At 67.8% G+C, this 46217-nt stretch carries 46 protein-coding genes and 1 pseudogene; 27 read left to right on the top strand and 20 right to left on the bottom strand.

The window, feature by feature from the left end; genetic code table 11:
- On the bottom strand, positions 1-1240 hold a 1240-nt coding region (locus QH290_RS23685; RefSeq protein ID WP_280385177.1), incomplete at its 3' end, for a thiamine pyrophosphate-binding protein.
- Positions 1241-1392: 152 nt separating this feature from the next.
- Here QH290_RS23685 and QH290_RS23690 point away from each other — a divergent pair.
- From QH290_RS23690 to QH290_RS23700, 3 genes are all read left to right on the top strand, one after another.
- The gene (locus QH290_RS23690; protein WP_280264271.1) at positions 1393-1926 is read left to right on the top strand and encodes an EXLDI protein; all 534 of its coding nucleotides are present in this window, start codon (positions 1393-1395) and stop codon (positions 1924-1926) included.
- Positions 1927-2060: 134 nt separating this feature from the next.
- Entirely contained in the window at positions 2061-3035 is a 975-nt protein-coding gene (locus QH290_RS23695; protein WP_280264273.1) for an ATP-binding cassette domain-containing protein, read from the top strand.
- Entirely contained in the window at positions 3032-3805 is a 774-nt protein-coding gene (locus tag QH290_RS23700) for an ABC transporter permease (RefSeq protein ID WP_280385179.1), read from the top strand. The genes QH290_RS23695 and QH290_RS23700 overlap by 4 nt, the downstream gene beginning before the upstream one ends.
- A gap of 157 nt (positions 3806-3962) precedes the next feature.
- Here the strand turns inward: QH290_RS23700 and QH290_RS23705 are convergent, their stop codons facing one another.
- The 5 genes from QH290_RS23705 to QH290_RS23725 form a co-directional block, all read right to left on the bottom strand.
- Positions 3963-4802 carry a helix-turn-helix domain-containing protein gene (locus tag QH290_RS23705; RefSeq protein WP_280385181.1) on the bottom strand — a complete coding sequence of 280 codons (840 nt, stop codon included), beginning with the start codon at positions 4800-4802 and terminating at the stop codon, positions 3963-3965.
- Complete coding sequence (locus QH290_RS23710; RefSeq protein WP_280264279.1) at positions 4799-5320, bottom strand: DUF6879 family protein; 522 nt, start codon at positions 5318-5320, stop codon at positions 4799-4801. Before QH290_RS23710 ends, QH290_RS23705 begins: the two co-directional genes overlap by 4 nt.
- Positions 5298-5630 carry a hypothetical protein gene (locus QH290_RS23715; protein WP_280264281.1) on the bottom strand — a complete coding sequence of 111 codons (333 nt, stop codon included), beginning with the start codon at positions 5628-5630 and terminating at the stop codon, positions 5298-5300. Before QH290_RS23715 ends, QH290_RS23710 begins: the two co-directional genes overlap by 23 nt.
- Before the next feature lie 526 nt (positions 5631-6156).
- A complete protein-coding gene (locus tag QH290_RS23720) occupies positions 6157-6768 on the bottom strand; it encodes an HAD family hydrolase (protein WP_280264282.1) in 612 nt (203 codons plus the stop codon).
- Complete coding sequence (locus tag QH290_RS23725) at positions 6768-7169, bottom strand: SdpI family protein (protein ID WP_280264283.1); 402 nt, start codon at positions 7167-7169, stop codon at positions 6768-6770. The genes QH290_RS23720 and QH290_RS23725 overlap by 1 nt, the downstream gene beginning before the upstream one ends.
- A gap of 116 nt (positions 7170-7285) precedes the next feature.
- Here QH290_RS23725 and leuS point away from each other — a divergent pair, with 116 nt between their 5' ends.
- From leuS to QH290_RS23790, 13 genes are all read left to right on the top strand, one after another.
- On the top strand, positions 7286-10156 hold the full coding sequence (gene leuS, locus QH290_RS23730; protein WP_280385183.1) for a leucine--tRNA ligase: 2871 nt from the start codon (positions 7286-7288) through the stop codon (positions 10154-10156).
- A gap of 126 nt (positions 10157-10282) precedes the next feature.
- On the top strand, positions 10283-10594 hold the full coding sequence (locus tag QH290_RS23735) for a hypothetical protein (RefSeq protein ID WP_280385186.1): 312 nt from the start codon (positions 10283-10285) through the stop codon (positions 10592-10594).
- On the top strand, positions 10591-12321 hold the full coding sequence (locus QH290_RS23740) for a hypothetical protein (RefSeq protein WP_280385189.1): 1731 nt from the start codon (positions 10591-10593) through the stop codon (positions 12319-12321). The genes QH290_RS23735 and QH290_RS23740 overlap by 4 nt, the downstream gene beginning before the upstream one ends.
- A 274-nt stretch (positions 12322-12595) precedes the next feature.
- Positions 12596-12808 carry an LxmA leader domain family RiPP gene (locus tag QH290_RS23745; RefSeq protein ID WP_280264287.1) on the top strand — a complete coding sequence of 71 codons (213 nt, stop codon included), beginning with the start codon at positions 12596-12598 and terminating at the stop codon, positions 12806-12808.
- Between the two features lie 52 nt (positions 12809-12860).
- A complete protein-coding gene (locus QH290_RS23750) occupies positions 12861-13466 on the top strand; it encodes a flavoprotein (protein ID WP_280264288.1) in 606 nt (201 codons plus the stop codon).
- Complete coding sequence (locus QH290_RS23755) at positions 13396-14226, top strand: hypothetical protein (protein WP_280264289.1); 831 nt, start codon at positions 13396-13398, stop codon at positions 14224-14226. The genes QH290_RS23750 and QH290_RS23755 overlap by 71 nt, the downstream gene beginning before the upstream one ends.
- Positions 14205-15329, top strand: coding sequence for a phosphotransferase (locus QH290_RS23760; protein ID WP_280264290.1), 1125 nt, complete (start codon positions 14205-14207; stop codon positions 15327-15329). The genes QH290_RS23755 and QH290_RS23760 overlap by 22 nt, the downstream gene beginning before the upstream one ends.
- Complete coding sequence (locus QH290_RS23765) at positions 15326-16297, top strand: T3SS effector HopA1 family protein (RefSeq protein ID WP_280264291.1); 972 nt, start codon at positions 15326-15328, stop codon at positions 16295-16297. The genes QH290_RS23760 and QH290_RS23765 overlap by 4 nt, the downstream gene beginning before the upstream one ends.
- Positions 16294-17493: a hypothetical protein gene (locus tag QH290_RS23770; RefSeq protein ID WP_280264292.1), complete on the top strand. Its 1200-nt coding sequence runs from the start codon at positions 16294-16296 to the stop codon at positions 17491-17493. Before QH290_RS23765 ends, QH290_RS23770 begins: the two co-directional genes overlap by 4 nt.
- Positions 17490-18056 carry a hypothetical protein gene (locus QH290_RS23775; protein ID WP_280264293.1) on the top strand — a complete coding sequence of 189 codons (567 nt, stop codon included), beginning with the start codon at positions 17490-17492 and terminating at the stop codon, positions 18054-18056. The genes QH290_RS23770 and QH290_RS23775 overlap by 4 nt, the downstream gene beginning before the upstream one ends.
- The gene (locus tag QH290_RS23780; RefSeq protein ID WP_280264294.1) at positions 18053-18619 is read left to right on the top strand and encodes a hypothetical protein; all 567 of its coding nucleotides are present in this window, start codon (positions 18053-18055) and stop codon (positions 18617-18619) included. The genes QH290_RS23775 and QH290_RS23780 overlap by 4 nt, the downstream gene beginning before the upstream one ends.
- Before the next feature lie 26 nt (positions 18620-18645).
- Positions 18646-19173, top strand: a complete 528-nt coding sequence (locus QH290_RS23785; RefSeq protein ID WP_280264295.1) for a peptidase M16 family protein — start codon at positions 18646-18648, stop codon at positions 19171-19173.
- Positions 19170-21245 carry an ABC transporter ATP-binding protein gene (locus tag QH290_RS23790; RefSeq protein ID WP_280264296.1) on the top strand — a complete coding sequence of 692 codons (2076 nt, stop codon included), beginning with the start codon at positions 19170-19172 and terminating at the stop codon, positions 21243-21245. Before QH290_RS23785 ends, QH290_RS23790 begins: the two co-directional genes overlap by 4 nt.
- 93 nt (positions 21246-21338) lie before the next feature.
- On the opposite strand, the gene QH290_RS23795 is transcribed toward QH290_RS23790, so the two are convergent.
- The gene (locus tag QH290_RS23795) at positions 21339-22040 is read right to left on the bottom strand and encodes an SDR family oxidoreductase (RefSeq protein WP_280385192.1); all 702 of its coding nucleotides are present in this window, start codon (positions 22038-22040) and stop codon (positions 21339-21341) included.
- Positions 22041-22305: 265 nt separating this feature from the next.
- On the opposite strand from QH290_RS23795, the gene ggh reads away from it, so the two are divergent.
- A complete protein-coding gene (gene ggh / locus QH290_RS23800; protein ID WP_280264299.1) occupies positions 22306-23640 on the top strand; it encodes a glucosylglycerate hydrolase in 1335 nt (444 codons plus the stop codon).
- A 113-nt stretch (positions 23641-23753) separates the two neighbouring features.
- Entirely contained in the window at positions 23754-24503 is a 750-nt protein-coding gene (locus tag QH290_RS23805; protein WP_280264301.1) for a glycoside hydrolase family 25 protein, read from the top strand.
- 3 nt (positions 24504-24506) lie between these two features.
- Here QH290_RS23805 and QH290_RS23810 read toward each other — a convergent pair whose 3' ends face one another.
- The 7 genes from QH290_RS23810 to QH290_RS23840 all read right to left on the bottom strand — a co-directional run bounded on the left by QH290_RS23810 (position 24507) and on the right by QH290_RS23840 (position 31871).
- Entirely contained in the window at positions 24507-24803 is a 297-nt protein-coding gene (locus QH290_RS23810) for a hypothetical protein (protein ID WP_280264303.1), read from the bottom strand.
- A gap of 175 nt (positions 24804-24978) precedes the next feature.
- On the bottom strand, positions 24979-27039 hold the full coding sequence (locus QH290_RS23815; RefSeq protein WP_280264305.1) for a PhoX family protein: 2061 nt from the start codon (positions 27037-27039) through the stop codon (positions 24979-24981).
- Positions 27040-27137: 98 nt separating this feature from the next.
- Positions 27138-27869: an amino acid ABC transporter ATP-binding protein gene (locus QH290_RS23820; RefSeq protein ID WP_280264349.1), complete on the bottom strand. Its 732-nt coding sequence runs from the start codon at positions 27867-27869 to the stop codon at positions 27138-27140.
- A gap of 20 nt (positions 27870-27889) precedes the next feature.
- Positions 27890-29692 carry an ABC transporter substrate-binding protein/permease gene (locus QH290_RS23825; protein WP_280385194.1) on the bottom strand — a complete coding sequence of 601 codons (1803 nt, stop codon included), beginning with the start codon at positions 29690-29692 and terminating at the stop codon, positions 27890-27892.
- A 31-nt stretch (positions 29693-29723) separates the two neighbouring features.
- Complete coding sequence (locus tag QH290_RS23830; protein WP_342213756.1) at positions 29724-30830, bottom strand: YeiH family protein; 1107 nt, start codon at positions 30828-30830, stop codon at positions 29724-29726.
- A gap of 4 nt (positions 30831-30834) precedes the next feature.
- Positions 30835-30960, bottom strand: a complete 126-nt coding sequence (locus tag QH290_RS23835) for a hypothetical protein (protein ID WP_280264308.1) — start codon at positions 30958-30960, stop codon at positions 30835-30837.
- Between the two features lie 116 nt (positions 30961-31076).
- The gene (locus QH290_RS23840; protein WP_280264310.1) at positions 31077-31871 is read right to left on the bottom strand and encodes an LLM class F420-dependent oxidoreductase; all 795 of its coding nucleotides are present in this window, start codon (positions 31869-31871) and stop codon (positions 31077-31079) included.
- A 181-nt stretch (positions 31872-32052) separates the two neighbouring features.
- Between QH290_RS23840 and QH290_RS23845 the strand changes: the two genes are divergently transcribed.
- Positions 32053-33141, top strand: coding sequence for an ABC transporter ATP-binding protein (locus QH290_RS23845; protein ID WP_280385196.1), 1089 nt, complete (start codon positions 32053-32055; stop codon positions 33139-33141).
- On the opposite strand, the gene QH290_RS23850 is transcribed toward QH290_RS23845, so the two are convergent.
- Positions 33142-33633 carry a winged helix-turn-helix transcriptional regulator gene (locus QH290_RS23850; RefSeq protein ID WP_280264314.1) on the bottom strand — a complete coding sequence of 164 codons (492 nt, stop codon included), beginning with the start codon at positions 33631-33633 and terminating at the stop codon, positions 33142-33144.
- 111 nt (positions 33634-33744) lie between these two features.
- On the opposite strand from QH290_RS23850, the pseudogene QH290_RS23855 reads away from it, so the two are divergent.
- Positions 33745-34913, top strand: a pseudogene (locus QH290_RS23855) (thiolase family protein).
- Positions 34914-34937: 24 nt separating this feature from the next.
- Here QH290_RS23855 and QH290_RS23860 read toward each other — a convergent pair.
- Positions 34938-35201 (bottom strand): hypothetical protein, encoded by a 264-nt coding sequence (locus tag QH290_RS23860; protein WP_280385198.1) that lies wholly within the window; start codon positions 35199-35201, stop codon positions 34938-34940.
- A 211-nt stretch (positions 35202-35412) separates the two neighbouring features.
- On the opposite strand from QH290_RS23860, the gene QH290_RS23865 reads away from it, so the two are divergent.
- Positions 35413-36387: an o-succinylbenzoate synthase gene (locus QH290_RS23865; RefSeq protein ID WP_280264320.1), complete on the top strand. Its 975-nt coding sequence runs from the start codon at positions 35413-35415 to the stop codon at positions 36385-36387.
- Between the two features lie 17 nt (positions 36388-36404).
- Here the strand turns inward: QH290_RS23865 and QH290_RS23870 are convergent, their stop codons facing one another.
- The 4 genes from QH290_RS23870 to QH290_RS23885 all read right to left on the bottom strand — a co-directional run bounded on the left by QH290_RS23870 (position 36405) and on the right by QH290_RS23885 (position 39076).
- On the bottom strand, positions 36405-36962 hold the full coding sequence (locus QH290_RS23870; protein ID WP_280264322.1) for a dihydrofolate reductase family protein: 558 nt from the start codon (positions 36960-36962) through the stop codon (positions 36405-36407).
- A 111-nt stretch (positions 36963-37073) separates the two neighbouring features.
- Entirely contained in the window at positions 37074-37409 is a 336-nt protein-coding gene (locus tag QH290_RS23875) for a hypothetical protein (protein WP_280264324.1), read from the bottom strand.
- Between the two features lie 333 nt (positions 37410-37742).
- On the bottom strand, positions 37743-38255 hold the full coding sequence (locus QH290_RS23880; RefSeq protein ID WP_280264326.1) for a TIGR04338 family metallohydrolase: 513 nt from the start codon (positions 38253-38255) through the stop codon (positions 37743-37745).
- Entirely contained in the window at positions 38252-39076 is an 825-nt protein-coding gene (locus QH290_RS23885) for a DUF2786 domain-containing protein (RefSeq protein WP_280385203.1), read from the bottom strand. The genes QH290_RS23880 and QH290_RS23885 overlap by 4 nt, the downstream gene beginning before the upstream one ends.
- A gap of 200 nt (positions 39077-39276) precedes the next feature.
- Between QH290_RS23885 and QH290_RS23890 the strand changes: the two genes are divergently transcribed.
- The 6 genes from QH290_RS23890 (at position 39277) to QH290_RS23915 (ending at position 45959) form a co-directional block, all read left to right on the top strand.
- Positions 39277-40578, top strand: coding sequence for an ABC transporter substrate-binding protein (locus QH290_RS23890; RefSeq protein ID WP_280385200.1), 1302 nt, complete (start codon positions 39277-39279; stop codon positions 40576-40578).
- A gap of 45 nt (positions 40579-40623) precedes the next feature.
- Positions 40624-41649, top strand: a complete 1026-nt coding sequence (locus QH290_RS23895; RefSeq protein ID WP_280264331.1) for a carbohydrate ABC transporter permease — start codon at positions 40624-40626, stop codon at positions 41647-41649.
- Positions 41649-42536 carry a carbohydrate ABC transporter permease gene (locus QH290_RS23900; RefSeq protein ID WP_280264333.1) on the top strand — a complete coding sequence of 296 codons (888 nt, stop codon included), beginning with the start codon at positions 41649-41651 and terminating at the stop codon, positions 42534-42536. Before QH290_RS23895 ends, QH290_RS23900 begins: the two co-directional genes overlap by 1 nt.
- A 123-nt stretch (positions 42537-42659) precedes the next feature.
- Positions 42660-44894 (top strand): transglycosylase domain-containing protein, encoded by a 2235-nt coding sequence (locus QH290_RS23905; RefSeq protein ID WP_280264335.1) that lies wholly within the window; start codon positions 42660-42662, stop codon positions 44892-44894.
- A 157-nt stretch (positions 44895-45051) separates the two neighbouring features.
- Positions 45052-45522, top strand: a complete 471-nt coding sequence (locus QH290_RS23910) for a GyrI-like domain-containing protein (RefSeq protein WP_280264337.1) — start codon at positions 45052-45054, stop codon at positions 45520-45522.
- 11 nt (positions 45523-45533) lie between these two features.
- On the top strand, positions 45534-45959 hold the full coding sequence (locus tag QH290_RS23915) for a GyrI-like domain-containing protein (RefSeq protein ID WP_280264339.1): 426 nt from the start codon (positions 45534-45536) through the stop codon (positions 45957-45959).
- The last annotated feature ends 258 nt before the right edge of the window (positions 45960-46217 follow it).

Below are 46217 nucleotides of genomic sequence, written 5' to 3' on the forward strand. Positions count from 1 at the left end.
GCCCCGCCGGGGCTGGCCGCCTGTCCGCCCGCCCGCGGGGGGCCAAACCCCCGGCGGCGGCGCCACTCACCCCCCCCGGCGTGGCGCCGCCCGCCGGGCCCGCGCGGTTGCCCCCCGGCCCCGGCGGTCGCCGGGATGACGGGAGGAGTTCCGAGGACGGCGGTCGCTCCGACGACGGGAGACGTTCCGGCGCACGTACGCCGTCCGCGACCTGCTGGTTCCCCGGGAGCGCGTCCGCAACCACCGCCCTCGCGAGTTCGGCGAGTGCTTTGCGCAGGTCGGTGCTGGTGGCGTGGACCGACTCCAGGTACGGCGGCTCGGCGCCCACACTGGCGACGGCCGGATACGACAGCGCCTCGTCCAGCCCCGCCCTGGCGGTCACCGGCATTCGCGTCCCGACCAGCAGGCACAGCGCCGAACCCCGGACCGCATCGATGAGTTCGGGGTGGCCCATACTTCCGGCCACCCCGCAGAATCCGGGTTCGTCCTGGGCGTAGACGTCCTTGGCGTCCGGAGCCACCCCGACCGCGGCGTCGAGAACCGCTGCCAGGCGGTGCAATTCGTCGCGCGCGTCGTTGCGGGCCACCTGATCACCGGCGATGATCGCGATCTTGCCGGTGGTGCGCGCGGCCCGCAGCGCCGCCCGCACCCGGTCCAGGGCTGCCCGATCGCACGTGTGGTGGGGTCGGGGCGGGCGGAACGGCGGCAGGTCGCCGATCTCCGCCTGTTGAACGTCCTTGGGCAGCAACAGCACCGCCGGGCCGCCGCGGCGAGCGGCCGCCACCGCCCGGCTCAGATGCCACGGCAGCGCCTCGAGCGCGTCCACCCGCGCGCAATAGCGCGAGATCTGCTCGAAAAGCCGTGCGGCATCGAATGTTCCCGCCAGACCACTGGAATCCTGGAAGGCGCCCCGGCCCTCCAGCGTCGTCGGTGGCTGCCCGACCAGCGCCAGCACCGGCACCTGGGAGGCGAACGACTCCGTCAGTCCCGCAACCAGATTCATCGCCCCGCCGCCGGACGTCGCGCAGACCACGCCGAGCCGCCCCGTGCTGCGCGCGTAGCCGTCGGCCATGGTGGCGGCGGCGAACTCGTGCTTGGCGACCACCCCGGTGATGTCGTGGGGGCTGTCGAAGATAGCGTCGTAGAGGTCCTCGATGTTGGCACCGCCCACACCGAAGACGTGGCGGACCCCCAGGGTCGCGACGGCCTGCACCAGATAGTCCACCGCTCGTGTCGGCATCGGCGCTCCTTCCTGCCGGGCCTCGAGCGCACATCGGCCGTCCGCTCTCACCCGGGATACGAGGCACGCCGCTCCCCGGTTCAGACGGGGGTCGCGAGAGCTGTGACCGACCCACCCTTGTGTGTATGTATACGTCTACGTATAGTGGAGTCATGCCCAACAAGACCGTTTACGTATCCGACGACGACCTGCCCCTGTTCCAGCGCGCTCAGGAGCTGGTCGGCGGCAATCTGTCGGGGGCGATCGTGACGGCACTGCGCCGGTACATCGAACTCGAGGAGGGCCGCCTGGAGGGGTTCGAGGAGGTCATCCTGCGCGTCGGCCACAACGGCGTCAGGCAGGTCCGCTTCTCCGGGACCCTGCTGGGCGAGCTGCGCGACATCAACGACGAACACCAGCAGCACCTGCGCGTATATCGCACCCGCAAAGGCAAGTTCGTCCTGCACAACCAGACCGCCAAGTGGGCCGATATGGCCGACTACGCCCGCAGCGGCAGTAAGAACTGGATCAAGGATCTGGCCGACTGGCGCAAGCTGCTCGGAGTCACCGACGAACAGGACTGGGGCGAGTTCGACATGGACGTCTACGACTCCGTGACCGACCTGAAGGGAAGGATTCCGGACAAGCTCTATAGGCGGGTCAGCGACATCGTCGAGCATCCACAGATCGAGGATCTCGACATCTGACCTCGCGGCGAACCGGCGAAAACCGGTTCCGCACAACAGAACACAACACAACCCACCCGTCTTGACCGCACAAACCGGCGGTCACGACTCAGCACACGCATGCATAAATGCGTACTTCTTGATGAGAGGACATCATGACCACCGGATACCCACTGCCTGCCATATCGGTCGGCGGCCTGCGGAAATCCTTCGGCGATCAGGTCGTGCTCGACGGCATCGATATCACCGTCGAGGAGGGCACGATCTTCGCGCTGCTCGGACCCAACGGCGCGGGCAAGACCACCACCGTGCAGATCCTGACCACGCTGCTGCGGGCCGACGACGGCGTCATCCGCGTGGGCGGCTTCGATCGCAACGCCGACCCCGACTCGGTGCGCTCGATCATCGGGGTCACGGGGCAGTTCTCGGCGATCGACGAACTGCTCACCGCGCGCGAAAACCTGCTGCTGATGGGCGATCTGCACCATCTGCCGCGCAGTGACAGCCGCCGGCTGGCCGGGGAGCTGCTGGAGCGGTTCGATCTCGTGGACGCCGCCGACAAGGTCACCGGCACCTTCTCCGGCGGTATGAAGCGCCGTCTCGATCTGGCCATGACCCTGGTCGGCGATCCGCGCATCATCTTCCTGGACGAACCCACCGTCGGGCTCGATCCCCGCAGCCGCCGCGACGTCTGGGATATCGTCCGCGAACTCGTCGCCGACGGCGTCACCATCTTCCTCACCACCCAGTACCTGGAGGAGGCCGACGAGCTGGCGCACCAGATCGCGGTGCTGAACAAGGGCAGCATCGTCGCCCAGGGCACCGCGGATCAGCTGAAGCGGCTGGTGCCGGGCGGGCACATCCGGCTCACCTTCGCCGACCGCGACGCCCTGGCCACCGCCGGGGACCTGTTCGGCGGCGTCCCGGAGTACGAGGACCTCACCCTCGCGGTGCCCAGCGACGGCTCGGTCAAGTCGCTGCGCGCGATGCTGGATCGTCTCGACAACGCCCGCGTCGAACCGGAGGGCCTGTCGGTGCATACGCCCGATCTCGACGACGTCTTCCTCTCCCTGACCGGCCACACCGTTCCCGATGGCGAGATCGTCGCCGCTGAGGAGATCGCACGATGAGCACTGCCGCATACACCCTTGCCGATTCGAAGACCATGCTGCGCCGGAATCTGGTGCACGCCAAGCGATATCCGGCTCTGACCTTCTCCGTGGTGGTCATGCCCGTCGTGCTGCTGTTGCTGTTCAAGTACGTCTTCGGCGGCGCGCTGGGGCAGTCCACCGGCGGCGACTACATCGACTACCTGACCCCGGGCATGATGCTGATGATCCCGGCTTACCTGGTGGCCGGAATCGCTGTGTCGGTGGCGACGGATATGACCAAGGGCATCATCAACCGGTTCCGGGCCATGCCGATGAATCCCTCGTCGATCCTGACCGGCCATGTCATCGGCAATACCATCCAGGGCCTGCTCGGCGTGGCCCTGATGGTCGGCGTCGCCGCGCTGGTCGGGTTCCGGCCGGACGCCAACGCGCTCGAGTGGGTGGCCGCCTTCGGCCTGATCGGCCTGATCCTGTTCGCATTCCTCTGGCTCGGCGCCGGATTCGGCATGTCCGCCTCCAGCCCCGAGGCCGCGAGCAATACGCCGATGGTGATCCTGTTCCTGCCCTTCCTGGGCAGCGGCCTGGTCCCCACCGACACCATGCCCACCGCCGTCCGCAAGTTCGCGGAATACCAGCCCTTCACCCCGATGACCGAAACCCTGCGCGGCCTGCTCATGGGCGACCGCATCGGCGGCAACGCCCTCGGCGCCCTCGCCTGGTGCCTCGGCATCCTGATAGTCGGCTACCTCTGGTCCAGCATCCTCATGCGCCGCAAGGCCAACACCTGACCCACGAAACGCCAACGCCCCGAGCCACTCCGGCACCCGGGGCGTTGCGCTTGTGTGAGTGCACGGTATCGACGTCAGCAGCATCACGCCTGCATTCCCGGAACAAACTTGACCACAACGCCGGATCAGTACTTCGAAACTGCACCGTGAAACCTCCTCATCGGTTGCCCCGGGCGTCAATCGCTCTCCGAATCAATGTCCTTGCGCCGTCACCGGTCGCGGATTGGCCTGCCAAGGTGTCGAACGCACGACCGTAGAGAGCGATCTCTCTTGGCTGGGTGATAGTAAGTCCCGCTGTGTGCCCCTCGACCTTGACCATGCGATCGTCGAACATGAAGAAGTTCTCAACCACTACCAATCCCTCAGCGGTGCGCGGAACAATTCCGACGGTTACCCTCGGCATGCCGATCACCGAATAGAGTCGATCCAACTGACCGAACATCACCTCGTCGTTGCCGAACGTCGTGTACAGCGCCTGCTCGGCCATCAGGAGATGGAATCGCTTACCCCGCTGATAGAGAACTTGCTGCCGTTCCATTCGTTTCGAAACGGCCTGGTCCAGATCATCGGGTATCTGGAAGAAGGATATTACGTTCTTCATGACCGCTGAGGCGTAATCCGCAGTCTGAAGAAGGCCGGACACCACGGCTGGTTCCCAGTTACGTATCAATGCGGCACGGGATTCGAGCCTCAGCGTCTGCTGCTGCCGACGTTTCATGCCGGTACCGAGGGCTTGCCGCCATTCGATGTACGCGGAGTCGATATTGTGAAGGGTCACCAGCAGATCTTCCAGCTGATCACCCGAGCCTGTGTGAAGGCAGTACGCACGGATATCGGTATCCGACGGCCCGATGACGCCGTACTCGATCTTGCTGACCTTGCTTTCATGCCATCCGGAAAGACGGGCAAGCTCTCGGCCGGTTACCCCGGCACGACGACGAATCTCCCGGAGCCGTTTGCCGAGAGCTTCCCGCGCCTCCTGTACCGAGTTCGTCACTGGTGAGACAGCGCCTGGATGTAATCGGAATAAGGCGTCGCCAACGCCCAGAGACGGTCACGGACATCATGGCAATACGACACAATCCGTGGGTCCGTGGTCACGGCTGAACCACCAACCGCACGACCGTCTCTGTCAGCCAGGTTGAACACGACGGTTTCACTATCGATCAACCACCAATCATCCGGCGGCACCTCCCCGGCAAGATATCGGGGAAGGTAACGAATTTTCTCACCTGCTTCTATATTGAGAGCAGCCACGGTCAGCGACCAGCGTTGATAGTCGCTATGCGGAACACTGACCACGCGAACACGGCTGACAGAAACTCCACGTGCCGTCAATTGACGCACGAAATCGTACCAATCCTGAAACCACTCCCTGTAGTCGAATGGTTGGTTTTTCATGAAATGCTGGAATGCCTCATCCTCAGACGACACTCCGTACGAGTCCCGAACCTCCAGATGGAAGGCTTCATCCCGGCACTCCCGCAGCACTTCAGTTGTCGGACGGAACTCCACCGAAATATGCCCTCTCCACCTTCGGTACCTCGATTGCGGTTTCGTAATCTTCCATCTTCAATCGATCGAGCGTTTCGGGATCATCGACCGGTCGGCCGGACAAGGTAAAGGTCCCGCGACCTGTGTCGACCATAGTGGCACCGATAAATGTTCGCGGTTCGGCGAAGCCGAGCAAGAGGTGGGGGATCTCGACCGTCTCCGGTTGTCCGGTCTTCCACCCGACGAGAAGATAGTTGCCCTCGTCCGTCGCGCACAGTGCAGGACAGCCGTCCTTGTTCGATCCACCCTTGCCGAGCACTCGGTAGCTCATGATCTCGCCTCTCGGTGAAGTGTTATGCATGATCTTGCAGTGGAGCACTCCCATCTTCTCCAGAAGATCGTAGCTTCGCAGCCGATTCAAGTATCTTTTGCAAACTCTTGCAAGTTCATAGACCGCGTGACACACCGCTACTTAGCGTCTGATGTGGCGCCCGGGTTCGGCGGAGCTGTCCCGGCCTCGGGTCGCCTTACCAACGGCGATCAGGGGATCGATATGAACTGGCGGACAAGGCTTTTCATGTTTCCTGGCGGGATGCTGGAGGTTCGGGACTATGGGGATGTGTCGGAGCCGGACGGTGATCCCGGGGTCTGTCCGGAGTTGTCCGGCCCACCGCCCGCCGAGCCGAGCGACCAAGCCGATATGGAGGCGTCGTGAGCTGGCAGGTCGGGCTGCTGATTGTGATCGCGCTGCCGCTCGTGGTGCTCGTTGTCGCCGTGTTCTGGCCCGAGCACGTTCCGGAGGACCGGACGGTCCGGGCCATTCGGGATCGCGTCGAGAGGGCTCGACCGCCCGCCGATCAGCGGGTGCGGTACTCCGATAGCCACGTGGGGAATTCGGTGAGGTCGGGGAGTACCACGTCGGCGCCCGCCGCGCGCAGTTCCTGCTCGTCGCACGGTCCGGTGGCCACCGCGACCGAGTACGCCTCCGCGGTGCGGGCGCCGAGGACGTCGCCGATGTGGTCGCCCACGTAGACACCGGCCCCGTGCTCGCGCAGGGCCAGGCCCTTCTGTTCGGCCCACAGGTCGCCGATCACCGCGTCGGCGGGGATGCCGAGGTGCTCGAGGTGGAGTTTGGCGTTCGGTTCGAACTTGGCCGTGACGACCACCGCCCGGCCGCCGCCTTCATGGACGGCCTCGACCGCCTCGCGCGCGCCCGGCATCGCCGTCGTGCCGGTGACGGCGTGGCCCGGGTACATCTCCCGGTAGAGGGCGGTCATGGCGGGCACGTCCGCGGCCGGGAACCAGTGCGCGAGCTCCTCCTCGAGCGGCGGGCCGAGCCGCGTGACGACCAGATCGCAGTCGATGTAGGTGCCGGTGCGCTCGGACAGCGCGCGATAGCAGGCGGCGATGCCGGGCCGGGAGTCGATCAAGGTCATGTCCAGGTCGAAGCCGACCGTCAGCGGACCCATCAACCGGCAGGCTGGCAGGCGTCACGCAGGGAGCAGGCGCCGCATGCCTGCCCGCAACCGCCGACCTCGGGGGCCATGCCGTCGATCGCGCCCGCGGCGGCGTTGACGCCCGCACCCAGCACGAACACCGCGATCACGGCGGCCAGCAGCGCGCCGACCAGCCCCACGACCGCGCCCGCGAACAGCGCGATCAGACCACCGGCGACCAGCAGCACGCCCGCGCCGAAGGAGGTGGGCGCCGCCACCCTGTTGGCGACGCGGAAGGTCTCGTCGGTCCGCAGCGCCTCCTCGGTGTGCACACCTACGAAACGGTTGCGGGGGAGGGAACCGGTCAGCCCGAGCACCCCGGTGACGACGGCCACCGCCGCCAGCACGAACAGGATCAAAGCCACCACGAACACTCGGCCCACGGTACTCGCGTGCTCCCCGAGGCCCCTTTTTGGGCCCCGACGTGCGCACCCTTTACCCTGGTGAGCGACTTTATTCCCGGGGGCTTCGGCGAACAGAAGGCAGGACCGTGCAGGACACTCGTGTAACCGACCCAGTCGGCGCGGCGGCGACCGGCGACAGCGACGTGCCCGCACACCGCTACGGCGCCGAGCAGGCCGGTCGGATCGAACGCAAATGGCAGCGGGTGTGGGAGGAGCGCGGCACCTTCTTCGCGCCCAATCCGGTGGGCCCGCTGGCGGGCGACACCCCCGCCGACAAGCTGTTCATCCAGGACATGTTCCCGTACCCGTCGGGCGCCGGGCTGCACGTCGGCCATCCCCTGGGCTATATCGCCACCGACGTGTTCGCGCGCTATCACCGGATGAACGGCCGGAATGTGCTGCACGCCTTGGGATACGACGCCTTCGGCCTGCCCGCCGAGCAGTACGCGGTGCAGACCGGCGCGCACCCCCGACAGACCACCGAGGCCAATATCAAGAACATGCGGCGCCAGCTGGACCGGCTGGGCCTGGGCCACGACCGCCGCCGCTCGTTCGCCACCACCGATCCCGAGTTCTACAAGTGGACGCAGTGGATCTTCCTGCGCATCTACAACGCCTGGTACGACACGGAGTCGAACAGGGCCCGGCCGATCGCCGAACTGGAGGCCGCCTTCGCCGCGGGCGAGCGGGAGACCCCCCAGGGCCGCCCCTGGGCGGAGCTGAACGCCGACGAGCGCGCCGATGCGCTGGATTCGTATCGCCTGGTGTACCTGTCGGATTCGGTGGTCAACTGGTGCCCCGGGCTGGGGACGGTGCTGTCCAACGAGGAGGTCACCGCCGAGGGCCGCAGCGAACGCGGCAACTTCCCGGTCTTCCGGAAGCGGTTGCGGCAGTGGATGATGCGGATCACCGCCTACTCCGACCGGCTGGTCGACGATCTGGAGCTGCTGGACTGGCCGGACAACGTGAAGGCCATGCAGCGCAACTGGATCGGGCGCTCGCGTGGTGCGCGGGTCACCTTCCCGGCCGACGGCCACACCGTCGAGGTCTTCACTACGCGGCCCGACACCCTTTTCGGCGCAACGTATGTCGTGCTGGCGCCGGAACACGAGCTGGTAGACCGGCTGGTCGCCGCGCAGTGGCCGGAGGGCGTCGATCCGCGGTGGACATTCGGCGCCGCGACGCCCGTGGAAGCCGTTGCGGCCTACCGTAAGGCGATCGCCGCGAAGTCGGAGCTGGAGCGGCAGGAGAACAAGGAGAAGACCGGCGTCTTCCTGGGCGCCTACGCGACCAATCCGGTCGACGGCACCCGGGTGCCGGTCTTCGCCGCCGACTACGTCCTGGGCGGCTACGGCACCGGCGCCATCATGGCCGTGCCGGGTCACGACCAGCGGGACTGGGACTTCGCGACCGCGCTCGGCCTGCCGATCGTGGAAGTCATTGCGGGCGGCGATATTTCGACGGGAGCACACACCGGCGACGGCATCCTGGTGAACTCCGGCTACCTGAACGGCCTGGACGTCGAGTCCGCCAAGGCGAAGGTGATCGAGCACTTGGAGGCCGACGGCCACGGCACCGGCCGGGTGCAGTACAAGCTGCGCGACTGGCTGTTCGCGCGGCAACGGTACTGGGGCGAACCGTTCCCGGTCGTCTACGACGAGGACGGCCGACCGCACGGGCTGCCGGAATCCATGCTGCCGGTGGAACTTCCGGACGTGCAGGACTTCGCGCCGGTGACCTTCGATCCCGACGACGCCGACTCCGAGCCGTCGCCGCCACTGGCCAAGGCGACCGACTGGGTGACCGTGGAGCTGGACCTGGGCGACGGCCCGAAGACCTACCGCCGCGACACCAACGTGATGCCGAACTGGGCGGGCAGCTCGTGGTATCAGCTGCGCTACGCCGATCCGACCAACACCGAGACCTTCTGCGCCCCGGACAACGAGCGCTACTGGCTGGGCCCGCGCCCGGACGAGCACGGCGTCGACGATCCGGGCGGCGTGGACCTGTACGTCGGCGGCGTCGAGCACGCGGTGCTGCACCTGCTGTACTCGCGCTTCTGGCAGAAGGTGCTGTTCGATCTGGGTGACGTGTCGAGTTCGGAACCCTATCGCCGGCTGTTCAACCAGGGCTACATCCAGGCCTACGCCTACACCGACGCGCGCGGCGCCTACGTTCCCGCCGCCGAGATCGTCGAGCGCGACGGAAAGTTCTTCTGGCCCAACGCCCCCGAGGGCGAGATCGAGGTGTTCCAGGAGTACGGCAAGATCGGTAAGTCGCTGAAGAACGCCGTCTCGCCGGACGAGATGTACGACCTGTTCGGCGCGGACACCTTCCGCTTCTACGAGATGTCGATGGGACCGCTGGACACCTCGCGGCCGTGGGCGACCAAGGATGTCGTCGGCGCGCACCGCTTCCTGCAGCGGGTGTGGCGCCTGGTCGTGAACGAGGAGACCGGCGGGCTGCGCGCCACCGACGGAGAGGCGTCGGAGGCCACGCTGCGCCTGCTGCACAAGACGATCGACGGCGTCCGCGCCGACTATGCCGCGCTGCGCGACAACACCGCCGGCGCCAAGCTGATCGAGCTGACCAACCACCTGACCAAGGAGTATCCGCAGGGTGCCCCGCGCTCGGTGGTGGAGCCGCTGGTGCTGATGCTGGCCCCGATGTCCCCGCACATCGCCGAGGAGCTGTGGGAACGCCTGGGCCACACCACCGCGCTGGCGCACGGTCCGTTCCCGGTCGCGGATCCCGCACTGCTGGTGGAGGATTCGGTCGAATACCCGATCCAGGTCAACGGCAAGGTCCGCAGCCGGGTCAGCGTCCCCGCCGACGCCGACGCCGCGACGGTCGAGGCCGCCGCCCTGGCCGACGAGAAGCTGCTGGAATTCCTGAACGGCAAGCAGCCCCGCAAGGTGATCGTGGTCCCCGGCCGCCTGGTCAACGTGGTCGCCTAGCACACACCTCCGAGAACTCGCAGTTCCGGGGATTCTTCGAATCCCCGGGAACCGTTCGTGCCCACCGAGCGTCAAATCCTCACGAACGGAACAAAACTCAGAGTTCCCTCGGAACGGAGGTGTGTCATGTTGATGGATAGTGCTGCGCTGCAAACGATTGCGCAGGGTCTGCGGCAGTCCGCGACCGGGCTGAACGACAGCGCTGTCAACGTGGCGGTTTCCACTGCCAGCTTCGAGTCCTCGGCCACGGGCTCCGGGTACCGTGCCCACGGCGAGCGTATCGCCGTCGGCGTCGACCAACTGCGCCGACACCTGTTCTCGTGGGCCAACTGCGTCAACGACTGCGGCAATGCCCTGGCCGCGTCGGCCGCGGCCGTCACGGGGCTGGAGCAGGACTCGGCGGCGAGCATCGGCGCCGTACCGGAGGCGCTGGTATGAACACCGCGACCAACCACACCGACGGCGACCTGATCCTCGACGGCGGAACCGACGGCCTGCGATATTTCGAGACCTTCGTCCCGCGCTACCGGGAATGGACCGGCTCGGCACCCGCCGGTGGAGATTCCGAATCCCTCGCCGCGGCATACAACCTGCAGCGCGGCATCGACCTCGGCGCCTTCCGCGCGCTGGCAACCGTTCTGACCAGCGAGGTCTCCGGCACCATCACCGATCAGGCCGACGCGCAGACCGCGAAACTTCGCTCGATCCCGGCACACTGGTACGACTCGGAGGCGGCCACCGCGGCGCAGGACTTCTTCACCGGAGTCATCGACCGGGTGTCCACCGAATCCGGAACACTCACCACGATTCATACGGCGGCGGCCGGCGCCGCCGACACCATGGAAACAACGCTGCGTGCCATGGCGGATGCCGTCGGCACCGAGTACGCCGCCGATACGGCCGCCGGTCGCACGGCCGAACAGATCGACAGGATCATCGACTGTGCCCGGTCCTGCGGCACCGGGGACGATCTGGCCGCATCCGTGCAGAGCGTGCTGCCGGAATACTCGCCCGATTCCGGCGTCGACCCGGCCGACTTCTGCAGCAATTGGCTCAATCAGCAGTTCGTTCCCGAACTCGATGCCCGCACCGCGGCGGTGGCCACCCTGTGCGAGAACGCGCACACCACGATCACCGACGCTTACAACCAGGTCGCCGCCGCGCTCGAGAGCATCGGCCCGGACTACACCTCGCCCGGTGGAAACCCCTCGGCCGCAACGGATCTCACCTACGCCGCCGCCCCGGCGTCCTACCTCACCGGGGCATCTGTCACGCAGTCGGGCAGCGCGGCCGAGGAGTCCGCCGCGACGACGTCGGCCGGTGCCACCCAGTCGCCGACCTTGAACCTCGGAACGACACCGAGCACCACGCAAACCGAGACCGGCCTCGGCGGCCAGACTTCGGGCCTCGGCACGGGGACAACCGTGCTCGGCGGACAGACCACAGGCACAGGCACAGGCACAGGCACAGGCACAGGCACAGGCACAGGCACAGGCACAGGCACAGGCACAGGGGACGATACCGACGAGGACCCGACGCAGCCGGGTACCACGGTCGACAATCCGACGGGAACCTACGCCGCGGCACCGGAGAACTGGACCCCGGCCGATATCGCGGCCATGGTGACCGCCGTCAGCGGGATCACCGGAAGCATCCCCGACTTCATCACTGCCGCAGGCACTTTGGCGACAAGCCTCGGCGAGGCCGCGGGCTCGGCGGGCGATGCCATCGCCGCCGTCATCGACGCGGCCGACAACCAGCCCAGCGCTCCGGCACCGGACACCGGCATCGATCCCGAGGTGCTCGAAGGGCTCACCGGCGTCGATTCGTCGGGCACCGGCACCGACACCGGCACGGGCGGCGATCAGCCGCAGGAGGACCCCGCCGAGAACGGCGCACCGGGCGAGAGCACGGACGAGACCGGGCCCGACACCACGACCGCCGCTGCCGCACCGGACGCGACGGCCCCCGGAGACCACAGCCGTTCCACCGCCGATGGCGCGCCCGGCCATTACGCGGCGGCGCCGAACCTTTTCGCGACCACCCTTCCACGCTCCGATTCGGAGACGAAGGAGCATGAGCCGACGCGACTGCAGCATTCGATGTCGGCGACACAGACTCCGCGAATCGATACCCCGGCCGCGGGACAGCCTCAACAAGCCTGACCACAGCGGTGCAGGATTGCGAATTACCAACCCTGCCAACCGCATCCCGTGAAGCACACTTCTTGCGAAAACTCCGGCCCGCGACCACAAGCCGCGGGCCATTTTTCGTATCCCGTTGCGAGACAACATTTTTACATGAACAAGATTCCGTACATTCAACCCGATGTGATCCACATCACATGGTGGAAATGGAACCGGAAACCCCGGCAATAACGTCCAAATATTAGACGGCACAAGATAAGTCGTCACTTCGAAATCATCGAAAGGAATCACCATGACCCTGTCGAAGGGCTACCGCATGTACACCACCGACGACGAGCTGGCGTCCAGCAATGTCTCCGGTGTCGCCGCCCCGGCGGCCACTCCCGTCCTCACCGCCGTGCTCCTGCGCGCGACGCTCATCGCTCAGAAGTCGTCGCAGCAGTGCGCGATCTCGCTGGCCGGCGGCACTCCGAACGTCAAGAAGACGATTCAGACCGTCTGCTGAGAAGGGAGTAGCGGTTGGCGCAGTTCCGTTCTGTGCCAACCGCATACCGGTGATGAAGGTTCTGCTCTACGTGACCGGCGCGGCCATGGCCGCGATGACCCCGGTCAGCCTGCTCGCCCTCCGCGCGATGCGCCCCGCCGACGAGGTGCACGTGGTGCTGTCCGCCGCGGCGCACCGCTTCGTCACCCGGGAGGCGTGCGCCATGCACGCGCATCGCGTGTCGGCCGACGACTGGGACGAGATGGGTTCCGGACGGCACGTGGAGCTGATCCGGTGGCCGGATGCCGTGGTCGTATATCCGGCGACGTTGAATTTCGTCACGAGATTCTCGCTCGGCCAAGCGGATACCCCGGCCATGCTGGCGATCCAATGCACCTCGGCCGGGGTGGTCATAGCCCCCGGCCTTCCGCCCGGCGGGGCGGAGTCGTTCGCATTCCGGCAGGCCGTGGGGCGGCTGGAGGGAAATCGGCGCATCGAGCTGCTGCCGACGATGGTGGCACCGAGCGCCGCGCTCGCGGAGGACGTCCTCGGCGCGCCCGCCCCGTTCACCGATGTGGTCGAGATCCTGAACAGAATGGAGAACCGTCGTGACGACAGCCGCACAGGTATCGGCCACATACAGCCGGAATCTTGTCTCCCTCCGCTACCGCCGCGGTGACGCCCTCGTCGTCGTACGGGTACGCGAGGACGGTCCGACCTCGGGGTTGTCGAGCCTCATCCGGGAGCGTGGGATATCCGGAGCCATTGTCCCCGAGGAGGTTTCGGGCGGTTACGAGTACCGGCTGCCGCCCGGCTCGATGCTCGCGCTGGAGGCGGACACCTCGAAACGGGCACGAGTCGTGGCCGAGGCCGCCTGCCGGGTGGTGCGCGCACTGCACGTGGGCGCCGCCGGGCCCGACTCGGGGATACCCGCGGCGCCCCCATGGATACGGCGCCTGGAGTCACACCGGCGCCGCATCCGGCACGACTCGACACCCACCGGCGCGCTGGTGCGATCCGCGATTCCCCGGGACTACCTCGACATCCCGATCGTGCCGTCGGCGACGCGGCCGACGCTGCTGCACGGGGCCCCGTCCCTGGCGACGACCTACCTCGCCGACGGTCGGGGGCTGGTGCTGACGGGGGAGGACGTGTCGACGGGCCCACCGGAGACGGATTGGGGCTTTCTGCTGGGTGAGCTGGCCGATATCGCCCTGTTCGACTCCTTTCCGGTGGCCGGTCACGGCCGCGACGTGCTCGCGGTGGTGGACACCTACACCGAGGGCCTGGATCGCGGCCTGATCACGTCGTTCGCCCAGCACCGGCAGGTGCTCCACGCACTCGACTACCTGGACTCGTTCGTGACCGGCACCGACGAGGTGCCGCACGAGATATTCACGATCTTGAGGAAGATTCAATGGGACACGATCCTTCGATAACCGCCGAGGCGGAGGCGCCGATCGTCTACTCGGCCGAGGATTTGGCCGATTTCCCGGCGGTGCACGAGCTACTGGATTCCGCGGGTCTGGGCACGATGGTCGAACCGGTGCAGCTGGGTGGCCGAAATCCGAACTGGGTCACCAGGACGACCGACGGCAGGTCGCTGTTCGTCAAATACGAACTCGGCTCGGCGCACGACGGCGCGTACTCGCGCGCCAAGATCTTCCACCGCCTGCTCGAGCGGCACGACCAGCTGCGCCGGAGCCTCTCGACACCTTCGCTGCACGCGGCATCCGAGGACGGCCGCGTCCAGGTATACGAGGTCATACCCCGTTCGCCGACGGCACAGGCGCGACTGATCGAGGGCACGCTCCGCCCGGCGGTCATGCGTCGGATCGGGACGGCGCTCGGCACGCTGCACGCGACGACCGACGTGGCCGCCGGAGTGATCCCCGCCGTCGCGCCGCTGCCGTCCAGCTTCGGTGTCGGCGACATCGACGATTCGATGGTCCCCGCGCTGTCCGCGGCACAGCTCGCAGCCCTCCGCCTGGTCCACGGCGACAGCGCGGTGCACTCGGCGGCCACCGAACTGCTCTCGCGGCGCTCCTGCCTGCCGGTCGGTCCGATCCACGGGGACCTCAGGCTCGACCAGATCCTGGTGTCGAACGACGACGCGTACTGGATCATCGACTGGGAGGAATTCGGCACCGGGTGCGTCACCAGGGATCTGGGCTCGTTGATCGGGGACATCATCAATGCGGCGGTCGTCGCGGCCCTGTGTGATTCCGGCAAGCGCCGCGAAACCTACGAAGCCACTGTCGAATCCGCGCTGCGGCGAGCCAAGGAGTTCGTCGTCGAACTCGGTTCGGGATACCGGGACGCATGGTGCGCACGGCGGCCGGAAATACCTCTGGATCGGGCATGGGCGGCGGAGGTGACGGGCTTCGCCGGTTGGCATCAGTTCGATCGGCTGCTGGCCAATGCCGAAGCGGTGACCGATCTGTCGGCCCAGTCGCGCGCGCTGGCCGGTATCGGTCGCGCGCTTCTTCTGGACGCCGAGTCGTTCATCACCGAATTCGACCTGGATCGGATCATCGCATGACGAAGCACAGCGGATTTGCCATCGCGGAGGTGCTGCGCGGTCTCCTCGGCCGGACGGAGTGCTCCGAGAACACCGTGATCATCGACTTTCACGGCACGGAGTTGACCGGGTCCGCCGACGTCGTACGGGACAAGCTCGCCGTCGTGCTGTACCAGGTCCTGCACGCGCGCTCCCGCGATGTGGTCGCACCCGTGCCCTCCGGATCCGCCCGGCCGGCCGCACTGCCGAAGAAGCCCGGTAACGGTTCCCGCGTGGAACGGGAACTGGTGAAACTCTTCCGCGAGCGAGAGTTCGTGGTCAATCGGCCGCTGGTTGCGAAGACGGACGACACCGTGATCTACCGGCAGGGTGGAATCCTGATGCGCACGACCCGGGACAGGGTCGTCCGCTCCGGTGCCTCCGATGTCGACGTGCGGGTCAGGCATTACTCGAATGCCGTGTCGCCCGGCTTCTTCTACGTCTACGGATCGTGCTCCCTCGAGGAGAAGAGCCTGCGGCAGAAGAACACTCGCGTCTACCTGTCCGTGGGCGATCCGGATGCCTCGGTCCGGGTATTCACGGAACTGGTGGCGAAGCTCGACGATTGCGGTGCCGACTTCGATACGAAGATTCTGTCACACCCGGACGATTACCCCAGAAGCGATTCGATCGTCGTCTATACCGACCGCGAACCCGAGGAGATCTGTGCCGCGATAGATCGGTGGACCCGCGACCATCGGCATCATTTCGTCGACGGGTCGCTGCTCACCCGCACCTGGCGGCGGGGCATCTCGACCGCGGACGAACCGGTGACGAACCGGACCGGCGCGCTGAGTTTCGGTCAGCACCGCAGTGCGATGATCGCCGATGCGCTCATCGACCACGCCACGACCGGTCGCGATCTCGAGGATGCGCTGGAGCGCTCCGCCCGCTCGTCCGGCGTGAACCCACGGGACTTCTCCCGGAACCTCACCGAGGATGCGGCATGACCGGTCCGCACACGACGGCAACGCTCGACTTCTCCGCCGCCGCAAGACGAGGCGCGCGTGGCAACCCCATCCTGTCCGTCATCATCGACGGCGGAGCATGTGACGACATCGTCCACGGCGCGGGGTTCGCCCACCTCCGCGAGCATTGGGCGCTGGCCTCGTTCCGACGGATGTTCGGTGCCGCGCTCATCATGTCGACGGCCAAGACGCTGCACTTCCAGACCGAATTCCTGCTCTTCATGGACTCGTCGGCCGGGGCGCCGTTCGACACCGTCGACTGGTGGTCATGGTCGGCGCCCGATCTGGATCGCGAGGTGTCGGTGATAGATGAGGAAATCGTCAGCGCCGAGTCGAACGCGGCGGGGGCCGCGGTCGATCGCGAGCTGCCCCGCCGCCTGCAGGTCTACGGCGCCGAGACCGATTGGGGATACGGCGACCGTCACCTCATTCGATGCTGGACCGTCGATTCCCTGTCCGCCGCAGTGCGTCTCACCTGGGGTGCGCGGCCCCGAATGTTCGTGACCGCCTCGGAAGATGTCGTAGGGTGGCGGCAGGCCGCGCCCGGAACGGCAGGCGAGTTCGACAGGGGGACGATCGTCGTGGACGGGACGCCGAGCAGTACGCGGGACAGCGAGCCCGGCTCCGGGGTCGCCGCGTACTGCGGCTGGCGATTCCGCTACGACAACTGGCACCGGCTGGAGTACCTCGAGGATCTCGCCACGCTGATGCGATTGGTCGTGCACGACGGCCTGGTGAGCGGGCTCGGGCCAGCCGGGCTGGACGTTCGGCCGGGCCAGTTCGGCGAGACGTACGTGACGCGCGGCTCGGAATACCTGGCGATCGGGATCCGGCAGCGTGAGCCCGTTGCCCCGAGCACGTACCGAATGCTGAGCCGCGGACTTCTCCAAAGGATTCGCGGCCTCCTGCTCACCGAGGTGCGAACCGAGAGCACCCGGCTGCTGGCGGCCGTCGACCGGCATCGCCTCGTGCGCCGGGCACGGCGGCACCAGACGCTGGCGGAGCGGGTCGTCGCGCACAACCGCGCGGCGGTTCTCGGCGGCGACCCTCCGAATCTTCGTGCGACGGAACGGAATCGCTCCGAGTACCGCTACCTCGCGCGGGAGCTGCTCCGGGTGAGCGAGGAGATGTTGTCGATCGATCCCGAGGTGGTCTTGGTGGGGGCGGGGCAATCGTGAGGGAGTTCGACCCGACGCCCCTGTTCGCGGCGGTGGACCTGCCGATCATCGTGGTCCGGGATCCGGGTAATCCACTCGTCGAAGCGCGATTCGTGAGACGTGTCGAGCATTGGTCCGAACGCCGGGTACGAACCGGCTACGACCGCGCCGTCGAGGCCCTCGAACGCGCATCCGCCCGCGCGGACCCGTATGTCCCGGGCTTCGGATCCACCCGGTGGGCGCGTGGCTCGTCCCTGGCGGTCTCCTGCGACAGCCGCACGATGATCGTCGCGGCCTGCTGCCTCCACAGCGAGTGGGAGCAGGTCCTCGCCGCGGCATTCGACGCATTCGTCGCCTCGGCCGCGACCGGTGGTGCCGAGCATCCGCCATCGGCGGACGAGGCCCCCAGCCCACCGGTCCGGGCTCCCGAATCCGGATACGACCGCGCGCGGCGGTCCGTCATCGAACGCACACTGTCCGCAGGATCCGATTCCGCCGCGACGCGACACCGTCCTGCCCGATATTTCACCCATCCGGTTCCACCGGAGTTCGCCGTCATCGGCGGGAATGTGAGGAAGAAATGACAACAGCGGATTTCGAACGCACCGAGGTCGACACGTTGATCTCCGGGGTGGTGATCATCGAACGCTCCGAAGGAAAGGTCCGCACCTATCTGGAATCCGATGCGGGTACCGCGGTGACGATCGAGCGGGAGGGACCGCGAACCGACAAGCGGAGCCCGATCGGAAGCCGCCATTCCTCGGCGCTCACCATGCGACTGAACGATAGAGAACTCGGACTCACCGTCGGCAGCGGAAGGGTGCTGAAGCGGACCTATCGCGTGGTGGTCGAGATCGACGGCCGGGTCGTCAGTCTGCGGCCGAAGGATATCGAGACCCATACGTTCCTCAACGGCAAGCCGCACGAGATCGAGAAGGAGTTCGGTGAGCTGACCGCGCGCGCGGACGGCACGATCGAAGTCTTCTGGGCACTGCCGAAGAAGGTGCTGCACAAGACGATCGAACCGCCGGTGCCCACCACCGAGGACCTCCTCATCGGATACGCCGCCGCCGCCGCATTCGGCACCGGGGCCCTGTCGCTGACCACCATCCTGATGGGCGCCGTCGCCTCGATCATGCCGGGCTAGCACCCGCGGCGGGGGAGGACGAGAACATGGGCAACACAATCGTATTCGCGGCCAGGCCGTATTACGACGAGGACGACGAACGGCATGTGGCGGCCCGGATCGCCGCCATTGTCGTGGGCGACCCGAACGGATCGCACCTCGAGCGCCAGCTGGCATCGAGGGGAATCCCGGCGACCTCCTGCGTGACGACGATCGATTCCGTCGACGACCGGAATGTGATGGTGGTCGAATACCGAGCGCATACCGCGCTCGACACGGCGACCATCGAGCACAGGACCCGGGCGGCGGTGGACGCCGTCGGCGCGACCGTCGTCACCGATGAGGATCTGATGCGAGCCAAGGCGTGCGCGCAGAGCCTCCTGGATGTCAGCGTGTCCGGGTTATCGGAGTTCGTCGACGCCGTATGCGGATTCGTCTCCCGATACGGACGTCACGATCTGCTGGACGAATTCCGCCATCGCATCCGATCGCTCGATCGGGGCACGGTAACCGAGGTAATCAGGGACCTGTACGTAGGCGAAGAATTCTTCGTCGAATGCGTGGGGGCGCAATGACCATGAATCCAGGGCGCGACGGTGAACTTCCGGAGGTAGCGGACGGAATCGAAGCATGGACGGCCCACGACAATGCCGTCCGGGCGGCGGGATTCTGGGCGATGGCCCGGAAGATGCCGGTCATATACGGTCGGCTGCTACGCGAATGCTTCGCCGTCGGGCCGTTCGAAACGTCTGTGATCGTCATCGGATTGCTCGTCGCGGAGACCATGACCGCGGTCGGACTGCTCGCGACCACCGACGTGCTGACGAGCCTGCTGACGGTCGGTCCCACGCCGGATCGGGTGCGTGCCGCGGCGCCCGGCCTGATCCTCGTGCTGGGCGCACTCGTGCTGCGATCCGGCCTGAAGGAGCTGGTCAACTGGAGCCGGGGTCGGCTGGTACCGAAGATTCAACTCGCCGTGCGCACCCGCCTGCTGAACCTCACCACGACCGTGGAGCTGGTCGCCTTCGACGACCGGGAGTTCCGCGACGTGCTCCACCGCGTGCGGGAGCGATCGCCCGACGCGGCGTGCGGGCTGCTGTTCAGCGGGCTCGAAACCGCCTCGGGGATGATCGGTTTGGCGGCGGTGGGCGGTGTGGTCACCGTCCTCCACCCCGTACTGCTGCCGCTGATATTCGTGGCGATCGTTCCGACCTGGCTGGCGTCGGTCCTGTCCGCCAGGGTCGTCTACGGGGTGTACGCGGGAACCAGCGGCGCCCAGCGGCGTATGGACACCCTGGCCGAACTGATGTCGGATCGAACCCCGGCCGCCGAGATTCGCGCCTACGGGATGAGCCGTTTCCTGCTCGACCGATTCGGGGGTTTGGCGCAACGCGTGCAGGAGATTCGGCTGACGTCCGAGAACACCCAGGCCAAGACCCGGACCCTCGGGATATTCCTGTCCGGGGTGGGCATCGGCGTCGTCTACGTGGCGCTGACACTCCTGCTGCTGCACGGTGCGATGCCGCTGGCGGTCGCGGGCACGGCGGTGATCGCGATTCGGACCGCGGTGAGCGCACTGTCGGGATTCAGTGCGAGCGCGAACGTCTCGTACGAGAATGCGTTGTTCTACCAGGACTACCTGGACTTCTGCGGGGAAGCCGGGAAGCGTCGCGAGCGAACCGGAGCCGTTGTGCCGCAGGCAGATACAGGTCGGATAGCCCTTCGCGACGTCACGTTCACCTACCCGTCGGGATCGTCACCCGCGCTGTCGCGCGTCGACCTCGATGTCGAGCCGGGGCAGATCATCGCGCTCGTCGGAGGGAACGGCGCGGGCAAGTCGACGCTCGCCAAACTCATCGCCGGCCTGTATCGCCCGGACAGCGGGAGCGTCCGGTACGACGGAGTCCCGATCGATGACATCGATCCGGCATGGCTTCGAGACCGCATCGCCGTCGTTCCCCAGGACTTCGCGCGCTGGCCCTTCTCGGCCCGGGAGAACGTGACCATCGGCCGCAACTCGCAGGCGAGATTCGACGACGAGTTCCGCCGGGTGTCGAGGACTTCGGGGGCGGCCGACGTGTTCTCGCGGCTGACGGGCGGCACGCACACCGTGCTGGACCCGTCGTACGTCGGCGGCACCGATCTGTCGGGCGGACAGTGGCAGCGGGTGGCGGTGGCGCGCGGACTCTACAAGGATCCCGCGGTGCTGATCGTGGACGAACCCACCGCGGCCCTGGACGCGCCGACCGAACGGCGGATCTTCGATGCGATCCGGGCGGGATCGCGCGGACGGGCGGTGGTGCTCATCACGCACCGCATGGCGGGCGTCCGGTTCGCCGACCAGATCTACGTGCTCGACCGAGGCCGGGTCGTGGAGCGCGGGACACACACCGAACTCATGCGGCTGGGCGGCACCTACCACACCTTCTACCGCCTGCAGGCGGATCTCTACCAGGACCACGTCGACGCGCCGCCGCCGGTTCCGGAACAGCGCCAGGGCCGTCGCTCCCGACAGCGAACATCGCTGCGCGACAACGCCGATGCACACCCATGGGCCTATACCTCCGGGAAGGCGGCGGCAAACGGGCCCACACAGCCGCGGGCGCGCCTCGCTCCGAGCATGGTCCGCCAGATGCCGGTGCCGTGAGCCCGGCATGCGCCCGTCGCGGACGATACTGCCCCGGTGCAGTATTCGCTCACCGCCGGGGCCACCGGCTCGCCCGTGCCGGGTGGTGTGGAATCAGCGCGCGATCGGTCGCAGCACGAGCTCCGTCGGGTGTGCGTCGCGCGGCGTCTCGACGGCATTGCGCACCGCCCGTGCGACGGTTTCCGGGGTGAGGAATTCGTGCGGGTCGAACTCGCGCTGCTCGCTCGCGACGATGGCGCGCTGCATATCCGTGGCGATGCGGCCCGGGTGCAGCGAGGTCACCCGCAGCCGCGGCTCCTCGAGCCGCAGCGCATCGCCGAAGGCGCGCAGCCCGAACTTGCTGGCCGCATAGACTCCCCAGCTCGCATTCGCCCGCAGTCCCGCACCCGAATTGATCAGCACCACATGCCCGTCGGCGGAACGCAGCGCGGGCAGCAGCAGCCGCGTCAGTTCGGCGACCGCGATCAGGTTGGCCTCCAGCGTGTCTCGCCACTGCGCGACCGAGGACTCCGCGATGGTGCTCAATTCGGCGACACCGGCGTTGTGCACGAGCACGTCCAGCCGGTCGATCGCCGCCACCGCACGAGCGACCGCCTCGTAATCGGTCAGCTCCACCGGCCACGCCGTGGCGCCCGGCAGTTCGGCGAGGATGCCGCTCAGCGACTCGGCCGAGCGGGCGCCGAGCAGCAGCTCGTGCGTGGGTGCCAGTTCGCGGGCGATGGCGGCGCCGAGCCCGCGGCTCGCCCCGGTGATCAACGCGGTCGGCCGCGCTGTGTCGGACGTGGATTCGGCCATGCGAATCACGGTAGCGGTGCTCCCGGCCCATCGGGACGGTAACCCTCCGCCACCCGCCGCCGATGCACCCGATGGCCGCTGTGAGCGAACAGTCACCACCCCGGTGGCGATCACGGTCCGGCCGGGTGTATCAATCTCGGCAACCGAATCACGAACCGAGGCGAAGAGTGTGAGAACTGCCGAACAGCAGCCGGCACCGCACCGGCCCGAGGGTGAGCAACCCGCGCAACGCGCATATCTGAAGGTGACATCGCAGAATAGGGGGATGAACGGGCCCGGATTCACTCCGACACAACTGGCGGCCCGGGCCGCGTACCTGCTGCGGGGGAACGACCTGGGCACGATGACCAGCGCCGCCCCCAAGCTGTACCCGCACATGTGGAGCTGGGATGCGGCGTTCGTCGCGGTGGGCCTGGCGCCGCTGAGCGTGGAACGCGCGGTGGTCGAACTCGACACCCTGCTGTCGGCGCAGTGGAAGAACGGGATGATCCCGCACATCGTGTTCGCCAACGGTGTGGACGGCTATTTCCCGGGCCCGGCGCGCTGGGAATGCCGCCGCCTGGCCGCCAACGCGCCCGACGGCCCCGACACCTCCGGGATCACCCAGCCGCCCGTGCACGCCATCGCGGTGCAGCGGATCCTCGACCACTCCCGTCGGCACGGCCGCAAGACGCGAGTGGTCGCCGAGGAGTTCCTCAACCGCCGCTGGGCCGATCTGATGCGCTGGCATCGCTGGCTGGCGCACGCCCGCGATCCGAAACAGAACGGCCGCATCACCCTGTACCACGGCTGGGAATCGGGGATGGACAACTCGCCGCGGTGGGATCGCGCCTACGACAACGTGCTGCCCGGCGACCTGACCCCCTACGAGCGGGCCGACATCACGCTGGTCGACCCCGCGCAACGGCCGTCCGACCGCGAATATGACCGCTACCTGTGGCTGGTCGAGCAGATGCGCCGGTGTGGATACGACGATTTCCAATTGGCCGCGACGATGAGTTTCGCCGTGGAGGACGTCTTCGTCACCGCGATCTTCGCGCTGGCCTGTGAGGTCCTGGCCAATATCGGCGAGGACTACCGGCTCCCGCATGCCGACGTGCGCGAACTGTACGAGTGGGCGGACTATTTCCGCGCCGGGGTCATCGCCACCACCGATCCGCGCAGCGGCGCGGCGCGGGACTTCGATGTGCGCCTGGGGAAGCCGATCAAGACCGAGACCCTGGCCATGTTCGCGCCGCTGCTGTGCGGCGGGCTGCCGCGCGAGGCCGAGCGCAGCCTGTTGCGGCTGTTCGAGGGGCCGCGCTTCTGCGGCCATCCCGACCTGCGCTACGCGCTGCCGCCGTCGACCTCACCGGTCTCGAAGGACTTCCGCCCGCGCGAATACTGGCGCGGACCGGTGTGGCCGGTGATGAGCTGGCTGTTCTCGTGGGTGTTCGCCCGCCGCGGCTGGGCCGAGCGGTCGTTCATGCTGCGCGCGGAGGGCCTGCGCCAGGCCAGCGACGGCAGCTTCGCGGAGTACTACGACCCGTTCACCGGCGAGCCGCTGGGCAGCATGCAGCAGTCGTGGACGGCGGCGTCGGTGCTCGACTGGCTGGGCTGACCGGCCGATCATTTGGTACCGCGACCCGAATCCGCACATCTCGAGCAATCATCGGTCACAGATCACAGCGATGTCGGTGGTCACATCCACTTCGGCTGCTTACCCTCATAGCCATGTATCGACGCACCGTGGCCCGCCCGAATGTTCGTCGCACGCTCTTGGCCCTGCCCGCTCTCGCGGCCGTGGGCATCCTTTCGGCAACTTCTGTCGCAACGGCTCAGCCGACGGGCCCGGACGTCTCGTCCTGGCAACATATCGACGGCCGGATGATCAACTGGTTCGAGGTGAAGGCCTCGGGCAACAACTTCGCGATGGTGAAGGCCACCGAGGGGCTCAACTACGTCAATCCCTACTTCGTCCCCGACAGCGTGCTGATGCGCGCGGCCGGGGTGGCCCGCGGTACCTACCACTACGCCCACCCCGAGCTGCCGCCGGAGCCGCAGGCCGCGCTCTACGCGACGCTGGTGCTGGGCCAGAACGGCCCGCTGGACCTGCCGCCGGTCCTCGATCTGGAGAATTCCGGCGGCCTGCCACCGGCCGCGCTGATCGACTGGACGCACCGCTACCTCAACACCGTGCAGGCGCTCACCGGCCGGGTGCCGATCGTCTACACCTATCCGACCTTCTGGAAGACGGCGATGGCCGACACCAACGAGTTCACCCGGTACCCGCTGTGGATCGCCGACTACCGCGGCAACGACCAGCCCGAGGTGCCCGGCGGCTGGCCCACCTGGACGTTCTGGCAGCAGACCGACTCCGGCCGGATCCCGGGCATCGCGGGCAATACCGACATCAACGTGTACAGCGGCGCGCAAGGCGATTTCGCGCGCTTCGCGAATATGCCCCCCACGGGGAGCAGCTAGGGCTCAGTGCTCGTCGTAGTGGCCGTCGTGGGCCGCGTGGCGGTGGCCGTCGTGGATGTAGTCCACATGGTCGCCGTGCGGCACCGCTACGTGTCCACAGCCCTCGCCGTGCACGTGGTCGTGGCTCGCGTGTTCGGCGTGCCCGGCCGGTTCGCATTCGTCGAAATGACCGTCGTGCTCGCGATGCAGGTGGCCGTCGTGCACGTAGTCGACGTGGTCGCCGTGCGGCACCGAGACGTGTCCACAACCCGCACCGTGCACATGGGTGTGATCGGTATGCGGAGCATGCGCTGTGGTCATCGAACTGCCCTCTTTTCGTGTGGATTTTCCGTGTCAACAGAGCGTTGTGATGATAACCACACATTAACAGGTGCGCATTAATCCACCGGTGGGCCGCCGGTCCGCCCGGTCCGGGCGGCGGCGCACGCGGCCCCTCATCACACCGCGTGGCCGCCCCCGATCCGGGCCCGCCTCGCTACACGCCGATGCTGCCGCCCTGGGACTTCCACACGGCGACCACGGCCGGGCGCGGCTGCGAGCCGCCGCCGTCCGGCCAGTGCGAGGCGGGCTTGTCCGCCGAGGCCCCGTCGACCTCGCCCGGATGCTGCACACACACCAGCACCCGCTGCTCGGTGACGACCGGGCCACACGTCTCCGCGCCCTTCGGCACGGTCAGGAACTGCTTCGTCTCACCGCGGCGCTCCCCCTCGAGCACCACCGAGAACAGCCCGTCGTTGGACTTCAGCGCATTGCCGTCGGTGGAGATCCACAGGTTCCCGTACGGGTCGAAGGCCAGGTTGTCCGGGCAGGAGATCGGGCTGACCTTCGTCTTGTCGAAGCCGCCGAAGTAGGTGTCGGCGGCCTTGGGATCGCCGCAGACCAGCAGCAGCGACCACGTGAACGCCGTGCCCTTGTGATCGTCGACGATCTCGAGCACCTGCCCGTTCTTGTTCTGGTTGCGCGGATTCGCCTCGTCCGCACCGGCTTTGCCCTCGGTGCCGCGATTGCTGTTGTTGGTCAGCGCGACATAGACCTTGCCGGTCTTCGGATTCGGTTCGAAGTCCTCCGGACGGTCCATCTTGGTGGCGCCCACCTTGTCCCCCGCCACGCGCGTGAAGACCGCGACCTCCTCGGCGGTCATCCCCTCGACCAGGGACGTGCCCTTGCCGTCGGCACCGGTCTGCAGGATCGGAATCCACTGGCCCTTGCCGGTGAAGCCCTGATCGGACGGGGCCTTGCCGCTGCCGTCGATCTTTTCCGGATGATCGCCGGTCAGTTTCGCGACGTATAGCGTGCCCTCGTCGAGGATCGTCATGTTCTGCTTGCGGGCCGCCGCGGTGTTGCCCTGCTGAATCTTCTTGGCGGACACGAACTTGTACATGTACTCGAAGCGCTCGTCGTCGCCCGAGTACGCCACGACCGTCCCGTCCCCGGTGACGTAGATGTTGGCGGATTCGTGCTTGAACCGGCCCAGCGCGCTGTGCTTGATCGGCGCCGAGGCCGGATCCCACGGGTCCACCTCGACGATGTAGCCGAAGCGGTGCGATTCGTTCGGCTCCTGCGTGACATCGAAGCGCTTGTCGAAACGCTCCCAGTGCCTTGGCATTTCGCCCTGGCCCGCGCCGGGGTGGCCGAGTCCGTAGCGCTTGCCCCGGTCCTGGGTGACCGGATCGGCCAGCACACCGGCGAAGTACTGATTGAAGTTCTCCTCGCCGGAAAGCACTGTGCCCCAGGGCGTCAGGCCGCCCGAGCAGTTGTTCAGCGTGCCGAGCACCTTGGTGCCCGACGGATCGGCGGAGGTCTTGGTCAGGGCGCTGCCCGCCGCGGGCCCGGTGAGGGTGAACTCGGTGGTGCCGGTAATGCGGCGGTTGTAGCGGCCCATGACGGGCGTCAGCCTGCCCGTCCCGGATTCGCCCTTGACCTCTACGACCGAAAGGCCGTGGGCGGCAAGGCAGATCTCGAACTGCTCGCGGGCCGGGGCATCCGGGTTGTAGCCGGTGAACATGTGCGGCTCGGTGGTGTACTCGTGGTTCACCACCAGCAGGTAGGCGTCCTGCTGGCCCTCGATCGGCAGCAGGCCCGCGAAGTCGTTGTTGTATCCGAACTGCTTGGCCTGCGCGGCGGCGGACTGCTTGGCGAAGTCGAAGGCCGGGGCATCCGGCAGCACCGGGTCGCCCCAGCGGATGACCACCGACTGCTCGTAGCCACCGGGAACGACGACGGCGTCCTCGGTATTGGGCGCCACCGCGGTGAAATCGGTGCCGGTGCCCGGGCTCGCGGAGGTATTCGTGGTCGGCTCGTCGTCACCGCAGGCGGCCAGCACACCGCCCGCACCCGTCGCGAGCACCACGGCGGCGCCGCCCTTCAGCAGCCCGCGCCGCGAGATCGACGCGACGATATCGCCGAAGTACTCACCGGCAGAAGTGTTGGGCACCTCGTGGAAGCACGCGTTTCCACATTTGTAAGCGCAGGTCGTCGAGGAGCGCGACGAGCGACCGTCGTGCGTCACGAACAGAGATAGGGGCTTCAGATTCACAATCGCTCCTCGCATGGGCTGGCGTGCGCACCGTAAACGCATCGTGCGATCCGGAGGAGACGAAAAAGTGAACATCCGACCAATTAGGCGACCCTCAGTTACAGGATCTGTGACAGGAACTGCCGCAGCCGCGGGGTCTGCGCGGCGTCGAAAATCCGGTCCGGAGCACCGGACTCGACGACCTTCCCCTCGTCCATGAACACGACCCTGTCGGACACCGACCGGGCGAAGCCCATCTCGTGCGTGACGACGATCATGGTCATGCCGCCGGAGGCCAGGTCGGCCATCAGTGCCAGCACCCCCTTGACCAGTTCCGGGTCCAGTGCGGAGGTGGCCTCGTCGAACAGCATCAGCTCCGGTTTCATCGCCAGCGCCCGCGCGATCGCGACGCGCTGCTGCTGACCACCGGACAGATTGCCGGGCCGCGCGTCGGCGCGGTGCGCCAGGCCCACGGTCTCCAACTGTTCGAGCGCCACCGCCCGGGCCTGCTCCTTGGACAGCCCGCGCAGCTTGCGCGGCCCCAGCGCCACGTTGTCGGCGACGGTCCGGTGCGGGAACAGGTTGAAGTGCTGGAACACCATGCCGATGCGCTGGCGCAGCTTGTCCGGATCCTCCGTCAGCACCGAGACACCGTCGATCAGCACATCGCCGGAGTCGGGCTCGTGCAGCCGGTTCAGCACCCGCAGCAAGGTGGATTTACCGGAACCCGACGGGCCGATGACGGTCGTGGTCTTGCCCGCGTCGACGTGGATGTCGACACCGCGCAGCACGTGGTTGCTCCCGAGCGTCAGGTGCAGATCGGTGCCGGTGAGCGACTTCGAGTCGATCACGCCCGGCTTCGGATTGTCGCTCACGCGCCGCGTCCTTCCGTGATGACGGCCTGTTCGACGGGGTCGATCGGCTCCTCGGTGCGCCCGGTCCGCAACCGGCGGTCGATGTAGTTCACCAGGTGCGTGAGCGGGATGGTCAGCACCAGGTAGACCAGACCGGCGGCGACCAGCGGGGACAGGTTCCCGGTCTGCGCGTTGAGATCGCGCCCCACCGCGAACAGCTCGCGCTGGGAGGCGAGCAGACCCAGGAAGTAGATCAGCGAGGAGTCCTTGATCAGCGCGATGAACTGGTTCATCAGCGCCGGCAGCACCCGCCGCACGCCCTGCGGGATCACCACCAGCGTCATCGCCTGGCGATATCCGAACCCGATGGCGCGCGCGGCCTCGAGCTGCCCGGCCTCCACCGATTGGATGCCGGAGCGGAAGATCTCGCCGATATAGGCGGCGGCCAGCAGCGCCAGCGCGACCGCGCCCAGCCAGTACGGATTGTTCCCGGTGACGTTCTTCACCACCGGGCCGATGCCCAGGCCGATCAACAGGATGATCACCACCGCGGGCAGGCCGCGGAAGATATCGGTGTAAACCCTTGCGGGCCACCGCAACCAGCGGGTCCGCGAGATCCCCGCGACCGCCAGCACCATGCCGAGCAGCGTCCCCAGCACGCCCGAAACCAGCGCCAGGATCAGGGTATTCGGCAGACCGGTCTTGATGAGATCCGGAAATGCCTTGCGGTACAACGACCAATCGAAGAATGTGTCGCGCAGCTGCTCCAGCGTGGACTTCGGGGCGGACTGCTGATCGCCGCCGGCCTGCTGATTCTCGGCGGCGATCTTGTCGAAGTCCGGCAGCTGCGGCAGCGGCGCCGCCTTGGAACCCGGCTTCCACCCCGGCGGGAACGGCCTCGGCTCCCATTCGGCATAGAGCTTGGCGTAGGTGCCGTCCGCGATGACCGCGTCGAGCCCCGCATTGAGGGCATCGGTCAGCGGCTGGTTGTCCTTGCGCACCGCCCAGGCCGTGAAATTGTCCAGGCTGAAGGTGTTCTGGACGATCGAGGTCGAATCGCCGGGCTTGACGGCCCCGGTGGCCTGGGCCGACGGCGCCACCCACGCATCGATCTGGCCGGACTTCAGATTCGCGTAGGCGGTGTTGTAGTCCGGGAACTTCACCGCATCCAGATGCAGGGTGTTGGCGACGTACTCGTCCTGCACGGTGCCCTGCACCACGCCGATCCGGACACCCGGGCCGAGATCCGAAAAACCTTCGATGGCACTGCCGTTCGGCACCACCAGCGAGAAGTAGCCGAAGTCGTAGCCGTTGGTGAAGCCGACCAGCTGCCGGCGCGCATCGGTGGTCGTGATGCTCGACGAGCCCACGTCGAACCGCCCGTTCGCCACCTGCGCCAGCAACCCCGCGAATTCGGTGCCCGAGAACTCCACCTGCAGGCCGAGTTTCGCGCCGATCGCCTTCAGCAGTTCGTTGTCGAAGCCGGTGAACGCGCCCTGGGAGTTCACGCAGATGCTCGGCGGGGCGTCGGACAGCGTCCCGATGCTCAGCTTGCCGGGGGCGAGCAGGCCGAGTTTGCTGGTGTCGATCCGATCCAGCGGGACCGTGCTCGGGGTGGTGAACCGGTCGGCCCCCGCCTCGGCGCCGGACGCCAGGTTGGTCGGGGCGGCCGAGGCGGATTCGACACCCGGCGGCGCACACAATCCGCTGCTAGCCGAGGAGTTGCTGCTATCCGAACCGCAGGCGGCGAGGAACAGCACACCCAGGGCCGACACCACCGCTATCAGCGCACGGGATCGTGATACGGGCAAACGGACCATAGGCGCAAACATTAGCCGGAAACGTTACCGATCAGTCCACCACGCCCCAGTGCAGGACCCGCGAGGTGAACAGCACCAGGCCCAGCGAGACCGTCGCCACCACGACCAGTCCGACCACGGCCACCGCCAGCGGCCGCCAGCCGGTGCGGCCGAGTTCGCGGAAGTCGGTGTTGAGGCCGACCCCGGCGAAGGTCAGCAGGAACGCCCACTTGGAGATGTTGCCCAGGTTGGTCAGCTGGGACTTGTCGATCCAGTGCACCGTCGCCAGCGCCGATACCGCCAGGAAGCCGAGCACGAACTTGGGGAACTTCGCCCACACGAAGGCCGCCTTGGCGCGCAGGCCGGGCGCGAGCGCATCGGCCTCGCCGCGCGCGGCCCAGTACAGCGCGAAGCCGAGCACCACGAATCCGATCAGCGCATTGCGGGTCGACTTCACCAGCACCGCCAGCTTTCCGGCGGCATCGGAATAGGCGTAGCCGGTGGCGGTGGTCTCGGCGGTGTTGTCCACGGCCAGCCCCGCCCACAGGCCGAATTCATGGTCGGTCAGGCCGAGGCCGTGCCCGATCGCGGGCAAGGTGAACAGCGCGACCGCGCCCAGCGCGAGGATGGCGGCGATCGCGTAGCTCACGTCGGAGTTGCGGGCGCGGATCGCACCGCGCGCGGCCACGATCGCCGAGACCCCGCAGATCGAGGTGCCCACCGCCAGCAGCGAGCCGAGCTTGCCGGACAGGCCGAGCAGCCGGGCGACGGTGAGGATTATCGCGCCCGCCACGGTCATATCGACGAGGATCAGCACGAAGCTGGTGCCGCCCAGTTTCGCGACATCGCCGAGCACGAACCGGGAACCGAGCGTGACGATGCCGACCTTGAGCCAGAATTCGTAGGTGCCGATTCCGGGCCTGAAAATTCGGGGCACGCCAACGGTATTGGCGATGATCAGCCCGAAAATGATGGCCCACAGCACATATTCGATATCCGGGAAGCGCCAGCCCCGGTCGTGGGTCAGGTCGTTCACCCAGACCTGGGTGTACTTGCCGAGCAGGCCGACCGCGATCAGCAGCGCGATGCCCGGCAGGTAGGCCAGCGGTCCGCGGAGCACACCGGATTCGGCTGCCGGAGTGGTGGTTTCGGTGGTCATCGGATCACCACGGAATCCTCGGCAGCGCCCCGGCGACCGCGAGCAGCACGAACACGCCCGCGACGAGCACCGCCCACCAGTCGACGCCGATGCGCTCCCACACCGATCGCTGCGGGCCCGGTTCACTCATCGCTGACTCCCTCATCGCTGCCGATCACCGCACCGCCTCCGGTGATCAGCAGCAATGATGAGGGGAGTCGCAGCGATAGGGAAGTGATCGAATCAGTCGGATTCGAGAAAGATTCGTCAGGCGATGCCCGAGACCGACTCCGGGTTGAACTCGTCGCGCCAGCGGATCGCCTCGACGACCTCGTTCAGCTTGTAGTCGGGGCCGCCGGTGCCCACGGTGAAGGTGGTGGCTCCCGCCGCCACCAGCGCGGGCGCCTTGTCCGCGCCGGGCCAGTCCACCGAGCGCTCGATTTTCGCCGGATCGGTGCCGACATCGGCGCAGTGCTCGGCGAGAATCTTCGACTTGCGTTCCAGCACTTCCAGATCCGCGAAGGTGTGCCAGATGTCGCCGTACTCGGCCACCAGCCGCAGCGTCTTCTTCTCGCCGCCGCCACCGATGAGGATCGGGATATCGCGCACCGGTTGCGGATTGAGCTTCTTCAGGCGCGCGTCGATGCGGGCCATGTACTCCTTCAGCAGCGCCAAACGCGTTCCGGCGGTGCCGAATTCGTAGCCGTACTCGTCGTAGTCCTTCTCGAACCACCCGGCGCCGATGCCCAGGATCAGGCGGCCGCCGGAGATGTGGTCGACGGTGCGGGCCATATCGGCGAGCAGATCGGGGTTGCGGTAGCCGCCGCCGGTGACCAGCGCGCCCAGCTCCACCCGCTCGGTCTGCTCGGCGATCGCGCCGAGCATCGTCCAGCATTCGAAATGCGCGCCGTCGGGGTCGCCGTACAGCGGATAGAAATGGTCCCAGTTGAACACGATGTCCACGCCCGCGTCCTCGGCGCGAAGCACGGCATCGCGGATCAGTCCGTAGTCGGGGGCGTGCTGCGGCTGCAACTGAACTCCGATGCGAACCGGTCGGGTCATGGCTCCTCCTCGTCAACGGTCGGCCGTTCCCGAGGCTACTCGCCGCCGGGCCGCATCCGGAACGAAGCATTGCCCCGCCCGCCGGACCCGCGCCCAGTAGGATTCCGCCTGCGGCCCGCCGCACCCACCCCTCTACTCGGATCGTCCGGCACGTTCCTGCCGGTGAAGGGATTGATTCACCATGGCCACGGTCACCTTCGACCGCGCGACCCGGCTGTACCCGGGCGCCACCAAACCCGCCGTCGACCAGCTGAATCTGGAGATCGCCGACGGCGAATTCCTGGTTCTCGTCGGCCCGTCCGGCTGCGGCAAGTCCACCTCGCTGCGCATGCTCGCCGGGCTCGAGGACGTCGACGGCGGCCGCATCCTCATCGGCGACAAGGACGTCACCGGCGCCGAGCCCAAGGAACGCGATATCGCGATGGTGTTCCAGAACTACGCGCTGTACCCGCACATGACCGTGGCGGAGAACATGGGCTTCGCGCTGAAGATGGCGAAGGTGGCCAAGGCGGAGAAGGAGCAGCGCGTGCGGGAGGCCGCCAAGCTGCTCGATCTCGAGCAGTTCCTGGATCGCAAGCCCAAGCAGCTGTCCGGCGGGCAGCGGCAGCGCGTGGCGATGGGGCGGGCGATCGTGCGGCAGCCGCAGGTGTTCCTGATGGACGAGCCGCTGTCGAACCTGGATGCCAAGCTGCGCGTGCAGACCCGCACCCAGATCGCCCAGCTGCAGCGCCGGCTGGGCACCACCACGGTCTACGTCACCCACGACCAGGTGGAGGCGATGACCATGGGCGATCGCGTGGCGGTGCTGAAAGACGGTGTGCTGCAACAGTGTGCGACCCCGCGCGATCTGTACCGCGATCCGGCGAACCTGTTCGTCGCGGGCTTCATGGGTTCGCCCGCGATGAACCTGTTCACGCTGCCGGTGCGCAACGAGGGCGTCGTGCTGGGCGGCCACACCCTGCCGCTGCCGCGCACGGTCGCCGACGCCATCGACGGCACCGTCGTGGTCGGCATCCGGCCCGAGCACTTCGATATCGCCGATACCGGTGCGGGCATCGCCATGGAGGTGGATGTGGTGGAGGAGCTCGGCTCCGACGCCTACATCTACGGCCGCACCGTGGGCGAGAACGGATCCTCGGGGACCGGGGAGACCATCGTCGCCCGCGCCGACTGGCGCAACCCCCCGGCCAAGGGTGAAAAGCTCTCCCTCACATCGACATCCGAGCACATCTACTTCTTCGCCCCGGCCGACGGCCGCCGCCTCAACTGATCAGGGCCGCGGGCGGCGCCAGTTCTTGTTGAGCCGGATGCGGAGGTTCTCCAGGGGGACCTCGTTGCCCGCGGCACTGCGGACCTCGACGCGCACCGGCTCGCCGGTGGAGTCCTCGACCCGCTCCAGGGGAGCCTCGCTGCCCTGGAGGTACTTGTCGCCCCACTGCCACAGGGCGAAGATCACCGGGAGCAGGTCGCGGCCCTTCTCGGTGAGCACGTATTCGTGCCGGGTGCGCTTGCCCTCCTCCCGATAGGGCTCCTTGCGCAGCAGACCGGCCTCGGTCAGCTTGCGCAGCGCGGCCGCCGCGGCGGCGTCGGTGATGCCCACCCGCGCGGCGAATCCGTCGAAACGCGTGGTGCCGTAGATGGTTTCGCGCAGGATCAGCAGCGCGGACCGGGTTCCGACGACATCGAGCGCCTTGACGATCGAACAGTGGTCGGGCTTCCACGACGTCAGATCCCGCAACGGTCCTTCCAGCACAGCCGACATGACGCCGATCATAGCAATTCTGGCTTGTGACAACTATTGCCAGCTCGTATGCTGGCTATAGAAGATCTAAGTTAGATCGCCGCAAGGTAGCGGCGCCCGGAAGGAACCGCCATGAGAGACGCAGTGATCGTCGAGGCCGTGCGCACCCCGATCGGCAAGGGCAAACCGTCCGGAGCCCTGCATCCCGTGCATCCGGTGGACCTGCTGGCACACAGCCTGCGCGAGGTGGTCCGCCGCAGCGGCATCGATCCGGAGCTGATCGACGACGTGATCGGCGGCGTGGTCACCCAGGTGGGCGAGCAGGCCGCCAATGTGACCCGCCGCGCCGCCCTGGCCGCCGGATACCCCGAATCGGTGCCCGCGACCACGGTCGACCGGCAGTGCGGCAGCAGCCAGCAGGCCATCCACTTCGCGGCACAGGGCGTGATCGCGGGCGCGTACGACGTCGTCGTCGCGACCGGACTGGAGTCCATGAGCCGAATTCCGATGGGCGCCAACGTGGTCGGCGCCACCGACCTGGATGGTGTCGCCTTCCGCGAGCGCTACCCGGAAGATCTGGTCCCGCAGGGGATCAGCGCCGAGCTGATCGCGGCGCGCTGGGGAATCGACCGCACCGCCATGGACGAGTTCGCCCTCGGCAGCCACGAAAAGGCCGCGCGGGCAACGAAGAACGGCTCGTTCGAGGCGCAGCTCGCCCCGGTCGGCGGCCTCACCGCCGACGAGGGCATTCGCGTCGGCAGCACCCTCGACACCCTGGCCGGACTACGCCCCGCCTACTACAGCGAGGAATACGCGGCTCGATTCCCCGAGATCGGCTGGAATGTCACCGCCGCCAACGCGAGTCAGATCAACGACGGCAGCGCCGCGGTGCTGATCATGACGAGTGAGAAGGCCCGCCGGCTCGGCCTCACCCCGCTCGCCCGGCTGCACAGCTTCGCCGTCGCGGGCGACGATCCGCTGCTCATGCTGACCGCGGTGATCCCGGCGACGCGGAAGGTGTTGCAGCGGGCCGGTTTACGGCTGTCAGATATCGATCTGATCGAGATCAACGAGGCATTCGCCTCCGTGGTGCTGGCGTGGCAGCGCGAGACCGGTGCGGATCTGTCGCGGGTCAATGTGCACGGCGGGCGATCGCGCTGGGGCATCCGCTGGGGGCCTCCGGTGCGCGGCTGGCCACCACCCTGGTACATGCCATGGCCGAGCGCGGCGCCCGCTACGGGCTGCAAACCATGTGCGAGGCAGGCGGTCTGGCCAACGCCACCATCTACGAGCGGCTGTAGGCAGCGACCGCTCGGCCCGGTGGGTCAATACGAAACGGCAACGAGCGCAACGACGAACCCGGCCAACCACGCCTCGGCGATCAAGGGCGCGGCCAGCAACGCATACGGCCACGACGACCGGCGATCCAGCACCGCCTCGACGGTCCGGTAACCGGAAAATACGAGCGCCGCGGCGATTCCGACCCACGCCACGAGGTAGGCGAGTGGCAGGTACCGCGCCGATCCACGCGTGCGCTGCTCGGCCATCAGGTCGTAGGGCAGGCCGTAACGCGCTACCGCCCAACCCACTGCGCACATGGTGGCGTAGACGAACAGGGTCGGACCGAAGTCCCGGCCACGCAGCGGGGGCTTCGATTCCGACCAAGGCTCCATACTCCATGGAACCACCCGCATTCCTCGCGGAACGGATCGAGGTAGGCATGCCGCCAGCCTGGCCTGTCCCGCCCACATCCGGATCCGCAGTACTACTCACCCGACCCGCGATCATTAGGCTGGCGGCGTGAGTGATCTGCTGGATCCGGAATCCGCCCTGGTCTACGCGATACCGCTGCGTACGCGTTTCCGCGGCATCACCGTCCGCGAGGGAATGCTGCTCGAGGGCCCGCTCGGCTGGGGCGAGTTCTGCCCGTTTCCCGAATACGACGACCGTGAGGCCGCCGGGTGGCTGGCCACCGCCGTCGAGCAGATCACCGTCGGATGGCCGGAGCCGGTGCGCGACCGCATACCGGTCAATTGCACCGTGCCCGCGGTCGGCCCCGAGCGCGCCTACGAGATCGTGTCCGGATCCGGTTGCCGCACAGCGAAAGTGAAGGTGGCCGACCATCCGGAATCGCTGCCGGAGGATCTGGAGCGGGTGGCCGCGGTGCGCGATGCGCTCGGCCCCGGCGGCGCGATCCGCGTGGACGCCAACGCGCTGTGGGACGTCGATACCGCGGTGGCGAACATCAAGCGGATCGACAGTGCCGCAGGCGGTTTGGAGTACGTCGAGCAACCCTGCCGCACGGTCGAGGAGCTGGCCGCCGTCCGGCGCCGGGTCGACGTCCGCATCGCCGCCGACGAATCCATCCGCCGCGCCGAGGATCCGCTGCGCGTGGCGGTGGCCGGCGCCGCCGACGTGGCCGTCCTCAAGTGCACCCCGCTCGGCGGCGTCCGCCGGGCCCTGCGGGTCGCCGAGGCCGCGGGCCTGCCCTGCGTGGTCTCCTCCGCCCTGGAAACGAGCATCGGCCTGTCCGCCCAGCTAGCCCTCGCGGGCGCCCTGCCCGACCTCGACTTCGCCTGCGGCCTGGGCACCCTGCGCCTGTTCGAGGGCGACGTGATCACCGATTCCCTGATCCCCGTGGACGGACATCTCCCCGTCCCGCGCACCCCACCACCCCCGAATCCCGCACTGCTACACCGTTTCCGCCACCCGGACCCGGACCGAACCCGCTGGTGGCGAGACCGCCTCGAGCGCGTACGCACACTGCTCGACTGATTCGGAATCCTCGCGGTTCAGGCGACGCGCTCGTGGCGCAGCATCACGACCTGGTTGTCGAAGGTGCGGGATTCGACCAGGCGCAGGGCGGCGCGCAGCTTCGTGTCGGTGAAGACCGGCTTGCCGCCGCCGAGCAGGACCGGGTGGACGAAGATGCGGTACTCATCGATGAGGCCCAGGCGGGTGAGGCTGGCGGCCATGTCCGAACCGCCGAAGATGATGAACGTCTTGTCCTCGTCGTTCTTGATCGCGGCGAGTTCCTCGGGGCTGTGCACCACCCGGGTGTTCCAGTCGGCGGACCGCAGCGTCCGCGACAGCACGACCTTCGGCTTGGCCCGCCACATCGGCGCGAACTCCAGGTCGTGCGGGTGGTCGGAGATTTCCTCGGCCTTGGGCCAGTACGACGACATCATGTCCCACACGACGCGTCCGTACAGGAAGGCGTCCGCCTCGTCCCCGGCCACCCGGCTGTATTCGCTCAGCTCCGGATCCATGACCGGCCAGTCGAACTCACCGTTCGGGCCCTCGATGTACCCATCCAACGACTGAGCGACGAAGTGGATGATCTTGCCCATTGCGCTACTCCCTGCTGTGTTCTGGCTGTCTGTACCGCGGACCCTCCGCGGTATCCGATCTTGTAGACGGGTCGACAGCGCCGAACTCATCGGCGCGCCTGTGATGCAGTATCACGGTCGGCACCAGGACGCTTGTGGGCGGCATACGGCCCATCCCGTTCCGTCGGCGTTGGGCACCTCCGTCCAGGTCGCGGTGCTCGGCTCGGTGCCGAGGGCGCGCTGCGGCGTCTCGGGGGCGGTGCGGCGCTGCTGGCGGTATTCGCGGCGGTTGTCCCGGATCTCGGCCTGCCGCAACGGATTCGATTCGGTGTGGTGGTAGCCGCGCGGATCGATGTGGCGCCAGCCCGTGGTGTCCCGGTTGGTGGCGGCGCCGCGGTCGGAGGAATGGTTCGCGCGGCCCCCGGGGTCCGCACCGGCGGCACCGGCGGTGAGTACCACCCCCGCCACCGTCGCCCCCGTGACCAGAACCAGCGCGGCGGTCCGCGACGCCCACCGCCCGGCAGAGGTCGGCGACCGGAGAATCTCGCTGCCCGCCGCGCCCGCGGCCGCTCGATCCGATGCGTAGCGATGCCCGCCGGCGTCTCGCCGGGACGAAGGGGAGGTTCGCCGCTGTGGAAGTACACGTCGCATTTCGGCTCCTTTGCCTGTCTGCTGTCGTGCGCTCTGGTCACCTATCCGACAGAGCCCATCTACGTAGGTGAATAGTACGTAACAAAATAGTACGTACTTGGGCCGTAGATGGCCGGTAGATGTGGCCGAGGCCATAGCCTCGAGGAGAGGTCAGCCGAAGCGCACGCCGCAGCCGGACATGGTGCTGCGCAGCAACAGCGCGGCTTCCGGCCCGATCACGCCGTCGACGAGTTCCACATAGCGGGAACAGAATTCGGGTCCGTGCGGCGCCAGCTCGGCGCCCTCCGGCTCGAGATGGTGGGCGATCTCGTGCAAGATCACCAATTCCCGCAGCGCCCAAGCGCTTCCGCTGCGATGCAGCGGGACGGCGAGCACGGCGCGCTCGGATTCGTAATGGGCCGCAGTGGTTCCGGTACGGGCGCGGACGGTCAGCGGCGTGGCCGCGCGAACCCACCGCGCCCGCACCCAGTTCAGGGCCAGCACACGATCGGCATAGGTCTGCACCGACTCCACCGAGGCGAACCGCCGCTCGACCGGCAGCGTGATCTGCGACCCGTGCAGCTCGACGGTCCGCACCCCGTGCTCATCGGCCCGCTCGAACATCCGCCGCACCAACCCCTCGGCGTCGTACACCCGCCCCCGCTGCCCATCCCGCACGCTCACGCGTCGGGGGAGGCGAGTCGGCCTCGGGGGGCGCCCAATTCGGGGGCGTTGCCGAGGCGTGCGGCTCGGCCCGCGCGGTCGCCCGCACGGCGCGCGGCGGCGGAATACCCGGCCGACTCCTGCGGGCCGCGCCAGGTGCCGCGGGCCTCCGAGGTCCGGGTGTAGAAGTCGTGGAGTTCGAGTTCCTTGTCGCGCAGGGCGAGTGCGGTGCCGGTGGCGGCCGGTTCGGCCCGCACCTCCGCCTCCACGTCGGCCTTCACCTCGGCCAGGCGCTTGCCGACCCGGGCGGCGAACGCCATCTGGAAATTCAGCCGGGCCGTCACCGCTGCGACAGGGGCCTGAACGCGCCGCTGCACCTTTCGGCCGAAGCGCTTCTCGACGACGATCTTCTCCACCACGGCCGACTTGTACCGGCCGGATTTGATGTAGTGATCCGAGGCCCGCACCATCTGCACCAGCAGGCTCGTATAGAGCGCCTCGCAGGTGGCGATGTCGGTGTCGAAGCCGAAGGCGTACACCTGCGTCGACGACCGCGCCACATCGCAGCGCACATCGTTGGCGGCCGCGATCGCCACGAACAGCTGGACATAGGTGCGCAACCCGCGCTTACCGGCCTCGCCGATCGGAATGACCTTCTGCGTCGGCGTCTTCCGGCGCTCACGCCCGGCGACATGGGCGCGCGCGACCGTGAGATCGATCGACGAACGGGTCGCCAGGCGCTGGGCGGCAGCGAGAAATGCCTCGGCCTCGTGCTCGTTGTCGGTCGACTCGGCCTGGCGCAGCAGCCCGCCGATGCGGGTGAGCAGTTTGTCCTGAGTCAGCTGGGTCGACATCGCGGCCCAGGATACGAGAACCGACCGACACATTCCGCGCCGAACAATGTATCTTGCCTTGTGCAACCGGCTGAGTGTGCTGGCGCTCACGAGTACGCGTCGCTGGCGCTCGGCGTCCTCATGCGTCGGAGCGCGCTGCGTCGATCGTTGACTCGCGAGCTCGCTCACGTCTCGACCCTGGAGTATCGATGGCTTTGAACAAGGTGTCGTCACGACGCTCGTCCCTGGTGTCTCGCGCCGCGTTGGCCGCACTGTCGGCGGCGCTGCTGACGGCGGGATTCACCAGTGCGTGTTCGAGCGGCGACGGAAACGACGCCACCTCCCAGAACCTGAGCGGGCGCGGCCCGATCACCTATGTGGAGGGTAAGGACACCACCGAATCCGGTGCGGTCAAGCAGCTCGTCGAGCGCTGGAACGCCGCCCATCCGGACGAGAAGGTGACCTTCAAGGAGCAGTCCAACGACGCCTCCCAGCAATACGACGACCTGGCCCAGCACATGCGGGCCAAGCAGTCCGACTACGACGTGATGGCGCTGGACGTCCCCTGGACCGCCGAGTTCGCGGCCAAGGGCTGGATCCAGCCGCTGAAGGATTCCTTCGCCGTCGACACCTCCACCCTGCTGTCGCCGACCGTCGCCAGCGCCACCTACAAGGGCACCCTGTACGCGGCGCCGCGCAACACCAACGGCGGCCTGCTGTACTACCGCAAGGACCTGGTGCCCAACCCGCCGCGCACGTGGTCGGAACTGCTGGCGCAGTGCGGCGCCGCCCGCGACCCCCAGATCGGCTGCTACGCCGGGCAATTCGCGCCCTACGAGGGTCTGACCGTGAACACCGCCGAGGTGATCAACGGCTTCGGCGGCACCTTCGTCGGCCCCGACGGCAAGACGCCGACCGTCAACAGCCCGCAGTCGCGCGCCGGTCTGCAGGTGCTCGTCGACGCGTACAAGAACGGGGACATCCCGAAGGAGGCCATCACCTTCAAGGAGCCCGAGAGCCAGAACGCCTTCGCCCAGGGCAAACTGATGTTCCTGCGCACCTGGCCGAACTTCTACGGCGTGGCCAACGCCGACTCCTCGGTGGTGAAGGGCAATTTCGGCGTCGCCCCGCTGCCCGGCAAGGACGGCATCGGCGCCTCCACCCTCGGTGGTTACAACGCCGCCATCAGCGCCTTCTCCAAGAACAAGGCCACCGCGCTGGACTTCCTGCGGTTCATGATCAGCGAGGACGCGCAGCGCATCGTCGCCGAGGGGGCCTTCCCTCCGGTGCGGCAGTCGATGTACGACGACCCGGCGCTGATCGCGAAGTTCCCGTACCTGCCCGCGCTGAAGGATTCGATCGCCAGCGCGGTACCGCGCCCGGTCACCCCCTACTACCCTGCCGTGTCGAAAGCCATCCAGGACAACGCTTATGCTGCGCTGACCGGAACGAAATCCGTCGATGACGCGATTACCGGCATGCAGAAGGGCATCCAAGCCGCCGGCTCCTGAGCGGCGGTGCACACACACCGAGTCAGTCCCGTAGGAGAGAAGAACGTGTCAGATCCTTCGGGAGCGACCGACCTCGCGCCGCCCGCCGCACCGGCGGATCCGCCCCCGGTCCGGGCGGCCCGGTCCCGCAGCCTCCTGCAGGGTCCGGCCCGCGCCTGGTTGTTCGTCGCGCCCGTGCTGGTGGCGCTGGCCGTCATCATCGGCTATCCGGTGGTGCGGGCGCTGTGGATGTCGTTCCAGAAGGACTCCGGCCTCAACGAGGCCACCGGCATGTTCGAAGAGGGCGGCTTCGCGGGGTTCGACAACTACACGCACTGGCTGCTGCAGCAGTGCACCATCCCGGGCGGCGGCCTGGAGGCCTGCCCGACCGGCAACCTGGGCTCGCAGTTCTGGGTCGCCGTCGGCATCACGCTGCTGTTCACGGTCGTGACCGTCACGCTCGAGGCCACCATCGGGCTCGGCATGGCCATGGTGATGGGCAAAACGTTCCGCGGGCGCGCACTGCTGCGGGCGGCCGTGCTGATCCCGTGGGCGATCCCCACCGCCGTCACCGCGCGGCTGTGGGAGTTCATGTTCCAGTACGACGGCGTGGTGAACCGGGTGCTGGGCACCCACATCCTGTGGCAGACCGACCCGATGTGGTCGCGGTTCGCAGTGATCATCGCCGACGTCTGGAAGACCACGCCCTTCATGGCGCTGCTGATTCTGGCCGGGCTGCAGGTGATTCCGGCCGACGTGTACGAGGCGGCCCGCGTCGACGGGGCCTCGGCCTGGCAGCGGTTCGTCCACATCACGCTGCCGCTGCTGAAGCCGGCGCTGCTGGTGGCGGTGCTGTTCCGGACGATGGACGCGCTGCGCCTGTACGACCTGCCCGCGATCATGACGCAGGGCAACCCAGCGACCCGGACCATCTCCATCCTGGTGGTCGACCAGGTGCGCCAGGGCCAGAACAGTGCCGCGGCGCTGTCGGTGATCACCTTCCTACTGATATTCGCGGTCGCCTTCGTGCTGGTGAAGGTGCTGGGCGCCAACGCCGTCGCGACCCAGGAAGAGCAGCGGAGGGCGCACTGATGACCACGACCCTGACCGAGCCCACCACCGCCCCCGTGACCGCCCGCGTGCCGTGGCAGAAGCGATTCGGCTCGGCGCGGATCTATATCGGCGCGCTGATCGTGCTGGTGTGGGGCCTGGGGCCGTTCTACTGGATGGTGGTCACCGCCTTCCGCGACCCGGCCTACACCTTCGACAACACGCCCTGGCCGACCCACCTCACGCTGGAGAACTTCCACAACGCCTTCGACACCACGCGCGGCAACGACTTCGGCCGGGCGGTGACCAACAGCGTCATCATCGGGCTGTTCACCGCGGTGATCGCGCTGCTGATCGGCATGTTCGCCGCCTACGCGCTGGCGCGCCTCACCTTCAAGGGCAAGACGCTGGTGGCCGGGCTGGTGCTGAGCGCGTCGATGTTCCCGGTGGTGGTGCTGGTGACGCCGCTGTTCCAGCTGTTCACCAATATCGGCTGGATCGGGCAGTACCAGGCGATGATCATCCCGAACATCTCGTTCGTGCTGCCGCTGACCGTCTACATCCTGGCCTCGTTCTTCGCGGATCTGCCGTGGGAGCTGGAGGAGGCCGCGCGCATCGACGGCGCCAGCCGCTTCCAGGCGTTCCGCCTGGTCATGCTGCCGCTGGCCGCGCCCGCGGTCTTCACCACCGCCATCCTGGCGTTCATCGCCGCGGTCAACGAGTACCTGCTGGCCCGGCTGCTGTCCGCCGATGCCACCGAACCGGTGACGGTGGCGATCGCCCGCTTCTCCGGCAACGACCCGTTGGTGCAGCCGTACGCGGCCATCATGGCCGCGGGCACCATCGTCACGGTCCCGCTGGTCATCATGGTGCTGATCTTCCAGCGCCGCATCATCTCGGGCCTGACCGCGGGCGGCGTCAAGAGTTAGGTTCGTCGCCGCAAGTCTCCCGAGCGCGTCGAACGACCCAGTAATGTGGGGTTTCGATCCTTGTTCTGGTGGTAGTTCGATCTTTGTTCGTGCAGGTGTTCGTGCAGTTCGACATCTCGGGAGATGATCGTGGGCTCGATCCGCAAGCGGCGGCACGGCAGTGACAGCACGGCGCCGTATCCGTCGGTCGCCGGATGGAACGAGCCTGCCGGGGTCACCGCGCGGCGCCAGCGCGCACAGCACGGGGGACGGCCGCATCGGCGGGGGCGGCCGCCGAATCGCGCCGCGCCCCGGTCTCGCCCGCCGCGCACCCGGGCGCAGCGCGTGCGGCGGCTGCTGCTGGCGCTGTTCCTGATCTTCATCGTGCTGCCGTCGCTGCTGGTCACGCTGGCGTACTGGAGCGCCGAGATTCCCGATCCGGCGGCGGTGCAGAGCAACCAGATCGCGACCATCACCGCCTCCGACGGTTCCACGGTGCTGTCGAAAGTGGTTCCGCCGGAAGGTAACCGGACGCCGGTGCCGCTGTCGGACGTACCGGTGCGGGTGCGCGATGCGATGCTGTCGGCCGAGGACCGCAACTTCTACACCAATCCCGGCTACTCGACCTCGGCGTTCCTGCGCGCGGCCCGCGACAACATGCTGGGCCACGACGACGCCGGCGGCGGCTCCACCATCACCCAGCAGTACGTCAAGAACGCCTTCCTCAGCTCCGAGCGCACCCTGTCGCGCAAGATGCGCGAGCTGATCATCTCCGCGAAGATGGCGCGGCAGTGGAGCAAGGACGACATCCTCGCCGCCTACTTCAACACCATCTACTACGGCCGCGGCGCGTACGGGATCGCCGCGGCGGCGAAGGCCTACTTCGACAAGCCCGTCCCGCAGCTGACCCTGGCCGAGGGTGCGGTGCTGGCCTCGGTGGTGCGCACGCCGTCGATCCTGGATCCGGAAACCCATCTGGAGCAACTGAAGACGCGCTGGAACTACGTCCTCGACGGCATGGTCGAGATGGGGGTGCTGCCGCGGGCGGAGCGCGCCGCGGTGCAGTTCCCGGTGATCGCGCCGATCACGGTGGCGGCCGACGACTCCGCGCGCGGCGCGTCGGGCCTCATCCGCACGCAGGTGCTGCGCGAACTCCGCGCGTCCGGGGTGAGCGAACAGGACATCAACACCGGGGCCCTGCAGGTCGTGACGACCATCGACGCCCGCGCGCAGCAGGCCGCGCTGGACGCCGTGCACGGCCGCCTGGGCCCGCAGCCGCCCGAATTGCGCGGCGCGGTGGTGTCGATCGACCCGCGCTCGGGTGCGGTGCGGGCCTACTACGGCGGCGAGGACGGCGCGGGATTCGATTTCGCGCAGGCGCCCCTGCAGACCGGGTCCGCGTTCAAGACCTTCGCCGTGGTCGCCGCATTGCAGCAGGGCATCCCGCTGTCGTACGCGCTCGACAGCTCGCCGCTGACGGTGAACGGTCAGAAGGTCACCAACGTCGAGGGCGAATCCTGCGGAACCTGTTCCGTCGCAGAGGCTTTCAAGCGCTCCCTGAATACCAGCTTCTACCGGCTCACCAACACCGTCGGCCCGAAGGCCGTCGCCGACGCCGCCCACATGGCCGGAATCCCCGAGCAGATTCCCGGGGTCCCCGGCAAGACGCTGACCGAGGACGGCGGCCTGCCGACGCCGTCCATCGTCCTGGGCGTGTATTCGGTGCGGCCGATCGATATGGCCTCCGCCTACGCCACCATCGCCGCGTCGGGGGTGTATCACCAGCCGTACTTCGTGCAGCGCGTAGTCACCGGCGACGGCCGGGTGCTGCTGGACCGCGGCGCCCCGGACGGCGGACAGCAGCGCATCGCGCCGCACGTCGCCGAGGGAACCATGCAGGCGATGCTGCCGATCGCCGATTACTCCAACGGGCACGGCCTGGCGGGCCGCCCGTCGGCCGCCAAGACCGGCACCACCCAGCTCGGCGACACCGGCGAGAACAAGGACGCCTGGATGATCGGCTTCACCCCGTCGCTGTCGACGGCGGTGTGGATCGGCACCGAGCAGTCCCAGCCGATCCACACCACGCGGGGCGCACCGATCTACGGGTCCGGCCTGCCCGCCGACATCTGGAAGCAGACCATGGACGGCGCCCTGGCCGACACTCCGGTCGAGCAGTTCCCGGCGCCCGCCCCGGCCGCCCCGATGGGACCGATGTTCGGCGAGCAGCCGTCGGCACCGGCGCAGGGACCGTTCGATGTGCTTGCCCCGCCGCCGAATTCGCCGCCGGAGCAGGTGATCGTCATACCTCCGGCGCCGCCGGAGCCACCGAAGCAGGTGGAGATCTTCCCGGGGCTGAGCATTCCGGTGCCGGGCTGAACAACAAGGGCCGCGCACTCGGTTGTGACAAAACGAATCCTCGATGTGCGGCCGTCACTCTGCCGCCCCGATAGGGTGGAGCAGGGCGACGAGACGGGTGGCAGGATGCGGGAGGATGTGCGCATTCCACACAGCACGAGACTTAGGGGCGACACCGGTGGATTTCAATGTCGTTGACCGCCACGAGACGCTGGTGGCGGGGACGGTGCTACGGAGCCCGGCGCTCGCGGTCGAGGGACCGCGCCGGTTGAAGGTGGAGGAGGCATGGAAGCGCAATCTCGCGCGCAAACTCCCCGGGCCCCCGGCGACGGCGTACGTGGACCACGCACCGGAGATCGGGTCGTACCTGACCCACATCGTCGGATATCGCTGCGCAAGCCTGGACGATCTGGAGCCCGGTGACGTGCTGGCCCGGGTCCCCGGCGGCCGGTTCGCGCGGTTCATCCGCAGCGGCGACAATCTCGGCGACACCATCGTGTCGGTCTGGCGCGCGGTGTGGGATCTGGAGGCGGCCGGCGCCCTGGTCCGCGCCTATACCGGCGATTTCGAGCACTACCCGGATTCGAAGACGGTCGAGGTGTTCGTCGCCCTGACCGACGACGCCACCCTCGGCGAGGGCAACAGGTAGGGGGCACAACCGTGGACTTCGAGATTGTCACGCTGGACGAGAGCATGGTCGCGGGCCTGACGGTCCCGCTCGCCGGGCGCGAGGTGACCGCCCGCGACCTGGACCTGGTGAACTTCACCTGGGATCGGTATCTGTCCCGGGAGAAGAACGTGCCCCGGGTGGCGGCCTACATCGGGCAGAACGACCACGCCGTCGCGGTGCTCGGCTACGCGCTCGACTCGCTGGACCAGTTGGATGTCGGCGACGTGACGACCCGGATCCCGGCCGGGCGCTACGCCCGCTTCGTCGTCTCCGACAAGCCCTACGACCTGCTGCGCACCGCCTGGGCGAAGGTCTCCAAGGCCGAGGCCGCGGGCACCATCACCCGCTCCCATCGCGCGGAGGTCGAGCGCTACACGGGCCCGACCTCCGTCGAGGTCTACGTCTCCCTGGACTGATTCCGGCCAAAAGCATGCCGGAAAGGAAGGCCCCGCCGGGGGTGTGGGGGCGGGGGGGGCCAAGGGGGGGGGGGTTTTTTTGGGGCCCCCGGAGAACCCCCGCCGGGGGGCCCGCGGCGGGGGGGGGCCGCCGGTCGCTGTAGCACACCAGCACACTGTGGCGGTCAGTGCTCGCCTCTTGATGCCAGTCGATCTGCGGCGGACAATTCCCGGTAGCCGCAAGCTCGCCCGACACCGAGAGGGACCTCCACCATGGGC

The sequence above is a fragment of the Nocardia wallacei genome, assembly GCF_029869545.1.
GTDB classification, from domain to species: Bacteria; Actinomycetota; Actinomycetes; order Mycobacteriales; family Mycobacteriaceae; genus Nocardia; species Nocardia wallacei_A.

Coding starts and splice junctions, on each gene's coding strand:
- QH290_RS23690 (WP_280264271.1), top strand. CDS start 1,393: ATGCCCAACAAGACCGTTTACGTATCCGACGACGACCTGCCCCTGTTC.
- QH290_RS23695 (WP_280264273.1), top strand. CDS start 2,061: ATGACCACCGGATACCCACTGCCTGCCATATCGGTCGGCGGCCTGCGG.
- QH290_RS23700 (WP_280385179.1), top strand. CDS start 3,032: ATGAGCACTGCCGCATACACCCTTGCCGATTCGAAGACCATGCTGCGC.
- QH290_RS23715 (WP_280264281.1), bottom strand. CDS start 5,630: ATGAGCTACCGAGTGCTCGGCAAGGGTGGATCGAACAAGGACGGCTGT.
- QH290_RS23720 (WP_280264282.1), bottom strand. CDS start 6,768: ATGGGTCCGCTGACGGTCGGCTTCGACCTGGACATGACCTTGATCGAC.
- QH290_RS23735 (WP_280385186.1), top strand. CDS start 10,283: ATGTTGATGGATAGTGCTGCGCTGCAAACGATTGCGCAGGGTCTGCGG.
- QH290_RS23740 (WP_280385189.1), top strand. CDS start 10,591: ATGAACACCGCGACCAACCACACCGACGGCGACCTGATCCTCGACGGC.
- QH290_RS23745 (WP_280264287.1), top strand. CDS start 12,596: ATGACCCTGTCGAAGGGCTACCGCATGTACACCACCGACGACGAGCTG.
- QH290_RS23750 (WP_280264288.1), top strand. CDS start 12,861: ATGAAGGTTCTGCTCTACGTGACCGGCGCGGCCATGGCCGCGATGACC.
- QH290_RS23760 (WP_280264290.1), top strand. CDS start 14,205: ATGGGACACGATCCTTCGATAACCGCCGAGGCGGAGGCGCCGATCGTC.
- QH290_RS23765 (WP_280264291.1), top strand. CDS start 15,326: ATGACGAAGCACAGCGGATTTGCCATCGCGGAGGTGCTGCGCGGTCTC.
- QH290_RS23770 (WP_280264292.1), top strand. CDS start 16,294: ATGACCGGTCCGCACACGACGGCAACGCTCGACTTCTCCGCCGCCGCA.
- QH290_RS23780 (WP_280264294.1), top strand. CDS start 18,053: ATGACAACAGCGGATTTCGAACGCACCGAGGTCGACACGTTGATCTCC.
- QH290_RS23785 (WP_280264295.1), top strand. CDS start 18,646: ATGGGCAACACAATCGTATTCGCGGCCAGGCCGTATTACGACGAGGAC.
- QH290_RS23790 (WP_280264296.1), top strand. CDS start 19,170: ATGACCATGAATCCAGGGCGCGACGGTGAACTTCCGGAGGTAGCGGAC.
- QH290_RS23795 (WP_280385192.1), bottom strand. CDS start 22,040: ATGGCCGAATCCACGTCCGACACAGCGCGGCCGACCGCGTTGATCACC.
- ggh (WP_280264299.1), top strand. CDS start 22,306: ATGAACGGGCCCGGATTCACTCCGACACAACTGGCGGCCCGGGCCGCG.
- QH290_RS23805 (WP_280264301.1), top strand. CDS start 23,754: ATGTATCGACGCACCGTGGCCCGCCCGAATGTTCGTCGCACGCTCTTG.
- QH290_RS23810 (WP_280264303.1), bottom strand. CDS start 24,803: ATGACCACAGCGCATGCTCCGCATACCGATCACACCCATGTGCACGGT.
- QH290_RS23825 (WP_280385194.1), bottom strand. CDS start 29,692: ATGGTCCGTTTGCCCGTATCACGATCCCGTGCGCTGATAGCGGTGGTG.
- QH290_RS23830 (WP_342213756.1), bottom strand. CDS start 30,830: ATGACCACCGAAACCACCACTCCGGCAGCCGAATCCGGTGTGCTCCGC.
- QH290_RS23835 (WP_280264308.1), bottom strand. CDS start 30,960: ATGAGTGAACCGGGCCCGCAGCGATCGGTGTGGGAGCGCATCGGCGTC.
- QH290_RS23840 (WP_280264310.1), bottom strand. CDS start 31,871: ATGACCCGACCGGTTCGCATCGGAGTTCAGTTGCAGCCGCAGCACGCC.
- QH290_RS23845 (WP_280385196.1), top strand. CDS start 32,053: ATGGCCACGGTCACCTTCGACCGCGCGACCCGGCTGTACCCGGGCGCC.
- QH290_RS23850 (WP_280264314.1), bottom strand. CDS start 33,633: ATGTCGGCTGTGCTGGAAGGACCGTTGCGGGATCTGACGTCGTGGAAG.
- QH290_RS23870 (WP_280264322.1), bottom strand. CDS start 36,962: ATGGGCAAGATCATCCACTTCGTCGCTCAGTCGTTGGATGGGTACATC.
- QH290_RS23890 (WP_280385200.1), top strand. CDS start 39,277: ATGGCTTTGAACAAGGTGTCGTCACGACGCTCGTCCCTGGTGTCTCGC.
- QH290_RS23900 (WP_280264333.1), top strand. CDS start 41,649: ATGACCACGACCCTGACCGAGCCCACCACCGCCCCCGTGACCGCCCGC.
- QH290_RS23905 (WP_280264335.1), top strand. CDS start 42,660: ATGATCGTGGGCTCGATCCGCAAGCGGCGGCACGGCAGTGACAGCACG.